The organism is Brevibacterium aurantiacum, assembly GCF_900169065.1.
GTDB classification, from domain to species: domain Bacteria; phylum Actinomycetota; class Actinomycetes; order Actinomycetales; family Brevibacteriaceae; genus Brevibacterium; species Brevibacterium aurantiacum.
Map to the genome: position 1 here is coordinate 1 of NZ_FXZB01000010.1, position 57,272 is coordinate 57,272.

General features: G+C 62.9%; 49 protein-coding genes and 2 pseudogenes (1 of these 51 running past the window's edge). 22 read left to right on the forward strand and 29 right to left on the reverse strand.

Going from position 1 to position 57,272, the window contains the following annotated elements; translation table 11 throughout:
• Positions 1–152 precede the first annotated feature (152 nt).
• The 4 genes from BAUR9175_RS08105 to BAUR9175_RS08120 all read right to left on the reverse strand — a co-directional run bounded on the left by BAUR9175_RS08105 (position 153) and on the right by BAUR9175_RS08120 (position 5,311).
• Positions 153–1,136 (reverse strand): hypothetical protein, encoded by a 984-nt coding sequence (locus tag BAUR9175_RS08105; RefSeq protein WP_069601005.1) that lies wholly within the window; start codon positions 1,134–1,136, stop codon positions 153–155.
• A 1-nt stretch (position 1,137) separates the two neighbouring features.
• Positions 1,138–1,782: a response regulator transcription factor gene (locus tag BAUR9175_RS08110; RefSeq protein ID WP_009881760.1), complete on the reverse strand. Its 645-nt coding sequence runs from the start codon at positions 1,780–1,782 to the stop codon at positions 1,138–1,140.
• Positions 1,770–3,821: a sensor histidine kinase gene (locus BAUR9175_RS08115; protein WP_083248867.1), complete on the reverse strand. Its 2,052-nt coding sequence runs from the start codon at positions 3,819–3,821 to the stop codon at positions 1,770–1,772. Before BAUR9175_RS08115 ends, BAUR9175_RS08110 begins: the two co-directional genes overlap by 13 nt.
• Positions 3,822–4,033: 212 nt before the next feature.
• A complete protein-coding gene (locus BAUR9175_RS08120; protein WP_069601006.1) occupies positions 4,034–5,311 on the reverse strand; it encodes a trans-sulfuration enzyme family protein in 1,278 nt (425 codons plus the stop codon).
• A 217-nt stretch (positions 5,312–5,528) separates the two neighbouring features.
• Between BAUR9175_RS08120 and BAUR9175_RS08125 the strand changes: the two genes are divergently transcribed.
• On the forward strand, positions 5,529–5,981 hold the full coding sequence (locus tag BAUR9175_RS08125; protein ID WP_164513996.1) for an ArsR/SmtB family transcription factor: 453 nt from the start codon (positions 5,529–5,531) through the stop codon (positions 5,979–5,981).
• Entirely contained in the window at positions 5,978–6,406 is a 429-nt protein-coding gene (locus BAUR9175_RS08130) for an SRPBCC domain-containing protein (protein ID WP_236850529.1), read from the forward strand. The genes BAUR9175_RS08125 and BAUR9175_RS08130 overlap by 4 nt, the downstream gene beginning before the upstream one ends.
• A gap of 30 nt (positions 6,407–6,436) precedes the next feature.
• On the opposite strand, the gene BAUR9175_RS08135 is transcribed toward BAUR9175_RS08130, so the two are convergent.
• Entirely contained in the window at positions 6,437–7,969 is a 1,533-nt protein-coding gene (locus tag BAUR9175_RS08135) for an acyltransferase family protein (RefSeq protein WP_069601008.1), read from the reverse strand.
• A gap of 333 nt (positions 7,970–8,302) precedes the next feature.
• Here BAUR9175_RS08135 and BAUR9175_RS08140 point away from each other — a divergent pair, with 333 nt between their 5' ends.
• The 6 genes from BAUR9175_RS08140 (at position 8,303) to BAUR9175_RS08170 (ending at position 13,439) form a co-directional block, all read left to right on the forward strand.
• On the forward strand, positions 8,303–9,334 hold the full coding sequence (locus BAUR9175_RS08140) for an NAD(P)H-dependent flavin oxidoreductase (protein WP_069601009.1): 1,032 nt from the start codon (positions 8,303–8,305) through the stop codon (positions 9,332–9,334).
• A gap of 1,025 nt (positions 9,335–10,359) precedes the next feature.
• On the forward strand, positions 10,360–10,698 hold the full coding sequence (locus BAUR9175_RS08150; protein ID WP_069601011.1) for a hypothetical protein: 339 nt from the start codon (positions 10,360–10,362) through the stop codon (positions 10,696–10,698).
• Between the two features lie 243 nt (positions 10,699–10,941).
• On the forward strand, positions 10,942–11,607 hold the full coding sequence (locus BAUR9175_RS08155) for a sporulation delaying protein family toxin (RefSeq protein WP_069601012.1): 666 nt from the start codon (positions 10,942–10,944) through the stop codon (positions 11,605–11,607).
• Positions 11,604–12,191: an SdpA family antimicrobial peptide system protein gene (locus BAUR9175_RS08160; RefSeq protein ID WP_096145648.1), complete on the forward strand. Its 588-nt coding sequence runs from the start codon at positions 11,604–11,606 to the stop codon at positions 12,189–12,191. The genes BAUR9175_RS08155 and BAUR9175_RS08160 overlap by 4 nt, the downstream gene beginning before the upstream one ends.
• Positions 12,192–12,232: 41 nt before the next feature.
• A complete protein-coding gene (locus BAUR9175_RS08165) occupies positions 12,233–13,150 on the forward strand; it encodes a sporulation-delaying protein SdpB family protein (protein WP_226824289.1) in 918 nt (305 codons plus the stop codon).
• On the forward strand, positions 13,122–13,439 hold the full coding sequence (locus BAUR9175_RS08170) for a hypothetical protein (RefSeq protein WP_069601014.1): 318 nt from the start codon (positions 13,122–13,124) through the stop codon (positions 13,437–13,439). Before BAUR9175_RS08165 ends, BAUR9175_RS08170 begins: the two co-directional genes overlap by 29 nt.
• A gap of 116 nt (positions 13,440–13,555) precedes the next feature.
• Here the strand turns inward: BAUR9175_RS08170 and BAUR9175_RS19350 are convergent, their stop codons facing one another.
• Positions 13,556–13,705: a hypothetical protein gene (locus tag BAUR9175_RS19350; RefSeq protein WP_162619355.1), complete on the reverse strand. Its 150-nt coding sequence runs from the start codon at positions 13,703–13,705 to the stop codon at positions 13,556–13,558.
• Between the two features lie 9 nt (positions 13,706–13,714).
• On the reverse strand, positions 13,715–13,927 hold the full coding sequence (locus tag BAUR9175_RS08175; protein WP_069601015.1) for a hypothetical protein: 213 nt from the start codon (positions 13,925–13,927) through the stop codon (positions 13,715–13,717).
• Between the two features lie 115 nt (positions 13,928–14,042).
• Here BAUR9175_RS08175 and BAUR9175_RS08180 point away from each other — a divergent pair.
• Both BAUR9175_RS08180 and BAUR9175_RS08185 read left to right on the forward strand, forming a co-directional pair.
• Positions 14,043–15,607 (forward strand): annotated as a pseudogene (locus BAUR9175_RS08180) (IS1634 family transposase).
• 149 nt (positions 15,608–15,756) lie between these two features.
• Positions 15,757–15,966, forward strand: coding sequence for a hypothetical protein (locus tag BAUR9175_RS08185; RefSeq protein ID WP_125178427.1), 210 nt, complete (start codon positions 15,757–15,759; stop codon positions 15,964–15,966).
• Positions 15,967–16,114: 148 nt separating this feature from the next.
• Here BAUR9175_RS08185 and BAUR9175_RS08190 read toward each other — a convergent pair whose 3' ends face one another.
• The gene (locus BAUR9175_RS08190) at positions 16,115–16,876 is read right to left on the reverse strand and encodes a response regulator (protein ID WP_083248870.1); all 762 of its coding nucleotides are present in this window, start codon (positions 16,874–16,876) and stop codon (positions 16,115–16,117) included.
• A gap of 168 nt (positions 16,877–17,044) precedes the next feature.
• On the opposite strand from BAUR9175_RS08190, the gene BAUR9175_RS08195 reads away from it, so the two are divergent.
• From BAUR9175_RS08195 to BAUR9175_RS08205, 3 genes are all read left to right on the forward strand, one after another.
• Positions 17,045–18,022, forward strand: a complete 978-nt coding sequence (locus BAUR9175_RS08195) for a DMT family transporter (RefSeq protein ID WP_069601018.1) — start codon at positions 17,045–17,047, stop codon at positions 18,020–18,022.
• Entirely contained in the window at positions 18,019–20,061 is a 2,043-nt protein-coding gene (locus BAUR9175_RS08200) for a sensor histidine kinase (RefSeq protein WP_096157652.1), read from the forward strand. Before BAUR9175_RS08195 ends, BAUR9175_RS08200 begins: the two co-directional genes overlap by 4 nt.
• A 71-nt stretch (positions 20,062–20,132) precedes the next feature.
• Entirely contained in the window at positions 20,133–20,903 is a 771-nt protein-coding gene (locus BAUR9175_RS08205; protein WP_069601020.1) for a hypothetical protein, read from the forward strand.
• Between the two features lie 12 nt (positions 20,904–20,915).
• Here the strand turns inward: BAUR9175_RS08205 and BAUR9175_RS19670 are convergent, their stop codons facing one another.
• Positions 20,916–21,050, reverse strand: a complete 135-nt coding sequence (locus BAUR9175_RS19670; RefSeq protein ID WP_257784996.1) for a hypothetical protein — start codon at positions 21,048–21,050, stop codon at positions 20,916–20,918.
• The gene (locus BAUR9175_RS08210; RefSeq protein WP_069601021.1) at positions 21,043–22,068 is read right to left on the reverse strand and encodes a CPBP family intramembrane glutamic endopeptidase; all 1,026 of its coding nucleotides are present in this window, start codon (positions 22,066–22,068) and stop codon (positions 21,043–21,045) included. The genes BAUR9175_RS19670 and BAUR9175_RS08210 overlap by 8 nt, the downstream gene beginning before the upstream one ends.
• Before the next feature lie 108 nt (positions 22,069–22,176).
• Between BAUR9175_RS08210 and BAUR9175_RS08215 the strand changes: the two genes are divergently transcribed.
• Both BAUR9175_RS08215 and BAUR9175_RS08220 read left to right on the forward strand, forming a co-directional pair.
• On the forward strand, positions 22,177–23,547 hold the full coding sequence (locus BAUR9175_RS08215; protein WP_241211304.1) for a sensor histidine kinase: 1,371 nt from the start codon (positions 22,177–22,179) through the stop codon (positions 23,545–23,547).
• On the forward strand, positions 23,544–24,212 hold the full coding sequence (locus tag BAUR9175_RS08220) for a response regulator (RefSeq protein WP_009881780.1): 669 nt from the start codon (positions 23,544–23,546) through the stop codon (positions 24,210–24,212). Before BAUR9175_RS08215 ends, BAUR9175_RS08220 begins: the two co-directional genes overlap by 4 nt.
• A 110-nt stretch (positions 24,213–24,322) precedes the next feature.
• Here BAUR9175_RS08220 and BAUR9175_RS08225 read toward each other — a convergent pair whose 3' ends face one another.
• A complete protein-coding gene (locus BAUR9175_RS08225; protein WP_101583464.1) occupies positions 24,323–25,084 on the reverse strand; it encodes a 3-hydroxyacyl-CoA dehydrogenase in 762 nt (253 codons plus the stop codon).
• A 166-nt stretch (positions 25,085–25,250) separates the two neighbouring features.
• Positions 25,251–25,832, reverse strand: coding sequence for an NADPH-dependent FMN reductase (locus BAUR9175_RS08230; protein WP_101583531.1), 582 nt, complete (start codon positions 25,830–25,832; stop codon positions 25,251–25,253).
• Positions 25,833–26,190: 358 nt separating this feature from the next.
• Between BAUR9175_RS08230 and BAUR9175_RS08235 the strand changes: the two genes are divergently transcribed.
• The gene (locus tag BAUR9175_RS08235) at positions 26,191–26,853 is read left to right on the forward strand and encodes a TetR/AcrR family transcriptional regulator (RefSeq protein WP_009881784.1); all 663 of its coding nucleotides are present in this window, start codon (positions 26,191–26,193) and stop codon (positions 26,851–26,853) included.
• Between the two features lie 165 nt (positions 26,854–27,018).
• Here BAUR9175_RS08235 and BAUR9175_RS08240 read toward each other — a convergent pair whose 3' ends face one another.
• The 4 genes from BAUR9175_RS08240 to BAUR9175_RS08255 form a co-directional block, all read right to left on the reverse strand.
• Positions 27,019–28,851: a dipeptide ABC transporter ATP-binding protein gene (locus BAUR9175_RS08240; RefSeq protein ID WP_257944295.1), complete on the reverse strand. Its 1,833-nt coding sequence runs from the start codon at positions 28,849–28,851 to the stop codon at positions 27,019–27,021.
• Positions 28,851–29,861 carry an ABC transporter permease gene (locus BAUR9175_RS08245; RefSeq protein ID WP_101583466.1) on the reverse strand — a complete coding sequence of 337 codons (1,011 nt, stop codon included), beginning with the start codon at positions 29,859–29,861 and terminating at the stop codon, positions 28,851–28,853. The genes BAUR9175_RS08240 and BAUR9175_RS08245 overlap by 1 nt, the downstream gene beginning before the upstream one ends.
• Entirely contained in the window at positions 29,861–30,952 is a 1,092-nt protein-coding gene (locus tag BAUR9175_RS08250) for an ABC transporter permease (RefSeq protein ID WP_009881787.1), read from the reverse strand. Before BAUR9175_RS08250 ends, BAUR9175_RS08245 begins: the two co-directional genes overlap by 1 nt.
• A 309-nt stretch (positions 30,953–31,261) precedes the next feature.
• On the reverse strand, positions 31,262–32,893 hold the full coding sequence (locus BAUR9175_RS08255) for an ABC transporter substrate-binding protein (RefSeq protein WP_069601028.1): 1,632 nt from the start codon (positions 32,891–32,893) through the stop codon (positions 31,262–31,264).
• Between the two features lie 349 nt (positions 32,894–33,242).
• On the opposite strand from BAUR9175_RS08255, the gene BAUR9175_RS08260 reads away from it, so the two are divergent.
• A complete protein-coding gene (locus tag BAUR9175_RS08260) occupies positions 33,243–34,781 on the forward strand; it encodes an alanine/glycine:cation symporter family protein (protein WP_101583468.1) in 1,539 nt (512 codons plus the stop codon).
• A gap of 151 nt (positions 34,782–34,932) precedes the next feature.
• On the opposite strand, the gene fbaA is transcribed toward BAUR9175_RS08260, so the two are convergent.
• Entirely contained in the window at positions 34,933–35,955 is a 1,023-nt protein-coding gene (gene fbaA / locus BAUR9175_RS08265) for a class II fructose-bisphosphate aldolase (protein ID WP_009881791.1), read from the reverse strand.
• Positions 35,956–36,163: 208 nt separating this feature from the next.
• Positions 36,164–37,962, reverse strand: a pseudogene (locus BAUR9175_RS08270) (BCCT family transporter).
• 270 nt (positions 37,963–38,232) lie between these two features.
• Between BAUR9175_RS08270 and BAUR9175_RS08275 the strand changes: the two are divergent.
• Positions 38,233–39,552 carry an MFS transporter gene (locus BAUR9175_RS08275; protein WP_009881793.1) on the forward strand — a complete coding sequence of 440 codons (1,320 nt, stop codon included), beginning with the start codon at positions 38,233–38,235 and terminating at the stop codon, positions 39,550–39,552.
• 149 nt (positions 39,553–39,701) lie between these two features.
• On the opposite strand, the gene BAUR9175_RS08280 is transcribed toward BAUR9175_RS08275, so the two are convergent.
• Together BAUR9175_RS08280 and BAUR9175_RS08285 are read right to left on the reverse strand one after the other, a co-directional pair.
• Positions 39,702–40,190, reverse strand: coding sequence for an SRPBCC family protein (locus BAUR9175_RS08280; protein WP_009881795.1), 489 nt, complete (start codon positions 40,188–40,190; stop codon positions 39,702–39,704).
• Between the two features lie 49 nt (positions 40,191–40,239).
• Positions 40,240–40,581 carry an ArsR/SmtB family transcription factor gene (locus BAUR9175_RS08285; RefSeq protein ID WP_009881797.1) on the reverse strand — a complete coding sequence of 114 codons (342 nt, stop codon included), beginning with the start codon at positions 40,579–40,581 and terminating at the stop codon, positions 40,240–40,242.
• 89 nt (positions 40,582–40,670) lie between these two features.
• Here BAUR9175_RS08285 and BAUR9175_RS08290 point away from each other — a divergent pair, with 89 nt between their 5' ends.
• From BAUR9175_RS08290 to BAUR9175_RS08305, 4 genes are all read left to right on the forward strand, one after another.
• Positions 40,671–41,444 (forward strand): TetR/AcrR family transcriptional regulator, encoded by a 774-nt coding sequence (locus BAUR9175_RS08290; RefSeq protein ID WP_009881798.1) that lies wholly within the window; start codon positions 40,671–40,673, stop codon positions 41,442–41,444.
• Entirely contained in the window at positions 41,441–42,385 is a 945-nt protein-coding gene (locus BAUR9175_RS08295) for an ABC transporter ATP-binding protein (RefSeq protein WP_009881799.1), read from the forward strand. The genes BAUR9175_RS08290 and BAUR9175_RS08295 overlap by 4 nt, the downstream gene beginning before the upstream one ends.
• Complete coding sequence (locus BAUR9175_RS08300; RefSeq protein ID WP_101583470.1) at positions 42,382–44,067, forward strand: ABC transporter permease; 1,686 nt, start codon at positions 42,382–42,384, stop codon at positions 44,065–44,067. Before BAUR9175_RS08295 ends, BAUR9175_RS08300 begins: the two co-directional genes overlap by 4 nt.
• Before the next feature lie 134 nt (positions 44,068–44,201).
• Complete coding sequence (locus BAUR9175_RS08305) at positions 44,202–45,821, forward strand: FAD/NAD(P)-binding protein (protein ID WP_180959221.1); 1,620 nt, start codon at positions 44,202–44,204, stop codon at positions 45,819–45,821.
• Here the strand turns inward: BAUR9175_RS08305 and BAUR9175_RS08310 are convergent.
• From BAUR9175_RS08310 to BAUR9175_RS08350, 9 genes are all read right to left on the reverse strand, one after another.
• Positions 45,808–48,138 (reverse strand): helix-turn-helix transcriptional regulator, encoded by a 2,331-nt coding sequence (locus tag BAUR9175_RS08310; RefSeq protein WP_180959222.1) that lies wholly within the window; start codon positions 48,136–48,138, stop codon positions 45,808–45,810. The genes BAUR9175_RS08305 and BAUR9175_RS08310 overlap by 14 nt on opposite strands.
• A gap of 143 nt (positions 48,139–48,281) precedes the next feature.
• Positions 48,282–49,304, reverse strand: coding sequence for an alpha-amylase family protein (locus BAUR9175_RS08315; RefSeq protein ID WP_101583476.1), 1,023 nt, complete (start codon positions 49,302–49,304; stop codon positions 48,282–48,284).
• Positions 49,301–50,308 carry a glycosyltransferase family 2 protein gene (locus BAUR9175_RS08320; RefSeq protein ID WP_101583478.1) on the reverse strand — a complete coding sequence of 336 codons (1,008 nt, stop codon included), beginning with the start codon at positions 50,306–50,308 and terminating at the stop codon, positions 49,301–49,303. Before BAUR9175_RS08320 ends, BAUR9175_RS08315 begins: the two co-directional genes overlap by 4 nt.
• Positions 50,298–51,638: a lipopolysaccharide biosynthesis protein gene (locus BAUR9175_RS08325; RefSeq protein WP_101583480.1), complete on the reverse strand. Its 1,341-nt coding sequence runs from the start codon at positions 51,636–51,638 to the stop codon at positions 50,298–50,300. The genes BAUR9175_RS08320 and BAUR9175_RS08325 overlap by 11 nt, the downstream gene beginning before the upstream one ends.
• Positions 51,635–52,336: a PIG-L deacetylase family protein gene (locus tag BAUR9175_RS08330; protein ID WP_101583481.1), complete on the reverse strand. Its 702-nt coding sequence runs from the start codon at positions 52,334–52,336 to the stop codon at positions 51,635–51,637. Before BAUR9175_RS08330 ends, BAUR9175_RS08325 begins: the two co-directional genes overlap by 4 nt.
• Positions 52,333–53,457: an aminotransferase class I/II-fold pyridoxal phosphate-dependent enzyme gene (locus BAUR9175_RS08335; protein ID WP_101583483.1), complete on the reverse strand. Its 1,125-nt coding sequence runs from the start codon at positions 53,455–53,457 to the stop codon at positions 52,333–52,335. Before BAUR9175_RS08335 ends, BAUR9175_RS08330 begins: the two co-directional genes overlap by 4 nt.
• A complete protein-coding gene (locus tag BAUR9175_RS08340) occupies positions 53,454–55,439 on the reverse strand; it encodes a nucleoside-diphosphate sugar epimerase/dehydratase (protein ID WP_101583485.1) in 1,986 nt (661 codons plus the stop codon). The genes BAUR9175_RS08335 and BAUR9175_RS08340 overlap by 4 nt, the downstream gene beginning before the upstream one ends.
• Positions 55,436–56,851 (reverse strand): YveK family protein, encoded by a 1,416-nt coding sequence (locus BAUR9175_RS08345; RefSeq protein ID WP_009881812.1) that lies wholly within the window; start codon positions 56,849–56,851, stop codon positions 55,436–55,438. Before BAUR9175_RS08345 ends, BAUR9175_RS08340 begins: the two co-directional genes overlap by 4 nt.
• On the reverse strand, positions 56,848–57,272 hold the 3' end of the coding sequence (locus BAUR9175_RS08350) for a glycosyltransferase (protein ID WP_009881813.1). Its footprint extends 772 nt past the window's final position; the window shows 425 of its 1,197 coding nt (coding positions 773–1,197); the start codon falls outside the window, past its right edge; the stop codon is at positions 56,848–56,850. The genes BAUR9175_RS08345 and BAUR9175_RS08350 overlap by 4 nt, the downstream gene beginning before the upstream one ends.

Consider the following 57,272-nt stretch of genomic DNA (forward strand, 5'->3'; position numbering starts at 1 on the left):
ATGCGCTTTACGGGACGTCATTCAGCGTCGAGGACGGGACTGGAATCCGGAAAGGGTGGGGCGGACGATCAGGGTGAAATCCAGATCCAACACGCTGGCCCCATACACACATTCTTGCCGCTAACCCGCCGACGGGCACCGTATGGACCAGTCTAGTTCTGCTCGATGGTGATCGTACCCATGTCGGTGCTCGCCGAGACGGGGATGATCGTTTTGCCCTCGGCATCCTTCGAGGACCGTGCAGCGTCGTACTTTTTGACGTCCTTGGCCAGATCCACGCTCCCCTCATTCGAGTTCGCGTTGATGCGGTAGAACAGATCCTTGGCGTCAGCGGCACTGCCATCGTCATCCTTGGAAGCGGCGGCCTCGGCGGCCATCCTCTCCTGGGCCAGGTCCAAGCGCGGCAGGCGGATGTCGATCGTGCCTTCGTCGGCCTTGGCAACGATGCCGGACATCGGCACCATGTCGTTGGTGAAATCGAGATCGATCGTTCCCGTCGAGGTCACGGCGTCGACGTGATCGCGAACGTTGAGATTGGAACCGTTGAGTGTGCCCACACCGGTCTTGGATTCGATGGTGTCGAAGGTCCCGCTCAAGTCAGTCATTCCGTAGTCGGTCGATGTCTGCAGACGCTCGGCCGAGCCGCTGACATCGACTGCGCCGCCGTCTGTCTTCGCGACGATCTCCTGGTAGTCACCCACGACGTCGATGGCACCGTAGCCGCCGTTGAAGTCGAGTTTCATCTCCTTCGAGGTCTTCGCAGGAAGGGTGACTTCGATCTGGGCGTTCTCGAGGTTTCGCTGATCGTCTACGGACACCGTCGACGAGTCCTCGGCCTCTCTCACCTGCAGCGTCGGTGCTTCGTCGCGGGGCCCGGTAGCGGTGAGCCGGACGGTCGGCTCATCGGTCTCGGTGGTCTTGACGGTCACTGATGCGGTGGTATCGAGGAGGAACTTCAGATCCGTGACTGAGGTCGACAGCGGCTTCGTGACATCGAGCTTCGCGTAGTTCAGACGAGAGGCTCCGTGCGCGACGCTGAAGGCGATCGGGACGAGGAGGACGACGAGCGCGGCGATCGTGATGATCACTCGCATGCTCGCGCGGGTGGATTCGCTGACGTGGACTGTGGCAGGCATTCTATGCTCCGAGGAATGTGAGGACGGCGAGGATGCGTCGGTTGTCAGAGGTGTCGGCGGTGAGGCCGAACTTGGTGAAGACCGAACTGATGTGCTTCTCAACTGCTCCCGCACTGAGGTAGAGGGTGCGGGCGATCGCGGCGTTGGATTTGCCTTCGGCCATGAGCTGGAGGACTTCGAGTTCGCGCGGGCTCAGCGTGGACAGCCCATCCTTCTTGCGTGTGCGCACGAGGATCTGCGAGACGACTTCGGGGTCTAAGACAGTGCCGCCGGAGGCGACCTCGTCGACGGCTGCGAGGAAGTCCTCGACATCGGCGACTCGGTCTTTGAGCAGGTATCCGAAGCCACCGGTGTTCTCAGCGATGAGTTCGGATGCGTACTGCTCCTCCACGTACTGGCTGAACACGAGCACCTTGACGTCGGGGTTCTGCTTGCGGATGAGGACTGCGGCGCGGATGCCCTCGTCGGTGAACGTCGGCGGCATGCGCACGTCGATGATGGCGAGGTCCGGCGGCGTGTTGTGGACTGTGGCGAGGAGCTCGTTGGCATCGGGGACGGCGGCGATCACTTCATGCCCGGCATCAACCAGAAGCCTCTCGAGTCCGGCTCGCAAGATGGCAGAGTCTTCGGCAATTACGATGCGCATGGCACCTCCACAACGACAGTAGTTGGCCCACCTGCAGGGCTGGTCAGGTTCAGTGTCCCACGAGCGGCTTCGACGCGATCGACCAAACCGGCGATCCCGGTGTGACGGCCCGAACGGTCGATGCGCGCTCCGCCCTGACCGTTGTCGGTGACGACGATCTGGACTCCCGCCTCGATGGGGGCGATGAAGACCCGAGCATGTGTCGCACCCGAGTGCTTGGCGATGTTCGTCAGGCACTCTGCGACGACGAAGTAGGCCACGGCTTCGGCCTCACGATCGATGCGCCCGGCGAGTCGAACGTCGACCTCGACGGGAATCGTCGAGCGTCCGGCCAATGCGGAGACGGCCGCGTCGAGGCCGCGGTCTGTGAGCACAGCAGGGTGGATTCCACGTGCCAGTTGGCGGAGTTCGTTGACGATGCCCTTCGCCTCGGCGTGGGCTTCGGAGACGAGCTCTTTGGCGCGCTCTGGATCTTTGTCGATCTTCGACTTCGCCATGCCCAGCGTCATGCTCAGGGCGACGAGTCGTGGCTGGGCTCCGTCGTGGAGGTCGCGTTCGATGCGCAGTCGCTCCGCACCCGCAGCTTCGATCCCGGCCATGCGGGCCCGGTCGAGATCGGTAACCTCGGCCTGCAGGGCAGCGGTGCGTGCCGGTGGCAGGAGGCTGCGGTCGAGTGCCCTGTCGAGGTACGGGGCGAACCACAGGATCGCCAGTGAGCTGGCGAGGACGATGAGAGAGCCGATGGCGATGCCGGTGCGCCCCAGCCCACCGGTGGTTCCACGGAAGAAGAAGTCGGTGATGCCCTCAGGATTGATGGCGCTGAAGATGCCGATGATTGCACCGCAGATGCCGGCGATGGTGCCGCCGACGATGATCGCGCCGAGCAGCATCTTCACGTAGTGGTGGGCAGTCGAGCGCCAGAAGGATCCCGACTTCACGTGCAGCCATCGATTGTGGAAGAAGCGGCCGAAGGCAGATTCTCGGGTGCTGCGTTCGACCTTCGGGACCGGGATCCGGTCGCCATAGATCAGTTCGGCCCGGTAACGTTCGAACACGTTCGCGCCCTGTTGGACGACGACCCAGGCGACGAGTGCGAGCACACCGAGGCCGAGTGCGAAGATTCCGCCGAAGCCGGTGAACAGCAGGCCAAGCGGGATCCAGGCCCAGACCACAGCCATCACGGCGGAGAGCACGAGGTTCGCGACGCCGACGATCCCGACTCGCTTCTGCGGCCATTCGATCGGACCGTCGGCGGGAATCTCGGTGCCTTCCTCACGCGTCAGCGGCATCGCCCCCGTCGCAGGTGCGTACGTGACGTTCTCCGACTTCGGCTTCTTCCGCCGAGGTGGCTGCATCGGCTGCATCGGCATCTGGCCGTTGGGAGCGGGCACGGGCGCAGGGAGCTGATTGGGGTGTTGGCCCTGCTGTGGGCTTTGCTGCTGGGCGGAGTAGGTGCGCGGCTGGTAGCCGGGCTGCTGGAGAGCGCCCTGCTGCTGGAGATTGCCAGGTCCAGAGGAGTGGGTGCCCTGGGACGGGTACGCCTGAGTGGGGTGCTGTGAGGGTGTTTGCTGCGAGAACCCCTGCGGGAAGTTCGCATTCATCACGCGGGTCTGGGGATAGGCCTGTGTGTACTGCTGCGTTGGGTGGTTAGTCGCCGGCGATTCCTGGTCGTGAGCCGAACCGTGCTGTTGAGCCGACCCGTACTGCTGAGCCGACCCGTACTGCTGAGCGGCACCGCGGCTGAAGGGAACCTCCATATCCATAGGAGCCGTCCGAAACTGTCCGGCCTCCGTCGCCAACGGTGTGTCTGCGGACTCGTCGACTGCGCCGTTGCCCGAAGGCTCGGAGCGGTCTGCAGACTCCTCGGCCTCGGGGGTCTTTGCAGCCGCGGGAGTCTCTGCGGTCGGGGGCGCGTTGACGATCGCCTCGGCGCCGATGGGCCTGTCCGATTCTGGCGTTTCTTCTGGTGCCTGGGACTCCAGGGAATCGGCGCTCTGCGGCTCCGATTCGCGTGGGTTCGTGGGGGTGTTCTCACTCATAGCAATAACGCTACGGGAGTCGACAAGCTGCCAACAGCACGTTGACCACCTAGCCTGCGTCGGGTTTTCCCCACGCCCCGTGACCACGCACACACGCGCCACGCACCGCCACCTGCGATTTGCACCGTCCCACCACGCACCGCCAGCGGTGAATCCCACCCACAGCTCCACGCACCACCGCTGGCACTGCGCGTGGCACTGCGAGTATCAATTCATACCGTTGCTACAGGGTGTTGAAGAGTTGACGGTGAGGGGTCCGCAATTGGAACCTCCGCACCCAGTGCCTCCGCGTCGGAGCTCACGCCGTCCGGAGTCTGCACCGTCGAAGCGAGCGCCGCGTCGAGGTCGGCGAGGATGTCGGCGATGTCTTCGATGCCCAGGGACAGGCGGATGAATGTCGGCGAGACGCTGAGTTCGCAGTCTGCGACGGCCAGGTGGGTCATGGTCGCAGGATGGTCAATCAGTGACTCAACACCACCGAGCGATTCGGCCAGAGTGATGAGCTTCGTGCTCTTCACCAGCGACAGAGCTCTTGCCTCGGTGTCGGTGCGGAATGAGACCACTCCCCCGAAGCCGCTCATCTGCTTCTTCGCGACCTCATGACCCGGGTGAGATGGCAGACCTGGGTAATACACCTCAGCGATCTCAGGACGGCTCTCCAACCACTGCGCCACGGCCTGCGCGTTCTCACAGTGCTTAGCCATCCGCACCGGCAGGGTTTTGATGCCGCGGCGAGTCAGCCATGCATCGAAGGGGGCGATGCCCAACCCGACGGATGCGAGGTAGGACTCGAGACGTTCGACAACCTCGGCGGCACGGGGACAGGTCGAACCGTCACCGGCGAGAACGGCACCGCCGATGACATCGGAGTGGCCGTTGATGAACTTCGTCGTCGAGTGGATGACGACATCGGCGCCGAGCTCGATGGGGCGCTGCAGAATCGGGGTGGCGAAGGTGGAGTCGACGGCCAGGATGGCGTTTGCGGCGTGGGCGAGCTTGGCAGTCTCGGCGATGTCGACGATGTCGAGCCCGGGATTGCTCGGAGTCTCGACCCACACGATCGCGGTCTTGGCCGAGATCGCGGCCGCCAGCGCCTCGGTGTCGGTGAGATCGACGGTGCGGATGCTGATGCCCCAGCGCTCGTATTCATTCTTCAGCAGCCGGTACGTGCCGCCGTAGATGTCGCGCGGGATGATGATCTCATCGCCGGGACCCAGCAGTGCCGAGAAGACCGCGACCTCGGCGGAAGTCCCCGAGTTCACCGCCGCTGCGAAGGAGGCGTTCTCCAGTTCGCACAGCACGTCTTCGAGGTCGCTGCGGTTCGGGGTGCCGGTGCGCGCGTAGTCGAAGCCGGCGCGGGTCTGGCCCGGGGTGTCCATCATGAAGGTCGAGGTCTGGAAGATAGGGGCAACAACCGAACCGGTATGCGATTCGGGGTTGGCCCCCGAATGCACAGAGCGGGTCGAGATTCCGTTCTGGGTGATACTCATGGCGGGACCTTCCTTCACTGATGGCACTTCGACTTCGCTGCCGAAGTTCCACCAGTGTGTACGTACTGGCACGAGTGCTGCCGTCGTCTGTGACCTCGGATGTCACCAGCCGTCATGTGACGGTCTTCCGGCGTCACTTTCCGTCACGAAAGAGTCTGAGCAGGAAATTTCTCGATCCGTGGGTCTTTTCGCTCCGAGTCATGTAATACTTAGCCTCATGGCTAAGTATTCGGATCAGCTTGATGCGATGTTCACCGCTCTTGCCGATCCCACACGACGTGCAGTGGTCCACCGTTTGGGCCACGGATCGGCGAGTGTCGGAGAACTGGCAGAGCCCCTGCCGATCTCACTCCCGTCGTTCATGAAGCATGTGCGCACCTTGGAGTCGTGTGGGCTGATCCGAACTCAGAAGACAGGCCGGGTGCGCACCTGCGTACTCAACCGCGATCGACTGACACTGCTCAATGATTGGCTGGCCGAGCAGAGACTCATCTGGGAGGCCAGCACGGATCGCCTCGAGCGGTTCGTCACCGCCACAGACGACGAGATCGCACACAGCGCTGCCGCTGACACCAACGGCAGCAATCACAGTAGGGAAGAATCATCACCGCAAATCTCGCTCGCACCCGACATTTCGACTCCGCTCTCGACCTCACAATCCAGAGAGTGATCCGAGCGCCAAAGGAATCCATCTGGTCTGCTTGGACGGATCCTGACAAACTGGCGCAATGGTGGATACCAGCGCCGCTGACTCTTCGCGTCGACGCCCTTGAACTCCGCCCGGGTGGGGCCTTCTCCACCATGATGAGCGAGGACGGGGAGACCTTCACTCCGCACGTGGACGCCGTCTTCCTCCTCGTTGAGGACAACAGCCGTCTGGTGTTCACCAACGCGGTCAACAGTACGTGGCACCCTGTCTCTCCCGACCCTGTCTCCATGACCACCGAGATCATCTTGGGCGACCACCCCGACGGCACTGACTATCAGGCCGTCGTCCGCCATGGCAGCCCCGAGCAGCGTGCCCGTCACGAGGAGCTCGGCTTCTTCGACGGCTGGGGCACCGTCACCGAGCAGCTGGCGCAGTCAGTGGAATGAGGCGAGCGGGGCGGCGGCCCCGATCGCTCCTCAGCCGAAACTGACAATCGCTTTGCCACGATCCGCCGCCGGCATCTCCGTCGCTGCAGCCCTCTCGGACCCCGGCGCCTTCATGGTGGCGGCCAGCACCAGTGAAATCAGGAGCGCCGAAACGGAGACGAGCGTCCAGATCAGTGGAGCGATTCCCACGAGGAGTGCGATCGCGATGCCGCCCATGGCCAGAGTGACCGCCGTGAGGGCCCGAGACACAGGACTCGACAGACGCTGACCCACTCGAGCCTCGAAAGTCGAGAAGCTCGCCCGCACACCCCTCGCCGCTGCGCGCCCGAACTTGGCCAACCTATCCTCACCGGGGAACGGGATCTTCGACATGGCCATTGCCAAAAGCGCGGCCAGTCCCATCACCGTGATCAGCCATGACAGCCTGGTCAGCCACCACCAATTCGATTCGATCTCAGGGAGTACGATCCCGGCTGCCGACAGCCCATCTCCTGCCGGCACCCCGGACAGCAGCTGAGCTGCGTAGCCCAGAGCTCCGATAAGGGTGATGACGATCGGCATGTGCCACAGGTAGACCTGGATGCCGTAGGTGTTGCCCCAGGAGATGACACGCTCCCAGATGCGGGCACGGTACTCGTATCCGACCGCAGTCCGATCCGAACCACCGGACACGATTTCGTTCAGACGCGCATGGCTCAGCCGCAGGATGCACATCTGCGCAACACCGAGCAGCACCAAGGCACCGGTGGGCGGGTTGAGGTTGATGAGCATGTTCGGGCTGTAGACCCCAAGACCGACAAGCACCCCGAGGCTCACCAGGGACAGCACCATCACGGTCCAAGCAGACCAGGCCCGCACGGGACGATGAATGGCGTCGGCGTAGAAGAAGCCGCACTGCTGGATCAGCGGCCATACGAACAGGAAGTTGAGATAGCCCAGTCCGGTCACTCCCGTGAATGCGACCAAGCCGTCCACAGCGACCACCGCGCCGGCAAGCGCTGCGATCGTCCGCCTCGGCGCCCTTTCGTGGAAGTGCACCGCCAGGGGAACCAGCGATGTCAGCCCGACGTAGACGGCGAGGAACCACAGCGGTTGCCCGATGCGAGTGCTCGCCTCGGCGAGCAGGCCGGCGGGCACCCCCAATTCAGAGGCCAGGGACAGTCCGACACCGGCAACGCCGATGAGCACTGCGACCGGAATGACGAGGCGGCGCAGGCGGGCATGAATATAGTCGGCCCAGGTGCCACCGGTGGCTTGAGTGCGTCGCCAACCGTTGATGGCGGCGTATCCGCCGATGAAGAAGAACAACGGCATGATCTGGAAGAACCACGAGGCGATTGTGAAGCCGGTGGTGTGCAGCAGCGCCACCGTGGGAACAACGTCACCGTCTGCTCCGAGCACGGCTGAACTCATCATCGAATGCAGGATCACCACGACGACGAGGCAGCCGAACCGGATGAGGTCGATCGCCCGGTCCCGGTGCGGTCGACGAGTGGTGTCGCCGTGCGGGGCGGAAAGGTGGTTCGCCCCGGCCTCGGGCGGCCTGCTGAGGGTGAGTGACATGTCGGCTCCTTGTCGGATTGAGCTCCGCTGATTGCACAGAGTGCTGAGCTCGTCGTTCGATACATCCGAACCTATGGGCGCGATCACCGCCGGCACATCACCTCTGAGTTCCGACCTGAGTCCGCCCAAGCACTACTTTCGGATGAGACGGGACTCCACCGACTGGATACCCTCACCCATCCAGCCCAGAGAGCCGCGGCCCAGCGAAAACAGTGCCGCAAACCTTCCCGGTGCAAACACCGCGGCCCATCGTGAGTGCAAGAATGGCCACGAAAGCATCACCCGAACAGAAATCCACCCCGTCCAGGACATCCGAGCAAGGAGCACGAAACGATGACGACGATCGCCTTCGAGAAGACAGCCCTGCCCATCATCGGCGCGCCGATGGCCGGCGGCACCACGACCCCGGATCTCACCGCTGCTGTTGCGCGAGCCGGCGGCTTCCCGTTCGTGGCCGGCGGCTACCTCACCGCCGAGGCGTTGGCCCCACTCATCGATCGCATGCGGGAGACGACCGAGAACTTCGGCGTCAACCTCTTCGCTCCGAATCCCGTTCCCATCGACCGCGCGGCCTTCGACGCCTTCGCCTCCGCCCTCGAACCCGTGGCTGCCGAACGCGGGCTGACTCTCAATCCCGAACCGGTCGATGACGATGACCATTATGCGCAGAAGGTCGACTACCTTCTCGCCCATCCCGTGCCCTTGGTCTCGATGACGTTCAACATCCCCACCGCCGAGGTGGTGGCTCGTCTCCATGACGTCGGCACCCAGGTCGCGGCGACCGTGACGACTCCCGCCGAGGCCCGCACCGGTGCCGAACGCGGCGTCGATGCCCTCATCGTTCAGGGCCCGCGGGCGGGCGGGCATTCGGGGACGGCCGATCCGACCCGGTCGATCGAGGACCGCGCCACGAGCGACGTTGTCAGAGATGTCCTCGCCGAGGTGGACCTCCCTATCGCGGCCGGTGGCGGAGTCGACGGGGTTGAGATGGTCGAGGCTCTCCTGCAGGCAGGGGCGAGCACCGTGGTCGTGGGCACTCTCCTGCTGCGCACCGATGAAGCAGGGACTGCCGAGACCCACCGCGCGGCTCTGGCGTCCGATGACTTCACTGAGACACAGCTGACCAGGGCATTCACCGGACGCCCTGCCCGCACGCTCGTCAATGACTTCGTGCGGACGTTCGACTCGATCGCCGTCAACGCCTACCCGGCGGTTCATCATCTGACGAAGTCATTCCGCGCTCAGGCGAAGAAGGACGGCGATCCCCAGGGCCTGCACCTGTGGGCCGGCACGGGCTATCGCGGCGCACGTGAGGCCTCGGCACAGACGATCGTCAAGGAGCTCGGCGCTCAGTTCGCCCGCTGAGTCCGTGTCGGTTCCGAGCGGCGGATTCCCGAGCCTCGAGTCCGGTCAAGATCGAGCCGCCCAAGGAGCCGATCGCCCCGGACGCATTACGGAGTGCGGCTGACTGTTGCGGAGTCGAAGGTCTGCTTCTGGAAGCTGGCCACAGTCTGCCAAACCCCGGTTGTGATTGCCTACCGGCGCACTTCGCCGATTGGGGCGCGGCTTCGCACGGAAGAATACTGCGAGGATCTGCGCGCCCTGGTCTGGCGGGGCAACGAGGATGCCCGGGTTGTGCTGGATGCTCTAGAGCGGTTGGACGTCAGCGAGGAGGACGCCGTTGTCCAACTGGACGAGGTGGCAGTGGAGCTGGAGTTCTTTGTTCGTCAGCGGAGGATGTCGAGGAAGGTGAGTGCGATTGAGGGGGGCGAAGCGGTTAGTGGATTCGCTTCTGCCGACCACATGAACATTGCAAACGTTTGCACCCGTCACTTTGTCATCGCGTGGCGGGTGCTTTCGTGTTCATCCCGGCACTATGGGGACAGACCCATTCCCGATACGGCTACAGGAGGACCACCGGTAGCCACACATACTGAAAGACGCATGCCTCGCGCTTCAAGCCGCCCCTGTTGATACTGCCCCTGACCAATGTTCGCTCCTCGGCCGATGGGCTCGGGGTGCCAGTGGGCGGGTGATGCGCATTTGCTCCGCACAACCGGATGCCAATGATTGGGTGCAGGTGGCGCATCCGGGCATGCCGACACAAACAGGTTTCGTCGGCGGATACATGCATGTGGATTACCTTGAGCTTCTGCCGACCTATGATTCGCACACCATGTAGTGGTTTGCGTACGTGAGACCTTCTTAAGTGTCAGACACTCTAACGGTTGTTGATGTCTCATTGAATGTTGGACACTATGACACGGTTGAGCAAGCCCGGCCAGCATCGACGGTAGGCGGAGACCCATTCGTCTATATCAAAGGAGATCAACATCACTAAAGGCCAAGGCTACGACTTCCGCTACAGCTCGGAAACCGACACGGCGCCGATGCTGAAAGCGCTGGCCGCTGTCCCTGGCATGCCCGACTACGACGGCGCCGACCTCGTGGAATTCGTCAACGAGATCCTTCCGCAGCACCCGGATGCGTTCGACATCCTGGATGTCACCCTGGAAGGTGGTTACACCACTGGCGAGCTCGAGCTGGCCATCTTCGCACCGGACACTCGCGTCAGCTATGACGACTTCCCGGATGCGTACGAATTGCAGGAAGCTGAGGAGGCCAGTGTTGGGCTCCCCCGCGGCTTGGCGCTGTTCAGCGACCAGATAGCCAATCTTGGCTACACCATCGGTGGTCCGCAGCTAAGCGACTACGAAACCATCGGGTAGGCCGAAGTCGACCCTACACATGAACCCCAGGCGTTAATACGTCTGGGATTTTATCATGCGCCACTCGGGCAAGAGGCAAGAAGCGAGAGTCTTTGTCACAAACTGTCATGCTGCGGATCACCGAAAAAGTCCATTGAAAAATAAACCGTACTTGCTGTAAGACTGCGTTGACGATTTGCTCAGAGTCCCATAAGGTCAACAGTTGAACTAGCAACCCCGTTTGATGTTTAAACAACTAGGAGCATGATGTTCAAGAAGTCACTATGCGCTGGAATACTTGCGTTGAGCCTTGCATCGTCATCAGCAGCGCCCGCGTCCGCGGTCGATGTTGAGTACCCGAGTCCGCAGTCAGGCCAGGAGTCAGCAAAGCTTGCTGAAAATTACACGCACGAAGAAATTCTGCAATTCCTGTTTGAAGGAACCGGCAAGGTAGCAAAAGAAAACCCTGAATTGCTTGAGCGGTTCAACTTTAATAAGGACCGCCCGATGGCGGACAAGGAAGTCCTTGGCAAGGTGATTGACGAATACCTTGACTACCACCCCGATTTTGAAGGCAAAGTTGTTAGCCCTTTGACGTCGGGCGACCCGAAGCAGGTTGAGGCTGCATTGACCAACCTGACGGATACCTACTTCGATTTCCTAGAGGACGAATACGGGGTGGAGTCGGTGCCCATAAAAGTGTCCCCACAAAAGGGATGTGGGCCTGGCGGCAAAGTTTGCGTCGTCGCCTACGCGGTAGGTTTTGTCAACGTTGCTGTTTACGCCAATGCCGCTGCTGCAACGATGGCGGTCATCGGGCTCTACGTCGTCCCTTCGGCCGTGTCTTACCTGATGGCACCGGACTCGGCAGATGGAGAACTCGTGAAAACTGAGTTCGTTGCTGACCTGACCCGTGCGCTTGCCGTATGAGTCGGAAGTGGTCAATTGCCGGGGCAGCAAGCGTGCGTTCGCTGGTGACGCTAGCCCTCCTCGGATTAGCGATACTGATGCTCCTCGTATCGGTATTCTTTTCGCTGCCTAGCAATGTGCTGTCCGATAGAGGCAAAGTCAATGCGGCCAGAGTGTTTAGTGTTGATCTTGCGCCGCAGGGTTGGGGGTTCTTCACAAAGCCGCCATCAGACTCGGATCTGTTCTACTACGACGGCAACCTGCAGTCCGTGATGGAGACCCCACAAGGACGGGCGGATAACCTGCTAGGCCTAAGCCGGACACAAAGAGCTCAGGGCCCCGAGGGCGGCGCGCTGCTGACTCCCCTCGCGGAAGAGGACTGGTTCAAGTGCGAAACGGGTGAAGATCTAGAAGAGTGCTATGAATCCCTCAAAGCATCCACGACCGAGCCCATTCGAGCCGACAACACGTTTAAACACCCGACGCTGTGCGGGAAAGTAGTCATCGCCCAGGCAGAGCCGGTCCCCTGGTCCTACCGGGACCTGTATGAACAGACGCACATCCCGGAAGGAATGATTGAAATGCAGGTGACATGCGAAAACTAGTTCATGGACTCACTCTGCCGATCGAACGGTCCTTGGCCTGCATGCCGTCGGGTTCGAGGAAGATCGCGGTTGCGCGGTCCCTTATCGCCTTAGCCCAGCTGTCAGTTCTGTTGCTAACTGAGTGGGATGCACTCTTCGTGTCGTCATCGGACAAAGATTTCGGCCCATCTTGTGACGGCGTCGCCCGTATTGGCGCGTACTGCATGATGTACTCGTGGGGTGGGCTCACGGTACCCACGCTCGTGGTTATTGCCAGCCTGCTGCTCGTCCTCTCTGGCTACTTCCCCCGTTACACAGGGCTACTCCACGCATGGGTGACGTTGTCCTTTGCGCCAGCGATCAGTCTCGCCGATGGCGGAGAATCAATCTCACAGGTCCTCGTCCTGCTGCTTGCGCTCGTTTTGCTATCGGATGGCCGGAAGAACCATTGGATGCCTGATGAGGTGGGTGGTTCAAAACTCCTGCCTCTGAGCTGGGTAGCTGCTCATTTAATACGCTTTCAGATCGCATGGCTTTATCTGAATTCTGCGATAGAGAAGACCGCTGTTCCAGAATGGCGTGACGGATCCGCTGTTTATTTCATTACGCTAGATCCCATGTTTGGCACCGCCCCGCCATTCGGGCCGCTGTTTGATTTCGCTGTCGATATTCCTTTCCTGTCGCTAATGATGACGTGGGGAACGATAGCTGTTGAAATGTCGATTGCGTTCTTCCTGGTTGGGCCGCGCCGGAGCCGACGTTTCGGTGTTTGGCTGTCAGTTTGTTTGCATATTCTTATTATCGCAATGATCGGGCTATGGTCGTTTGCATTCATTATGATTGGAGCTGTGATCGCTGCCTCGGGACCGACCGTTGTGTTGAAAGAATTGCGTCCGAAGATGGCTGGATTTCGTAGTCAGGTTAGTTTTCTAGAAGAACATGAGGTAAGCGATGACCACGGTGTTGCGCGTACGCATTAAGACGAATTGGGTCAACGGTTGGTTTCTGAGACTGTTCACCAAGCCTGTGGTGCTGGTCGACCGTGTTGAATACCCCGGCCAGTGGTCGAAAGTTACGGAAATTGAAACGATCGACGAGAGCTCCACGCGAGTAGCAGTCGGATTTCGCTACTTCGGCCGCGGAAGCGTGCTCGGAACCTCGGAATCAGTGCTGACGCACAACACAGATGCCGGAACGGACTCGGTTGATATGGTCTTCAAAAACGGACCCTTGAACCACCAGCCGTTTCGGCTAGTGAAGCGCACGTGAGTGGTGGCGCTGCGCTCCTGCTAGTCCGCTAGAGGAACTGGGACACTCTTCACAGGCACATACCCAATAGAAAAGACCCCGAGCACATCACACGCTCGGGGTCTTGGGGTTGTTGGTTACTCGTCGGACATGAGGATGTCGAGGAGTTCTTCGAGTACGCTGACGTGTTTGCCAGTCCTTCGCTGCTTCATACGCCGTATGCGCTCAGCAAGCGGGTCAGGATCATGCTCCAAGCAGAACATGCGATCGCCAACCGAGGCGAACATGTCATCTCCTCAGACTTCGCAGACGGCACCGATCTCGTGGAGGTCGAATACGCCTGATGAGAACAATCCGCAGTGTTTACAGCTTCCAGAGCCGTCCGTGTAGCCGCGGGTTTCGAACTCGTGCTCGTGACCGTCGGCGATGTAGCCCTGGTACTTCTGCCACGCCTGCTCTTCCGCCGCCTTAATAGAGTCCCCTTCACCACGGATGAAAGTATCTGGCATTGCTCCTGACTTGCACAGGTGACCGGTGATTTCACGGTGTCGTGGAATGTTTGTGCTGGTAAGGGAGTTATCACTCGCGCTTTTGGGTAACTAAATTCGACACTAAAATGGGTCCATGAGCCCATTCGTGCGTAAGGTCCCCACAGCGTCCGGGGCCACCGCAGTGCAGATCGCTGACAAAACAGGTGGACGCTACCGCATCGTCGAGCACCTCGGTTCTGCCCACACTCCCGAGGAACTCGCAGCACTCATGGCTCTTGGCCGCGACAAACTCCACCCCGGACAAGGTGTCCTCGACTTCGACCACACCGACAAACCCGCCACGGCCCCCGCGGTCGTGAAGTCCAGCCGGTCACAAGTCATCGTCGATACGATCCGTGCCGCCTACGAGCGTTTGGGCTTTGATACCGTCGATGACGAAGCCTTCTTCCAACTCGTCCTCGCCCGCCTGATCGAACCCACCTCGAAATCCGATAGCGTGAGAGTCCTTTCCGAGCTCGGTGTCGATACTGTCCACCGCAACACGTTCCTGACGTGTCTCAAACGCGCCCGCGACCACAACTATCGCGACCAGATCGCAGCGAAGTGTTTCGACTACTCAGTGGCTACGACCGGGATCAGTCTCCTCCTCTACGACGTCACTACCCTGTACTTCGAGGCAGAGAAAGAAGACAGTCTGCGAAAAGTCGGATACTCCAAAGAACGTCGAGTCGACCCACAGATCGTTGTCGGACGGGACTCCTCGTTGATCGAACAGGGTTCCCGTTAGAGATCGGGTGCTTCGAAGGCAACAAAGCAGAGACCCACACGATCATTCCCGTGATCAAACGCTTCCAAGACCGCCACCAAGTATCGGACATGGTCGTGGCTGCCGATGCCGGAATGCTCTCGTCGAAGAACTTAAAAGAACTCGATGACGCAGGCCTGCGGTTCATTGTTGGTTCCAGGCAGGTCAAGGCCCCGCACGACCTGGCAACGTATTTCCACTGGAACGGCGAGTGGGCCGATGACCAGACCGTCATCGATACGATCACTCCTCGTGGCCAGAAACGACTTGACCCACACCGAACAAAAACGAGGTCGGAACCCGTCTGGGACGCGGAGTCGTTTCCGGATGCGTGGCGGGCGGTGTGGCAGTACCGACGCAAGAGAGCGATGCGTGACGAACAGACTCTGAATCTGCAGCGCAACCGAGCTATCAGCATCATCGAGGGAGACTCGCAACCGAAATCAGCGAGGTTCGTCAAAACCAAGGGAGCGGAGAAGGTCTTCGACGAGAAGGCCTATGACCGGGCGATGAAGCTGTCCGGGTTCAAGGGATACGTCACCAATATTCCAAAGACCATCATGCCGGCAAGGGAGGTCATCGGCAGCTATCACGACCTCTGGCATGTCGAACAGTCGTTTCGGATGTCGAAGACAGATCTCGATGCCAGGCCGATGTTTCACCGGACCCGGGACGCGATCGAGGCTCACCTGACAGTCGTGTTCACTGCTTTGGGTGTGGCGAGGTTTATGCAAGACGCGTCCGGGGTGTCGTTGAAGAAGATCATCACGACGTTGCGTCCGTTGCGGGAGTTCACTGGCGTCATTGGTGATCAGGAGATCACGTTCGCCCCAGATATCCCGCCGGCGGCGAGGGAACTCCTCGACGCGCTACCGACTGGCCAATCACCTTGACTCCGCCAGGGTAACTAAACCTGTGCAACTCAGGTCTGGCATTGCTCGATCGATACACCACGACCGATGATCGGGGCCACCTCAGTTTCCAGTACTCGGTTCGAGCCCTTCACTGTGGCGGTCACTTCAAGTTCCGTAAGCATGTAATCGTGTTCGGTTCACCCTGGACAGGGCACCAGGTGCCCATCACTGATCATGGCGGACACCTCGAGTTCTATCTCATCCCGCACGGTGAACTCGTCGCGACGCTCGATCTTCCTCTACTCAGGCAATACAACATCAGCAAGGTCGGCAGATTCGTCAACAGAGACCGTAAGCACCTCCCATCGGGAGTCGAATCGTTCAAGAAACCCACCTGAGTGTCAGATAAGTCAGTACGGACACTGTCCGATAAACCACTGCGAACAGTGTCCGATATGAAGGTAGTCAGCACGCGGGTGCAATTAGTGACGTCACGGAGGTTTAAGGCGCCGAGCCTTCACGCACGGAGGTTGAGTGCCGAGCCATTCAGCTCCCGGCGACGACCAGGCCCGATTCGTAGGCGGCGACGACGATCTGGGTGCGATCGCGCAGGCCCAGCTTGGACAGGATCCGCGACACGTGGGTCTTCACGGTCTGCTCGGCCAGGAACAGGTGCTCAGCCACCTCGGCGTTGGCATGGCCTTTGGCCACCAGGGTCATGACGTCGATCTCACGGTCGGTGAGCTGCCCGAGCACGGCGGTGTCCTTGGCGATCTTGGGTCCGCTCACGTACTCGGAGATGAGTCGGCGGGTCACGGACGGCGCCAACAGCGACTGCCCCTCGGCGACCACGCGCACGGCGGTGATCATGTCTTCTGCGGTGGCGTCCTTAAGGAGGAAGCCGCTGGCCCCTGCGCGCAGTGCTGAGAACACGTACTCATCGGCGTCGAAGGTGGTGAGCATGATGATCTTCGGGTGCTCGCCGGGCATCGAGAACACGGCCCGAGTGGCATCGAGACCGTTGAGCTTCGGCATCCGGATGTCCATGAGGATGACGTCGGGTGCGGTTCTGCGCACGAGGTCGACGACTTGCGAACCGTCCTCGGCACTGCCGACGACACTCATGTCCGGCTGTGCATCGAGGAGAGCTCCGAATCCTTGGCGGACCATGGCCTGGTCATCGACGATGGCGACGCGCGTCGTCTCGGACGAGGGCGGCGGAACCCCGTCGCGCGCAATCGACCCTGGTGCGGGACTCGGCGTCGACCCTGGTGCGGGACTTGCCCCTGGCACTCCTGCTTCTGGCATGCTCTCACGCTACCCGACCCGCACCACGGTGGACCCTCGAAAGCCCGTGAAATCAGGCGGAAACCTCCCCACCAGGGCCGATTTCATCCGAAAGTAGCACTCCCCCGCCTGCACAATCACTCCTTCGTATGATGCGCCCCATGACACCAGGTCCTTAGCGTGCACACCATGATCATCACAGCGATAATCCTCGCCACGGTCGCAGCCTTCTGCTTGGCACTCGGCACCCACTTCCAGCAGTACGCCGTCGCCACCATGACACCCGGACCCAAACGCCGAGCCACCTGGATCACAGGCCTGGGACTCATGGGCATGGTGACCGTCCTCAATGTCATCGCACTGGGCCTCGGGCCGGTCGCCATCGTCCAACCCATCGGTGCGATCTCCCTCGTCTTCGCCGCGCTCATCAGCCGCCGGTACTTCGGCTTGCAGCTCGGTGCCCCACTGCTCATCAGCATCGGGGTGACGATGTTCTCGATCTTCGCCTTCGTGACCACCTCGGCGCAGTTCTCCCACGAACTCGTCGCCACCGAGGAATCGGTGACGTGGCTGCTGGCACTCCTCATCGCCCTCAGCGTCTTCGGCGCGCTCTTCGCACTCAGTCGGGCCGGGCACATTCCACGCGTCATCATGACCGGCATCATCTTCGGCACGGTCGCCGCCGCGACACATGTGCTCGCCCGCACGGTCGTGGCTGGCGGACTCCCCGAGTTCGACCTCATGGGCGCGCGGTGGTGGATGGTGCTGGCAGCCGTGGCCCTCGCCTCGGCGGTGGGATTCTGGCTGGTCCAGACTGCCTACGCCTCAGGCCCTCCAGAGACGGTTCTGGCCGGTCTGACCGTCATCGACCCGATCGTGGCGGTGGCCATCGGCGCCGCCTTCTTCGGCGAATACACGGGCCTTACCCCCATGGCCATCGGCCTCCTCCTGCTCGCCGCGGTCGGAGGGATCGGCGGCGTCTGGATGCTCTCCCAGTTCCATCCCCGCGTCCTCGAGGCGAAGATGCCGTCCGCTGCAGCATCACTGACCGCGTCGAATCACCTCGACGACGCATACGCCCCCGAGCACGTCCCAACCAACGTTCCTGCCCTCCGCTCACCAGAGCCGCACACACTGACGCTCAACGAACAAGGAATCCGAAAATGAACCCGACCCTCGAAACCTCTCCCACCGATGCGGCCACTTGGCCGAGCACGTATTCTGAGACCGTGCCCCGTCCTGCTGATACACCGCCCATCACCCGATCGTGGTGGTCGCGGATGTGGCACAATCTGGGGCGCGACAGTGTCCTCATCCTTCCCGGTTTCTTCATTTCCCTCATCGGGTTCGTCGCGCTCATCGCGCTGTTCTCGGTGTCCATCGCGACCATCGTCATCTGGATCGGCGCCCTGCTCCTGCCGCTGACGCTCTACGTCGCGACCGGATTCGCAAACCTGTCCCGGGCCCGTGCCCGGCAGTGGGGAGCCCCCATCGCCGAGGTTGTCCATCGTCCCCGCGGACGCGGAATCAGCGGGTGGTTCGGTGTCATGGCCGAGGGACGGCGCTGGCTCGACCTGCTCTTCGAAATGGTCTTCGCGCTGCCGATCCGGCTCTTCACCTTCTCTGTGGTGATCCCCTGGTTCTTCGGTGCCCTGGGTGGGATCACCTACTTCTTCTGGGGACGATTCCTCCCCTACGACAACACCGATCTCATCAGCCTCATCGCAGCCTGGTGGAACGACACCCCCTTGGTGGATCTGGGATTCGGCGCCGAGGCGACCTTCCAGTTCATCTCCGGACTCATCCTCCTCGTCACGTTCCCCTTCGTCCTGCACGCCATGGCCCGGTTGGAGATCGCGGCGATTACGGCAGGTCTGGCGCCCGGTCACGATGGGGCCACCTCGGCGGGAAAAGCACGAGCCGGTGACGCATGGGGCCACGATCCGATGGGGGCTGCTTCGGCGACTTCGTCGGGATCGACAGTCCTGGTGTCACCGGCAGCCAACTCGTTCCTGACGCGCTCCGCCGGCGAGGGCTGGTTCTGGCTGATGAGCATCTTCGTGGGCGTGGTGCTCGTGGCCATCGGATGGCCGGTAACGGCGGTTGTCTACGGAATGCCAGCGGTCGTTGCAATGCTCCTCGCGCTCACCTCGAGCGGGGCCTTGGTGCTTGCCGTGAGCAAACCGATCCCGGCCATCGTCCTCGGCCTCGTCTCCTCCGCTGCAGGAATCGTCCTCACTGCGGACGTCACAGGGGAGGTCTGGCCGTGGGCAGTGACGTCAATCTTGGCTTTGCTCTTCCTCCACCTCATCATCGGGATGCGGCACAGCTGGCTCCACCTCGTCATCCTGTGGTCGCTGTCCACAGTGCTCGGCGCGCTGAGCCTGACCATGCCCCATGCGGGAGGACTGTCGGGGGCGCTGGCAAATGTCATCACGACGGTCTCACTCACTGCCGGAATCTCGATCGTCGCGGTGATCGGCAATCTGTGGATCCGCGGACGCACCCAGCTGGCCACGGAGCGCCAGCTCAGTGCCGAGCAGTTGGCCAAGCGTCAAGAGCTCGAGGAACGCAACCGGATCGCCCAGGAACTCCATGACGTCGTCGCGCACAGCATGTCCGTCATCAGCGTCCAGGCCACCACGGCCCGCTACCGACTGCCCGAACTCGATACCCGAAGCGTTGACGAGTTCGATTCGATCGCCGGCTCGGCTCGGCAGGCACTCAATGAGATGCGCGGTCTGCTGGCGATTCTGCGCGGTGGCCGCGATGCCGATCTGGCTCCGCAGCCGATGATCGATGACATTCCCGACCTCGTCGAGGCCACCCGCGGTTCGGGCGCCGAGGTTGAACTCGAATTCTCTGCGGAGCCGATCGAGATCAACCCGACGACCGGATTGACCGCTTTCCGCCTCGTCCAGGAAGCACTGTCGAACGCTCTGCGCCATGCTCCCGGCGCACCAGTGAGGGTGTCCGTTCGCACCGATGAGTGGCAGCTGTCGGTCAGTGTCGTCAACGGGGTTCCGGGTTCAACCGACTCAGGAACGAATCACCCGGGCTCGGGCCAGCCCGACGAGGGCCACCTCGGCGGAGGATTCGGCCTCAAAGGCATGCGCGAGAGGGTCGAAGCACTCGACGGAACGCTGCAGGTGGGTCCGACTGCTGAGGGCGGATTCGAGGTCAAGGCCACGTTGCCCACCTCGTGAAGGGCTTACTGATGCTCCGATGGGATAATGATGGTGCTGCCCAGACAATCCTTCGGAAGGATCGGCCCCCGATGGCACACCAGGCCCCGAGCGCATTGGCCCAAAGCCTCCGACGAGCGATCGTCATGGCGATCGTCACGACCTTCAGTCTCGCGGCGCTGGGCGGGATCATCGTCCTCCTCGGCGACATCGAGTCGGAGATCGCGTACCAGGTCCTCGCCACGACGGCGCTGACGGGAGTCTTCAGCGTTGCAACATTCTGCGGGGCGACACTGATCGGCAGGCGCGGCAAGCAGTTCGGCGTCATCACCATCGGACTGGCCGTCCTCGCTCTGGCGCTGGCCCTCTGGTTCGTCTGGGCAGAGCCCTACGACGTTGACCTCCCTTGGAAGCTGCTCGTCACGGCCTGCCTTCTCTCCGCCTGCACCTCCGTCGCTTCGCTCATCCTGCTGTTGGTCTCGAACCGGTCGTGGACGGTCAGGATCGCACTGTCGATCACCCTCTGTCTCATCGCTCTCGGCTGCGCGCTGTCGTTGATCTCAATCTGGTTCCAGTCTGCGTGGGACTACGAGTGGCTGACTCGGCTGATCGGAATCGTCTGGATACTCGCAGCCCTGGGGGTCGTCGTAGTGCCCGTCTCCTCACTGCTGCTGAAACCCGAATCCGCGGCAGTTGAGCCACAGACGGATCTCGGCGAAGCGGACTCTGATCTGTCCGCGAAGGCAGTTTCTGAGCTGTCCCCGCAATCAGTCCGCCGCATTGAGGAAGCCGCCCGCCTAGCCGATCTCACGCCCGACGAATTCGTCGACCGCTGCCTGACGACGCTGCCGGACTCCCACTGAACCCTGCTCCCCTCATCGGGGGCCATCGGCCGTCGAGCCCTTCAGGCTGAAGCCCCGGGGCAGACGAGTGTCGATGAAGCCTGCTGCGAAGGCACCGATGATGAGCAGGACCAGGATCGCGATCATTCCCGCGAGCTGCTCAAGCACGGGGTTCCCGGTGATCGTGTGCGCGGCCCACTGTGCAGACCCGCGTGGTCGTCGGGAGATCCGAATTCGTCTGTTGGTTCGCTTTCCTGTTTCCACGTTCTTCTCTGCTTTCCTCGGTGCGTTGCCGGCGTCGGGTGTCGAGGACAACGAGTACTGCGAACACGATCGGGACGCTGATCGAGATGACGGTCTCGATCGCCGGTCCGCTCGTCGCATTCATGTCGGCACCGGAGAGGACCCCGAGTCCCAGGGCGAAGATGTTGTTGACGATATGGAAGGCCATGCCGACCTCCAGTCCGTTCGTGTACAGGGTGAGGACGCCGACGATGACTGCGAAGATGCCGACATCGATGAGTCCCGGCAGGTCGTAGAGGTGGCCGAAGACGAAGAATGGGACAGGGATGAGCACGGCCCAGGCGGGGTGCTTCAGCCAGCTGCCGATGACGTTCATCGCCAGACCACGGAAGATGACCTCCTCGGCGGCGGCCTGGAACGGCACGAGCAGGAAAACTGCGACGAGCATGGCGGCGACGCGGCCGTCCCACTGCACGCCGGAAGTCAGGTCCCCCATCGCCCCCGGTGAGAAGACGATTAGCACGACCGCAGCGATCCCCCACACGGGCAGACCGAGCAGCATGTACCGACCGAGCAGACCCCAGCGAAGTCCGCGGCCGACCGCCCCACTATAGGAAGGTCCGCGGCCGACCGAGATCATCGACCAGAACCACCGGCGATAGACGATGCGTGTGGCCAGTTCCGCTGCCGGCCACATGAGGATGACGGTGATCAGACCGTTGACGATTCCATTGAGCGTGTTGAAGTCGACCATGGTCTCGGCGAGGGAGTCGAAGTCACCATTTCCACCATCGATGACGATCAGTGCCCAGACGAGGAACCCTCCGAACTGGATGATCAGGCCGACCCCATAGAAGACTGCGGTGAGGACGACGACGAGCAGCGGGCTGTACCACCTGTGCTGCGGCTGCGATCTGAACTGGCGAATGAAATCCGTTGACATGTCTCCAGCCTTTCGCACCACCTCGGCGGGAGCGCTCGGTCATCGGTTCGAATGATCTCATCCTTTCGGAGGACAGCACCGGCGAGCGGCGACAGGTAGTGTCGAATTGTGACTCCTCCTTCCGGCCGCAGCTCTCTGATGCATGTCCTGCTTTGGACAGGCATCTCGGCGGCCATCGGCGTGTTCGCGCTCATCGTCATCGTCGGAACCGAATGGCCGGATTTCGAGGAGGCGGGTGCCCGCACCGGAGCGCTCGGTGCCGAACTGTTCATCCACATATTCTTCGGCATCATCTCTTTGGCCTGCCTGCCCGTCGTCCTTGCCTTCGACGGACGGACGATCCCCCGCAGATCCCTGCGCCCCAAGGTGATTGCGGCAGAAAAGCTGCGTGATTTCCTCACGAGCACTGGTCGCGGCGGCGTAGAATTCCTCGCCTCGGACGACTCCGTCGAGTCCCTGCAGCGTCGGCCCGGCGGCTGGGTTCCGGTGGCGGTCGGATTCCTCGGCATCGTCACCGGTACGATCGGCGTCCTCGGCGCGTTCGCCGGACTGCTCATCCTCATCACCCTCACGTCCCGACGCAGCTGGTCACTCGACTTCACCTGCCTCGCTGCCGCGATCATCTCCCAGGGTCTGACGTACACGCTCACCCCGACGGCGGTCGGAGCGTTCGAACTTCCGCTGTTCCTCGTCAACGGAACCGTCTACGCAATGATCGTCGTCATCGGCGTCATCCGCGGATCCCGCGAACAGGGGCTCATCGACACCGCCGCGCAGACACTTCTGCGCGAACGCTCGCGCCAGGACCGTGCCGTCGCTGAGGTGCGCCGCGGCATCGCCCGCGACATGCACGACTCGCTCTCGCACCACCTCAGCGTCATCGCCATGTACTCCGGTGCACTGTCTGTCAGGCGAGACCTCGACCCCGAGTCCGTCCACGAAAGCGCCCGACTCATCGCCAGCAGCGCCCGCCGCTCGGGAATCGAGCTGCGAGAGGTCCTGACGATGCTGCGCGGAGACGACCAAGGCACAGTGATCGACCCCGATCTCGACCGCCTCGTCGCCGATCGCCCGGAGTCGGTGACTCTGATCTACTCTGAACCGCTCACCTCCGAATCACTGCACGCCCTGGGCAGCCTCGAACGAATGACGATCTACCGCTTCGTCCAAGAGACCATGACCAATGCTCTCAAACACGCGCTCGGTGAGATGCTCACCATCACCATCGGCGGCGAGGGCGGCGACGCCGTTCGATATATCACGATGACCGCGCACAATCACTACCCGGACAGCCTCCTCGGCGCCCCGGCACACGGCGAACCCCACCGCAAGCAGTACATCGCCGGCTCCGGCCTGGGGATTCTGGGCATCAAGGAGAGGGTGGAGGCGATGGGCGGTGACCTCGAAGTCAGCCACTATCCTGACTTCGAACTGCGAGCTCGCATCCCCGTCCAGAACACGGAAGAGATCAGCGCATGAGCATCAGAGTCATCATCGCCGACGACGAGTCCCTCATGCGCTCGGGTCTGCGCCTGCTCCTCGGCGCGGCCGATGACATCGACATCATCGCCGAGGCTGCCAACGGTGCCGAGGCCATCGAACTTGCCCGAGAGCTGAGTCCAGACCTCATTCTCATGGACATCCGCATGCCCGTCATGGACGGGCTCGAGGCCACCCGTGCCCTCATGGCTCAGACTCTTCATCCGGAGGTTCTCATCCTCACGGCCTTCGGCACCGATGAATTCGTGCTTCAGGCACTGCGCTCGGGAGCGGCCGGCTACATCCTCAAGGACACTCCGCCAGAAGATCTCATCCACGCGGTTCGGGCAGCCGCGAACGGCACACGAACCTTGTCACCCAGCGCGGTCGAGTCTCTGCTGGGTCGAGACACCACCTCGGCGACAGGGGTGGCCGGTGCTTCGAATTGGAACAGTGTCCCGATCGGACCTGATCCTTTGGAGCCCCTGACCACACGAGAGCGGGAGATCGCCGAGGCGGTCGCTCAGGGGATGACGAACGCACAGGTGGCGCGGGCGCTGTTCGTCTCCACGGCCACGGTGAAGACCCATCTGGCGCGCATCTTCTACAAACTCGACGTCAGCACCCGCGTGCAATTGGCCCTGCTCGTAAACGAACGGCGCTGAGCGGCGAGGGCCGAACTCCGAAGCAAAGACCAGAAGCGGGGCCCGGCGTTCGCTCGCCGGGCCCCGCTGTGCTGCTGTCGCTCTTCGACGACGCAGCGATTGGGCTCAGATCATTTCGGGGCCATGCGGATGGCGCCGTCGAGGCGAATGGTCTCACCGTTGAGCATCGGGTTGGCGACGATCGATTCGACGAGCTGCGCGTACTCGGCGGGCTTGCCCAGCCGAGACGGATGGGGAATCGACTTCGCCAGAGACTCCTGGGCCTCTTCGGGCAGACCGGCCATCATCGGGGTCTCGAAGATGCCCGGCGCGATCGTCACGACACGGATCTGTGAGGAGGCGAGTTCGCGCGCCATCGGCAGCGTCACCGAGGCGATTGCGCCCTTGGACGCGGAGTAGGCGATCTGTCCGATCTGACCGTCGAAGGCCGCGACCGAAGCGGTGTTGACGATGACGCCGCGTTCCTCACCCACATTCTCCTGCGCCTGCATCGCGGCAGCGGCGAGGCGGCACACGTTGACCGTGCCCACGACGTTGATGCTGAGCACCTTCGAAAACGCGTCCAAGGCCAGTGGGCCCTTGCGCGAGACGAGCTTGCCCGGAGTCGCAACTCCCGCGCAGTTGACGACCACGCGCAGCTGCCCGAGACCGGTCGCCATGTCGACGGCGGCCTGAACCTGCTCTTCGTTCGTGACGTCGGCGGAGACGAAATGGGCGCTGGAGCCCAGTTCCGATGCCACCTGCTGACCCACCTCGGCGTTGAGGTCGACCATGACGACCTGAGCGCCGGCGGCCAGGAGCCGTTCCGTGGTGGCCCGGCCGAGCCCGGAGGCTCCGCCGGTGACGAGTGCGACTGTGCTGTTGAGATCCATAAGTATCCTTCGCATGACTGGCGTGAACGTTTGAGTTGGTTCGACTTTAACGCAAGCCCGTCGGGTCCGGACACGACGAAGCCCGCCGACCATTCGGTGCGGCGGGCTTCGGGCGTATCAGCTGCTGGGGAGGGACTGCCTCATCCGCAGAGTGCGCTGATGACGGTCAGGCTGCCTGCTCTTCGGAGGCGGAATCCTCGCGCACGGACTTCAGTGCCTCGCCCCAGGCCACGAGGTCATCGGCCATCGAAGCAAACGGAGTCGCCGAGACCTCGGTCGGGGTGAAGACGCCATCGGCGAAGTCGGTGAAGAGGCTGAAGGAGGCCTGGTCACGGACAACAGCGAGCTTGTAGTTGGCAAGGATGTGGCGCAGGTGCTCGGCGGCACGCACACCCTTGTCGGCACCGTAGTTCACGATGCCGGCGACCTTGTGGTTGAACTCGCTGGCCACGAAGTCCAGGGCGTTCTTCAGCGATCCGGAGATCGAGTGGTTGTACTCAGGGGTGACGAAGATGAAGGCGTCGAACTCGTTGAGCTTGGCGCCCCAGGCCTTGGTGTGATCGTTCTGGTACATGTTCGCGCCAGCCGGAATGACCTCGTCGAGCAGCGGCAGGTTGAACTCACCGAAGTCGACAACCTCGGCGCGCACGTCCTCGCGGCCGGCCAGCTGGTCCTTGGCCCAGGCGACGACCTGTGGGTTGAGTGCCTGTGGGCGTGAAGTTCCGGGAATGATGGCGATGTTGAGCATGTCCGTCCTCTGTTCGATGGCAAGATGCAATGTCAGATAATTCTGTTCTTGGGCGTTCGGCACACAGCAGTCCACTGCGGTGCGCCCACGTTCGAACAACATGGTTGAAAACTTGATAATTCCAGATTCTGGAGTGATCGCTGTCACGTTGATCGTGGCGTCGTTGTCACGTTCAACTGCGATTCGGACTCCTGGGGCACCTCTCTACCATCGGAAGAGCCGGGTTCGGATCACCATTCCGCAGGGCGCAGATCCCCGAATTCTGGGCGGAAGCGGCGATTCTCAGGCCAACGTGATGTATTCTCGGTTGGCAAGTGAAAGATTGTTCGATATCCGACCGCCAAGGAGCCCAAGCACCGTGAGATCAGCCAACGGCCGCAACAACATCCTCCGCTCAGCTCGGGACACCTTCGCTGCCAAGGGCTTCGACGGCGCCTCCATCCGCGATATCGCGCAGGCCGCCGGACTGAGCCTGTCCGCACTCTACTATTACTTCCCCTCCAAGCAGGAAGCTCTGTACGAGCTCGTGCACACTGCATACACCTGGTACAGCGAGCACAGCCGGGCCGCCATCGCCGAGGTGGGCGATGATCCCACCGAGCAGCTGACCGTGGCCGTGCGCTACCTCGCCCGGTACCGCATGGAGAACGTCTCCGTGTCCACAGTGCTGCTGCGCGACACCGAACGACTCACCGGCGACAATGCCGCCCGCGTCAAAGAACTCCAGCGCGAGGCGCGAGTCATCATGGGCGACATCGTCCAATCAGGCATCGATGACGGAACGTTCCGCGTCGACAGCGCACCGCTGGTCACACGTGCGATCCACTCGATCTGCAACTCGCTCTCGCTCTGGTACCGCCCCACCGGCGACCTCACGCCCGATGTCATCGAGCGCGATTTCACCCAGTACTCACTGCGCATCCTGGGACTCGATCCCAGCAGCGAGGAGCTCGACCGCCTCATGGCGCTGCCGATCAGCCAGGCAGGCATGCTCGACTTCATCTCCGACGACAAGGCCTGAGTCCGGCCGGTCGGCAGACACCCGGGCCGCAGACACCAGCGGCGCTGCCCAGGTCACTATTTTCGCCCGAAGGTACTAATCACGCGCGGCGCCGTGCGTGATTAGTCCCTTCGGGTATCTTTTGTCTCCAGAGCCGACCGCGGCCCCGCTCGACCAGCGGCCTGCTCAGCCGACGGTGGTGCGCAGGCTGCGGGCCAGTTCGCGGCGCTTTGCCTGCTCATCCGGGTCAGGCACGGGCAGCGATGCGATAAGCCGCTTGGTGTAGTCGTTGCTCGGCGACCCCAGCACCTTCTCGCCCGTGCCCTCTTCCAACAGTTCACCGTGGAAGAGCACGCCGATGCGGTCGGAGAGCATATCGACGACGGCCAGGTCGTGGCTGATGAACAGGGCCGCGAAGTCGAACCTGTTCTGCAGTTCGACGAACAGCTCGAGCACCTTGGCCTGCACCGACACGTCCAGCGCCGAGGTCGGTTCATCAGCGATGAGCAGTTCCGGGTCGAGGGCCAGTCCGCGTGCCAGGGAGGCTCTCTGACGCTGGCCGCCTGAGAGCTCGTGCGGGTACCTGGCAGCGTAGGCGCTGGGCAGCTGCACCGAGTCGAGGAGTTCGAGGACTCTCTTCTCACGGTCCTTAGCCGTCATGTCTCGCTTGTGGATGGCGAACGGCTCCGCCACACACTCACCGATCGTCAGGTGCGGGTTGAAGGAGGCCGCCGGGTCTTGGAAGACGAACCCGATCCGGCGCCTGATAGGGGAGAACGCCTTCTCCTTGAACCCGACCATCTCGTGGTCGAGCACCTTGAGGCTGCCTCCGCTGGCCCTGGTCAGGCCGGCGATGGCACGCCCGATTGTGGTCTTGCCCGAGCCGGATTCGCCGACCAGTCCGTAGACCTCGCCGGCCTTGATGTCGAAGCTGACCGAGGACACCGCCTGGAAGTCCGATCGCCCGAACCCTCCCGGGTAGACGATGTCGAGGTTTCGCGCCACGACGATGGATTCTCGTTCGTCTCGTGGCGTGCCGGAGTCAGGCCCCTCCCCCGCCGAGGTGGCGGTGGCCTTCCCGTCGCCACCTGCCGTCGCGCTCGAGCCACCGGCCCGCTCTTCGGCGGCAGCGGCCTTGCGGCTGCCGGCAACCGTCGATCCCAGGCGAGGAACAGCGCCGAGGAGGTCACGCGTGTACTGCTCCTTCGGGTCACTGAAGAGCTGCTTGACCGAGGACACCTCGACGAGGTCACCGCGATACATCACGGCCACCCGATCGGCGAGGTCGGCGACGACACCCATGTTGTGGGTGATGAGCACGATCGCGGTCCCTGTCTCATCGCGCAGGTCCCGCAGCAGGTCGAGGATCTCGGCCTGGACGGTGACGTCGAGAGCCGTCGTCGGCTCGTCGGCGACGATGAGTTCGGCGCCCAGCGCCAGCGCCATGGCGATGACGATGCGCTGCTTCTGCCCACCGGAGAACTGATGCGGATAGTAGTCGAAGCGGTTCTGCGCATCGGGAATCCCGACCTGCTCCATCGCGGCGATGACCTTGGCCTTGAGCTCGGCCTTGCTCGCACGTTTGTGGTGGGCCCGCAGGCCCTCGGCGATCTGCCACCCCACGGTGTAGACGGGGTTGAGCGCCGTCGAGGGTTCCTGGAAGACCATCGACACATCGGTTCCGCGCAGCTTGCGCAGCTGCTCCCCGGAGACGCTGAGCACGTCCTTGCCGGAGACGATGACGACGCCCGACCGCTGTGCGGTTTCGGGCAGGAGTCCGAGGATGCTGCGTGCCGTCACGGTCTTGCCGGAGCCGGATTCGCCCACGATGGCCAGCACCTCCCCTGGGGTGACCGACAGGGTCACGTTCTTCACCGCGTGGACGTCGCCGCCGTCGGTGGAGAAGGTGACGTCGAGCCCGTCGATGTCGAGGATGCTCTTCGCCCGACTGGCTGTGCTGTCCGAGCCGGCCGCGCTGTCCGAGCCGTCGGTGCTGTTGTCTTTCACGTTCTCATTCATCACTTGGCCTCCGCGGTCTCATTGATGCTCGACGATGAGCCGGCCTTCGCGGCCTTCGCTGTCTTGGCGCCCTTGGCTTTGCGACGCACCCGCAGACGCGGGTCGTTGAGGTCGTTCATCGACTCGCCGACGAGGGTGATGCCCAAAACGGTCAGCACGATCGCCAAGCCTGGGAAGACCGAGGTCCACCACACGCCGCTGGTCACGTCGGGCAGTGCCTTGTTGAGGTCATAGCCCCATTCCGACGCCGAGGTGGGTTCGATTCCGAAGCCCAGGAACCCGAGTCCGGCCAGAGTCAGAATCGCCTCGGAGGAGTTGAGGGTGAAGATCAGCGGCAGAGTACGGGTGGCATTCCGGAAGATGTGCTTTGAGATGATCCGGGTCTTCGAAGCACCGAGCACGATCGCCGATTCGACGAAGGGCTCTGCCTTCAGGCGCAGGGTCTCTGCGCGGACGACGCGGAAGTACTGCGGAATGAAGACCACGGTGATCGAGAACGCGGCCGCGGCGATGCCGCCCCAGGCACTCGACTGACCGCCGGAGATCGCAATCGACATGACCAGCGCCAGCAGCAGGGTCGGGAAGGCATAGACCGCGTCGGCGATGACAACGAGGATGCGGTCGAGCCAACCGCCGAGGTAGCCCGAGACGAGTCCCAGGATCACGCCGGCGAAGAGTGACATGATCACGGCCACGATGATGACGGCCACCGCGGTCTGGGCTCCCCAGACCACACGGGAGAAGACGTCGTAGCCGCCGACGGTCGTTCCCCAGATGTGGGTCCCGCCAGGTGGCAGCTTCGATCCGAAGTTGCCCTCGGAGGTGCCCAGCTGGTTGAACCCGTAGGGGGCGATCAGCGGTGCGAAGATCGCGCAGATGAGGACGATGCCGCACAGGATGAGACCCGTGATGAGCATCCCTCGCTGCAGACCCACTGACTGACGAAGATGGGAGACGATCGGGAGGCGGGAGAACCAGGACTTCTTGGCTGTGTTGTCTGGAGTGGACATCAGTACCTCACTCGGGGGTCGATGAAGGCGGCGATGACGTCGACGAGGAAGTTGGTCAGCGCCACGATGATGGCGAGGAAGACCACGATTCCCTGGACGGCCACGAAGTCACGGGCGGTGAGGTATTCGGCGAGCTTGAAGCCCAGCCCCTTCCATTCGAACGTCGTCTCCGTGAGCACGGCGCCGGCGAGCATGAGCGCGATCTGCATGCCCATGACCGTGATGATCGGGATCAGCGCGGGACGGTAGGCGTGTTTGGTGACCAGGCGGTATTCGGAGATGCCGCGGGACCGGCCGGAGTCGATGTACTGCTGGCCCAGGGTGCCGATGAGGTTCGTGCGCACGAGGCGGAGGAAGACTCCCGCCGTGAGCACGCCGAGGGCGATCGCGGGCAGGACCGCGTGGGCGAGCACATCGCCGAGAACCTCGAAGTTGCCGATGCGGATCGCATCGATGATGTAGAACCGGGTGGGCCCAACCACGCCCGACATGATGTATTCGGTCTCGGTGGTGCCGCGACCCGCCACGGGCAGGATGGGCAGGAAGACGCCGAAGACCAGCTTGAGGATCATGCCCGCGAAGAACACGGGAGTCGCGTAGCCGAGGATCGCGAGGATGCGCAGCGCGGCGTCGGGGGCCTTGTCCCTGTGGTAGGCAGCGAGCATGCCCAGCGGGATGCCGAGGATGAACGCGACGATGAGGGCGTAGAAGACGAGCTCGATGGTCGCGGTGCCGTAGTTGAGCAGAATGCTCGACACGGGTTGGCCGTCTGAGACCGTGGTGCCGAAGTCGCCCTTGAGCAGATTGCCCATGTATTCGAAGTACTGGACGAGGAGCGGCCGGTCGTAGCCGGCGGCATGGATGCGTTCGGCCAACTGGCTCTTGGTCAGGCGTCCACCCAGAGATGCGGTGATCGGATCACCGGTGATGCGCATGAGGAAGAAGACCAGAGTGGTGAGGATGAAGATGGTGGGAATGATGAGGAGGAATCGGATGACGACGTAGCGTCCCAATCCGCCCCCCGAGGGCTTCTTCACCGCGACCGAGGTCTCGGCGGCTTCTGCCCCTGGTTCGCTGATGGCTGCAGACATGTGTTCCTTCATTGCTGGCGTCGACGCTCAGAAAGCTCGAGTGCCGACGTGGTTCTTGTTCGGTGCCACAGAGTGCGGGCACGCTGGATGCGGTTGCAGACACGCTGAATGCGTTCGCGGGCACGCTGGATGCGGCTGCGGGCACGCTGGGTTGCGGTCGCAGGCATGCTGGGATGCCATGCGAACGCACCACGAGGTGCAGGCGGGCCGGGCGGCTCACCTGCACCTCGAATGACGATCAGGTCATGGATCGTCGCGGCGTAGCCATGCGCACTCTCACGTCGTTGGCGACGTGTGTGGTTCGCGCTCTCACTTGCTCAGCAGCGCCAACCGGAACTGGAACGCGGGGTCAAGGGTGTCATCGACGCCCTTGACGTCCTTGCCCGAGACCGCGATCTGGTTGCCCTGAAGCAGCGGCAGGGTCGGCAGCTCTTCGGCCAGCTGACCCTGAATCTTCTTCAGCGCGTCTGCGCGCTTGCCCTTGTCGTCGATGGAGGACTGAGCGTTCAGTTCCTTGTTCATCGTCTTATCCCGGTAGTGATTGGCCAGGAAGCTCGGTGTCTCGTCGGTGTCATAGAAGAACGGCACCAGGTAGTTGTCGGCATCCGAGTAGTCCGGGAACCAGCCGAGCTGGTACATGGGGTAGGCGTCGTCGGTGCGGTCCTTGCTGTACTGCACCCATTCGGTCGACTGCAGGTTGACCTTGAACAGCCCGGTCTTGTCCAGCTGATCCTTGACCAGAGCGTATTCGTCGCCCGAGGAGGGACCGTAGTGGTCGGGGTTGTACTGCAGGTTGAGCGTGACCGGTGTCTTGACGCCGGCATCCTTGAGGGCTTTCTTGGCCTTGTCGACATCGGCTCCGCCCTGACCGTCACCGTACTCCGACTTCAACGGCTCGTCGGCGCCCGGCAGTCCATCGGGAACATGCGAGTACAGAGGAGTGAAGGTGTCTTTGTAGACCTGGGAGGCGATTGCCTGACGATCCACCGAGTCGGCCATGGCCTGACGCACGGCCAGGGACTTCTTCTCATCCGCATTGTCGGTCTTGGCACCGAAGGGCATCGTGTCCATGTTGAAGACGATGTAGCGGATCTCGCCGCCGGGGCCCTTGTGCACCTTGAGGTCCTCGTTCTTGCCGAGGTCTTCGACGTCGGTGGCCGAGAGCGAACGCCAGGCCACGTCGATCGTGTTCTCCTGGACGTCGAGCTTCATGTTGTTGGCGTCCGAGTAGTACTTCATCTGCACGGTCTCGGTCTTCGCCGGCTCGATGAAGCCCTTGTAGTCGGGGTTGGCTTTGTAGGTGATGAGTTCGTTGAACTTGAATCCGTCGATCGTGTAGGGACCGGCAAAGGCCTTGCCGTCGACGATGTCCTGGTTCTCAGTGATCTTGTCCGCCTCGAAGACGTCCTCGTCGACGATCGGTCCTGCGGCACTGGCCAGCACACCTGGGAAGGTCTGGTCGTTCTTGCGCTTGAGGTTGAAGATGACCGTGGAGTCATCCGGAGTCTCAACTGATTCCAGGCCGCCGAGGAGGGACGACGGTCCGTTCGGATCCTGAATCTTCAGCTGTCGATCGAAGGAGAACTTCACGTCCGAGGAGGTGAGTTCGTTTCCGTTCGCATACTTCAGCCCGTCCTTGAGCTTGACCTCGTACTTCGTCGGCTCACTGAAGTCCGCCGATTCTGCGATGGAGGGATTGAGGTCCGCGGTTCCCGGCTTGTAGGCCAGGATGAACGGATAGACCTGCTGCTCGACGAGCGAGCTTCCGTTGTCATAGGCACCGGCCGGGTCGAGAGCGACAACCTTGTCTGTGGTTCCCACTGTGAGGGAGCCACCGCCCTCTTCACCGTCGTTGCCGGTGGTCGAGGTCGAGCATGCCGAGAGTAGCAAAGCGCCGGCAGCGGCGATGGCCACTGCCTTTGCACCAGTTCGACGTTTCATTGTGTTCCTTGTCATCCAAAGTGCTCTCCGTGTCGTCTTTGCTCGGAGAGATCCGCACCACATCTTACGGCCGCCGTCCCAAATAGTGAACTGAATAGTATGACTCCGCCCACTCTGTCATCACTTTGAAACCTCGCGGTGACCGCTCAGAAGACCGCGCCCGAGCTGATTTTCCGGGCCGACACCACTGGATTTGCGTCGCGGGTCACAATCCGTTTGACTTATGAGGTCAATCACAGAGAAAACTCACGTTTTCGTCGCTGATTGCCCATGAAAATGCTCGATCGGGCTCACTGCCGGGTCCCGCCGAATGTTCGTTTCCACTTTTTGCCTCCCTGATAGGAGAAGCATGTCCGCAGTCCTCGAATGGCTCAACGGCATCATCTGGTCCTCTGCCCTCGTCTACCTGTGCCTCGGTGCCGGTGTCTACTTCACCATCCGCTCTCGCGCAGTCCAGATCCGACAGATCAAAGCGATCTTCACCCAGATGTTCCGCGGCAAGAGCTCCGATGAAGGAGTCTCCTCGTTCCAGGCCCTATCGATATCGCTGGCCGGTCGAGTCGGAGTCGGCAACATCGCCGGCGTTGCCACCGCCATCGGCTTCGGCGGACCAGGTGCCATCGTGTGGATGTGGATCTCCGCGCTCCTCGGCGCCTCGACCTCCTACGTCGAATCAACTCTTGGCCAGGTGTTCAAGGAGCAGGACCCCAAGACCGGTGAATACCGCGGTGGACCGGCCTACTACATTGAGAAGGCCTACCGCCACACCAAGGCCAAGGGCCTGTTCAAGGTCTACGGCATGGTCTTCGCAGCAGTCACCGTCATGGCGATGAGCTTCATGCTCCCGGGCATCCAGTCCAACGCCATCTCCGGCGCCGTTGAGAACGCCTGGGGAACTCCGACCTGGATCACTGCGCTCATCCTCGCCATCATCATGGGCTTTATCGTCATCGGCGGCGTCAAGCGCATCGCGCACTTCGCTTCGCTGGCAGTGCCCTTCATGGCCGTCATCTATATCATTGCCGCGATCGCCGTGACCCTGATCAACGCCGAACAGATCATCCCGGTCTTCCAGCTCGTCTTCACCTCAGCCTTCGGCATCGACGCAGGACCAGAGGCTGCCTTCGGCGGAATCATCGGCATGGCCGTCCAGTGGGGTGTCCAGCGCGGTATCTACTCAAACGAAGCCGGTCAGGGCACCGGACCTCACGCGGCCGCCGCCGCCGAGGTCTCGCACCCGTCGAAGCAGGGTCTCGTCCAGGCCGGGTCGGTCTACATCGACACCCTGTTCGTGTGCTCGGCAACTGCGTTCATGATCCTCTCCACCGGCATGTACAAGGTGTTCGGCGAAGACGGCACCACCATCATCGGCACGGGGCGCGGTCAGATGGTCGAAGAGATCGCCGCGACTCCGGGCGAGAAGTGGCCGCAGGCCGGTCTCGACACGATGATCTCCGGTTTCGGCGCCAGCTTCATCGCGATCTCGATCTTCCTCTTCGCCCTGACGACCATCGTCGCCTACTACTACATGGCCGAGACCAACTTGGTCTACCTGCTGGGTCGGATCAAGAACCCCCTGGCGCTGACCATCGGCAAGCGCGTTCTGCAGGTACTCATCCTCGTCGCAGTCGCCGTCGGTGCGATGTCGGCCTCCGGCAGTGCCTGGGCACTCGGCGACATCGGTGTGGGTCTCATGGCATGGCTCAACATCATCGCGATCCTCATCCTGCAGGGTCCTGCGTTCAAGCTCCTTCGGGACTTCGAACGTCAGAGGAAACAGGGGCTGGATCCGGTGTTCGATCCCAAGGCGCTCAACATCAGGAACGCTGACTTCTGGGATACGCGCATCGCCAAGGTGGCGGCGGGAGAGAAAGTCTCGGAAGGCTGATCACCGCTGCCAGGCACAACTGAGTAGACACAATTGAATAGACGAGAGGTCCGGGACAATGGCGTCCCGGACCTCTCGTCGTACCGCGCGGTTGTTGCGCCGCACCGCCGCAGCTACTCCAAAGTTGCGACAGGGCTGCGGCGCGTGCTGCCTATTTCAGGCTGGTTCCTGCGGAGCCGAGGTTCTGGCATGCCTCGACGATGCGATCGGCCATGCCGGCTTCGGCTGCCTTGCCGTAGGCACGCGGGTCGTAGATCTTCTTGTTCCCGACTTCGCCGTCGATCTTGAGTACGCCGTCGTAGTTGCGGAACATGTGCTCGACGACGGGACGGGTGAAGGCGTACTGGGTGTCCGTGTCGATGTTCATCTTCACGACTCCATGACGAACCGCCTCGGCGATCTCTTCTGCGCTCGAACCCGAGCCGCCGTGGAAGACGAGGTCGAAGGGCTTGTCCTTGCCCACCTGCGCGCCGACATCGGTCTGGATCTCACCGAGCAGCTCGGGACGCAGCTTCACATTGCCCGGCTTGTAGACGCCGTGGACGTTTCCGAAGGTCAGAGCCGTGAGGTAGCGGCCCTTCTCGCCGGAGCCCAGAGCCTTGACGGTGGCCAGGCCGTCGGCAACCGTGGTGTAGAGCTTGTCGTTGATCTCGTTCTCAACGCCATCCTCTTCGCCGCCGACGACGCCGACCTCGATCTCGAGGATCGAGTGGGCGGCCGCCGAGAGCTCGAGCAGCTCCTCGGCGAGGACGAGGTTCTCAGCGAGGGGAACAGCCGAACCGTCCCACATGTGCGACTGGAAGTAGGGTTCGCCGCCGTTCTTCACACGTTCGGTCGACAGAGCCAGCAGCGGCTTGACCCACTCTTCGACCTCCTTCTTCGGGGCATGGTCGGTGTGCAGGGCGATGTTGACGTCGTAGCTCTTGGCCACCTCGGCGGCGAAGACGGAGAACGCGATGGCTCCGCGCACTCGGTCCTTGATCGTCGGGCCGGAGATGTACTCGGCGCCACCGGTCGAGATCTGGACGATGCCGTCGGATCCGGCCTCTGCGAAGCCGCGGATGGCGGCGTTGATCGTCTGCGAAGAGGTGCAGTTGATCGCGGGGTAGGCGAAGCCCTCAGACTTCGCCCGGTTGATCATCTCGGAATACACTTCGGGGCTTGCAATGGGCATATGGGCTCCTTGGTCGGTGGATTCGGTGCGCTTTCGGTTGCTCCCAGACTACTCGGTCTCCGGCAGGCGACAGAAGCGGTCCCCGCCGTGTACAGGGAATTCTCGCTTCTCCGCGAACATGCGGCCTGCACGAGCACAGACAGCAGAGGCGACCAGGATCAATCACCTGGTCGCCTCTGCTGCTTCGTTGGATTCTGCCGCACGATCCCTATCGGGAGCCCTTGGGCTTCCTCTCCTCCTTGGGTGCCCTATTCAACACACCCTTGGTCCGTGACAGCCGATAGTCGATGCGTGCATCGACCTTGTCGCCGAGGTATTCGTCGAAGTCATCGGCGATGTGCTCACCGACCTCATGGTAACGCTGACCGGTCTCGATCTCCCGAGCTCTGACGGATTCGATCTGGAACGCCCGCACCATCGAGATCGCGATGAATATCAGGATGATGCTGAACGGCAGCGCCGTCGCCAGGGAGGCCGCCTGCAGAGCACCGAGGCCGCCGGCCAGGAGCAGTCCGATCGCCAGAGCGCCCTCGAGTGCGGCGAACAGCACACGTGACCACACCGGAGGATTCGGATGTCCGCCGGAGGCCAGCATGTCGACGACCAGCGATCCCGAGTCCGAGGAGGTGATGTGAAGAAGATCGCCACGAGGATGATGGCAATCACAGAGAGGATGCTGCCCATCGGCAGGGAGCTGAGCACATCGAAGAGCACCTTCTCCGCCACGACTCCCTCTTCCGGGTCGACTAGGCCGCCCTCGCCGAAGAGCTGTCGGTAGATTCCCGTGCCGCCGAGTGCAGCGAACCAGATGAATCCGACCACGGTGGGCACGAGGAGGACGCCGGCGATGAACTCCCGGACGGTGCGTCCCCGCGAGATGCGGGCGATGAACACACCGACGAACGGGGCCCAGGAGATCCACCAGCCCCAGTAGAAGATCGTCCAGCTGGATGCCCACTCGGCGCCTGCTTCGCCGGTGTAGGCACCGACGTCGAAGGTCATGTTGAAGAAGTTCGCCAGGTAGACGCCGAGGGATTCGATGAGGTTCTGGAACAGGAACAGGGTGGGGCCGAGCAGCAGCACGGCGATGAGCAGAAGGCCCGCCAGTGACAGGTTGATGTTCGACAGCCACTTGATTCCCGCGCCCACTCCCGAGATCACGGACAGGGTCGCCAGGAAGGTGATGACGACGATGAGTATGACCAGGAATGTGTTGTCGACCTCGCCGACCAGCCCGATTGCCTGGAGCCCCGACGAAATCTGCTGCACGCCGAGCCCCAGTGAGGTCGCGATGCCGAAGACGGTGCCGAAGATGGCGAGGATGTCGATGATATCGCCCATCCACCCTTTGACGCGGTGCCCGAGCAGAGGCTCGAGCGCCCAGCGGATCGAGACGGGACGTCCGCGACGGTGGATCGCGTAGGCAAGCGCCAATCCGATCACCGCGTAGATCGCCCAAGGATGCAGTCCCCAGTGGATGAAGGTTTGGGCCATCGCCAGCTTGGAGATATCCGCTTCGCTGCCGTCCCATCCCGGCTTGGGGCCGGATGTGGCATAGGTCAGCGGCTCGCCGACGCCGTAGAAGACCAGGCCGATGCCCATGCCAGCGGCGAAGAGCATGGCGAACCAGGAGAAGACTCCGAACTCGGGTTTCTCCCCGTCGCGGCCGAGCGTGATCTTCCCGAACTTCGAGAATCCGATCACAATGGAGAAGATGACGAATCCGCCGACGACGAGCATGTAGTACCAACCGAGGTCGGCGACGATCCAATCGTTGATGCTCGTCAGGACCGTGCTGGTGCCATCGGGCAGGAAGATCGCAAGCAGCGCAACGCCAAGAATGGCGATCAGCGAAGGCCAGAAGACGGCCGGAGCCACCATTCCCTTGCCGATGCGCACTCCCTGAGCACGCAATTTGGCGGTGATCTGCTCGTCGCTGTCATCATCGGTGATCGAGACATCGTGTGGCAGGTGCAGCCTGATCGGTTCGGGGTCTTCGAACAGCATATGCGGGCGGCGGGCATCATCTACCGGCGCCGAGGTGGGCGTTCCCCCCGCCTCACCGTTCCCATTGTCGTCGGAGGCAGTCATAGGACCTTTCGGTTCGATTGGACGTAAGCGTCTACCAACTCTGCCGCACAGCACCGCCACTATCAAGTAATTCTCCGCAAACTATCGGAAAAATCACTGCATTCACAATCCGTTGCTCTGCTCTGCCTTGCGCGACAGGCCCGGTCAGCCGCGGTTGCACCGGCGATGTTTCAGTACAGTGGCGCCATGGAGACAAATCCGAGGCCAGCCGCTGGGTCACGTTCGAAAATTCTCAGCTGGGCGCTGTGGGACTGGGGTTCGGCGTCCTTCAATGCCGTCATCATCACCTTCGTCTTCGCCCCCTATCTGACGAAGAGCGTGGCTGCGACCGAGGAGGCAGGCTCGTCGGCGCTCGGCTGGTCGACGGCCGCGGCCGGGCTGATCATCGCTCTCGTGGCACCGGCCGTGGGCACCAGGGCCGACGCCGGGGGACGGCACAAGCTATGGCTGGGCGTCCACACCGGGATCGTCATCCTCACGATGTTCGGCCTCTTCTTCGTCCGCGACTCCCCCGAGTATCTGTGGCTGGGTCTGCTCCTCATCGCCATGGGCAGTGTGTTCTTCGAGTTCGCCGAGGTGTCCTACAACGGCATCATGGTCCGCATCACCCAACCTGACAACGTCGGGAAGGTCTCCGGTTTCGGCTGGGGCATGGGCTACGCCGGCGGCCTCGTCCTCCTCGTCATCCTGCTTGTGCTCGTCATCCAGCCCGAGGTCGGACTCTTCGACGCCGGTGATGAGGGCGGAATGAGATTCCGCGTCGTCGCCGCCCTCTCCGCGGTCTGGTTCGCGATCTTCGCTCTGCCGGTGCTGCTCACCGCGCCGAGTGCCAAGGCCTCCAGCCCCGCACAGGGGCATCCGGTCAAGGCGTTCATCGCCGACTATGCCGCGCTCGTCCGCCGCCTCGTGCGGATGTGGAAGGAGGAGCACCAGACGCTGCGCTTCTTCATCGCCTCGGCTGTCTTCCGTGACGGCCTGGCCGCGATCTTCGCCTTCGCCGGGGTTCTCGCGGCAGGCAGCTACGGCTTCTCCGCCTCGGAGATCATCATCTTGGGTGTAGCCGCCAATGTCGCCGCCGGCGCAGGAGCGATGATCGCCGGAGTCTTCGATGACAAGCTCGGACCCAAGCCCGTCATCATCGCCGGGCTCATCATCATCCTCATCGGCGGACTGCCGATCCTCTTCAGCGATACCGCAGCCGTGTTCTGGGTCTGTGCTCTCGTGCTCAGCTTCTGCGTCGGCCCGGTGCAAGCCTCGAGCCGATCATTCCTGGCCAGGATCACTCCGCCCGAACGAGCCGGAGAGAACTTCGGCCTCTACGCCACGACTGGTCGGGCCGTGAGCTTCCTGGGCCCGGCCATGTTCGCGGTCTCGATCTCGATCTTCGGCTTCCAGCGGGCCGGAACCCTGGGCATTCTCATCGTGCTGTTCATCGGCCTGCTCCTCATCATCCCAGTAAGGCCCGATGCCCCACGGAAGGCGATGCAAGCGCAGGCCGAGAGCTGAGGCGACGAGGAGCTGAGGTACGGGACTCCCCCTCCCAAAAGGGGCCAACGGTTGGTAAGTTCTCCTCGATCCAAGAACGAACTTCGATGAGAACTTACCAACCGTTGACGCATCGAGTGCGGTGCCAGCCGCGGCCAATGGGTTTGGCGTCAGGCGCGGGCCAGCAGCTCGTCGATCTGGTTGATCGCGCCGGTCGACCCTTCGACGACACCCATCTCGAGCACGGTCTTCAGCCCGTCAAGGGACTCGAAGGTCGATTCGTAGGTGACACGGGTGCCGGCGGCCACCTCGGCGAAAGTGTAGGTGTTCGTACTGCCCGGCATCGACTCGACTGCGTTGAAGTCCTCATCGGCGAAATAGTCGCGGAAGACGAGCCGTGAGGGCTCCTCGACCGAGGAGATCTCCCAGAGACCGCAGAACTTCTCGCCCTCTGGGCTGGTCATGAAGTACGTGACCCTGCCACCGGGCGTCAGGCTGTGATCGACGACCGTGGCCGGGTATGTGGGCGGACCCCAGATCTTCTCGAGCTGACGCGGATCCGCATAGATCTCCCAGACCCGTTGCGGCGGTGCCGCGAATTCGGCGACCAGCGTCAGAGTCAGGTTCTCTTCGTCGTGGGTGGTGTCAATGACTGGCATGGCTGCTCCTCATTCGATTCTCTGCTTGTCTCATTGCCCCGTGGCCTCCTCATCGCTCCGCGGCCTCCTCATCGGCCAACAGATCATCGATGCGTGCGACCCGCGCACGCCATAGGTCCTCTAACTCGCCCAGCAGCGATCGCACAGTGCGGATCGCCGCCATCTCGACATGCGCGATCTGGGCTCTGCCGACCCGCTGCTTCGACACGATCCCCGCTCGTTCGAGAACAGCAACGTGCTTCTGCACTCCTGCGAAGCTCATCTCATAGGATGCGGCGAGCTCGGACACCGAAAGCTCTTCGACCATGACCCGCCGCACGATGTCGCGACGCGTCCGATCGGCCAACGCCTGAAACATCGCATCCACCTGATCGTCGAGAAGTGCTTCCATACCTCGCATCATACAACCATATAGTTGTACGTCAAGAGTTTTCATTGCATTCGTTGACACCACGATTGAACACGCGTTTAATATTAAACATGCGTTCAACCCATGATGATTCGAACTCGAAGAAGCAGTCCGCCCCGAAGAAGCAGTCCGCTGCGCAAACTCAGGGAGCCGCGGAGGCACCAGGAGCCACGGAGGAGAAGCCCTCACGCTCCCCGAATGCATCTCCGGAGACTGCCGACCGGATCCGCACTGCAGCGATCCGGGAGTTCTCCACGCATGGGTTCACGAAGTCGACGATCCGCAGCATCGCCTCGGCGGCAGAAGTCTCTCCGGGACTCGTCATCCACCACTTCGGGTCGAAGGAGGGGCTGCGCACCGCCTGCGACAACTACGTCTTCGACGCCATCGCCGAGGCCAAAGCCGCAAACGCCGAGTACGCCACCCAGGCCATGCAGATGATCTTCGAAGACTCGAACATGGCCATGAACATCAACTACCTCATGAAGTCACTGCTCGATCCCAGCGAACACGGCCAACGCTATTTCGAGCACTACATCAGCCTCGTCGAGGACTACATCGCCCATGGCTTCGCCGGATACGTGTTCCGGCAGAGCGAGGATCCGCGGGGGCAGGCGGCGACTATTGCGACTCTGGCGCTGGCCCCGGCGATACTCGAGCACCGGTTGCAGGAATCGCTGGGCACGAACGACACCGCAGGGACGATGACTCGCCTCGCGCCCCACCTCCTTGACCTCTACCTCAACGGCGTCATCGAAGCCATCCCCGAGGGCGCAGACACCAACACAGATTCAGACGGTACAGCCCAAGACCCCACCGATCCCTCTGGAGGCGATCAACCATGACCACGATGACGAACACCCCACCGTCCGCCTCGGCGATTTCCGGCGCTGGCTCCACTGCGATCTCGATGCAGAATGTGGTCAAGAGCTATGGCCGAGTCCGTGCACTCGACGGGCTGTCTCTCGACGTTGCCCGTGGCGAGGTCCACGGCTTCCTCGGTCCCAACGGTGCGGGGAAGTCCACGACCATTCGGATCCTGCTCGGAATCCTCAAACACGATGCGGGACGTATCAGACTCCTCGGGGAGGATCCCTGGGCGAAGGCGGTGTCACTGCACCGCAGACTCGCCTACGTGCCCGGCGACGTCGAACTGTGGCCCAGCCTGACCGGCGGGGAGGCCATCGACTTGTTCGCGAGGCTGCGGGGCGGAGTCGACACCCGCCGACGCGACGAACTCATCGAACGCTTCGACCTCGACCCGCGCAAGAAGGGGCGCACCTATTCCAAGGGCAACCGGCAGAAGGTCGCCCTCATCTCCGCACTCGCCTCGCACGTCGATCTGCTCCTCCTCGACGAACCCACCGCCGGTCTCGACCCGCTCATGGAGGCCGTGTTCCAGGAGTGCATGAGGGAGGCCACAGCCGAGGGACGCACAGTCCTGCTCTCGAGCCACATCCTCGCCCAAGTCGAGGCGCTGGCCGACCGTGTCTCGATCATCCGGGCCGGTCGGATCGTCGAGTCCGGGGCGCTGTCGGATCTTCGGCACCTGGCGCGGACGACGATCACGGTCCTCATCGAGCGGGACATCCCCGCCCTGACGACGATGCCGGGAATCCACGACCTCGTCCGCGAGGGAGCACAGCTGCACTTCAGTGCCGAGACCGCGCACCTGCCCGAGATCATGCGGGCCCTCGGCGAGCACGACATCGAATCGCTGACGGCCACTCCCCCGACCCTCGAACAGCTCCTGCTGCGCCATTACGGAAAGGGCGAGGAGTCATGAATCTGCTGTCGGCAACACCGGGCAGGCACCGTGGGGCACATGAGCGCGAACCGAGCGGCCGCCTCGGCGCCGGAGATCTCACGGGGCTGGGACGACTGCTGGCCTTCATGCTCCGCCGGGATCGGCTGTGGATGCCCCTCTGGGTGCTCGGCCTCGCCGCACTCACGGCGTACTTCGCCAATGCGATCGCCGTGGTCATGGATGCCGATTCGCTGCAGGACATGACGGTGTTCGCGAAGAATCCGGTCATGGCGCTCATCACCGGGCCGGGATACGGGCTCGATGACGTGAGCGTTCCACGCTTCATCGTCGGCATGTACGGGGTCTTCCTCATGATCGGCACCGCGCTGATGTCGATCATGACGGTCTCCCGGCACACCAGGGCCGAGGAGCAGACTGGTCGGGCCGAACTGGTCCGCGCAAATGTCATCGGTCGCCACACCCAGCTCATCGCCGCCCTCGTCCTCACGGTGATCATGAACGCCGTTGTCGCCGCGCTCATGGCCGTTGCCTTCCAGTTCTCGGACGCCGAACCGGACTCCTTGGCCTCAACCCTGCTGTTCACCATCGGCATCGGCGTCGTCGGATGCGTGTTCGCAGGCATCGCCGCGGTCACGGTCCAGCTGAGTGCGTTCGCCCGGGCCGCCTCGGGCATGGCCGGAGCCGTGTTGGCCACCAGCTTCGTCATCCGCGGGATCGGCGATATGTCTGCCGTAGGTCAAGGAGACCTTGACTGGCTGTCCTGGCTCTCTCCCCTCGGCTGGGCGCAGCAGACCGCACCGTTCACCCTCGACCGGTGGTGGCCGTTGTGGTTCGCGGCAGGTCTGTTCCTTCTCCTCGTCATCACAGCACTCGTCCTGCAGTCCCGTCGAGATTTGGGAGCCGGCATCGTCGCCGAGCGCCTCGGCCGTGCTCATGCCGGGCGGGGACTGTCGACCACCTTCGGCCTCGCCTTCCGTCTGCAGCGCTCCGGGCTCCTCTGGTGGTCAGTGGGGTTGCTCGTCATGGGTTCGATCTTCGGCTCCTTCACGGGTGCCATGGACGAGAGTGCCGATGGAATGCCCGAGGAGATCCTGGCGATCATGGGCGGACGTTCGGGCATCGTCGACGGCTACCTCGGCTATATGGCCCTGTACTTCGCGATGATCGTCTCCGTCTACGCGATCATCGCCGCCGGCGGACTCCGGGGTGAGGAGCAGGGCTTCCATACGGAGCCGGTGCTGGCGACTGCGGTCTCGCGCACCGGCTGGATGCTCTCGTGGGCAGGGGTGACGCTGCTGGGGTCGGCCTGGCTGATGCTGCTCGCCGGCCTCGGCGAGGGGATCGGTGCGGCCACCTCGATGGGTGACTGGGGCCTGCTCGGACCCACGGTGCTCGGGCACCTCGCGCAGACCGCCTCGGTGTGGGCTCTCCTCGGACTGTCCTATCTGCTCTACGGTTTCGCGCCCCGCCTGATGGGGCTGAGCTGGATCGTCTTCGCCGCCTCGGCCGTCCTGGCCCTGTTCGGTTCGATGCTCCAACTCGACGAGGCCGTCCTCGATGCCTCGATCTTCACCCACATCGGCCAGTACCCGTCAGAGAATCTGTCCGCCGAGGCGGTGCTCGGCTTCCTTGTGACCGCCGCGGTTCTCGTGGGGTTGGGTGGGCTGGGGTTCAGGCGGCGGGACCTTGTGACGGCGTGAGTGCGGGCCGTTCACGGCGTGAGCGCGGGCCCGCCGCTGCCTCGAGCAGGTGCCGGTGACGCCTGGAGCAGGTGCCCGTGAACGAGTTCGTTGAGCACATTGCAGCTTCGGCGGGGCAGGACTAACGTATATCCGTGATCACTACAGATATAGCAATCATCGGTTCCGGAGCATCAGGCACCCATTGCCTGCTGCAGATCCTCGACCACCTGGAGTCCAGCTCCGATCCGATCCGCATCACCGTGATCGATCGCGACAGCCAATTCCATTCCGGCATCCCCTATGGCCACAGGTCCGGCCCGTCATCACTGCTGATCACGAAGCTCTCGGATTTCCTCTCGCACTCCGAGCTCATCAGCTTCAAGGACTGGCTCGACGAACACCGTGACGCAATCCTCGCGACGTCGAAACTCGACCGCGACTGGCTGGATCGCCACGGTGATGACATCCGGCACGGTCGGTGGGAAGATCTCTACCTCCCACGCAGACTGTACGGACGCTATCTGCGGAGTCAGGCGGAATCGGCGATCCGGCGAGCAGCCGAGAGGCATGCAGCCTCCGTCGACTACCTCACCGCTGAAATCTCGGACGTCATTCCTCAAGAGGATGGCAGCGCCGTGCTGCGCGGAGATGTTCTCAGCACAGACGGAGTCTCGACTATCGAAGTCTGCGCGCTGAGAACTGTTCTGTCCGTCGGCTCGCCCCCGGTCAGGGCACTGTCCATCAGTGCTGAGACGTGCGAATCGAGTTCGGCACAGCCTGCGCACCAACAGGTGTGCGGCTACGTCGACGACATCCACGCGCCGACGATCGAATACGTGATCGCCGGCATCGGCGAACATCTTGAGTCGGTTCCGAGCCAGCAGCGTCGCATTCTCGTCGTCGGAGGCAATGCCGACGCCTTGGAATTCGTCCTCGCTTCCTCGACTCTGAGACAATCGACCGGAGCCTCGCTGTCCGTCCTCTCGCCCCGCGGTCGCCCCTATTACTGGCGACACGAACGTCCCGACGAAAGACCGGAGCTCGGTGCCGTGCAGGCCCTTCTCGGTGGAATAGACGAGGGGGTCAAGCCCACTGCACGCGAGTTCTCTCTGGCCGTCGAAGCCGATATCACCAACTCAATCGCGCACGGAACCGACAAGGCGACGGTATCGGCGATCATGGACTCCGTCGGCCAGGTCATCGGCCACATGGACGAGACAGAGCTCGCTGAGATGGCGGGAACCTATGGACTGCGCATCTCGAATCTGCTCCGCCAAGCAGGTGGGGACGCCATCGATCTCCTCGACGCGGCTTCCGGTGAGGCCACGGTGACCTTCGAATCAGGCCGTTTCGTCTCTGCGGTCCAACGCGATGGCCTCTTCACTGTCTCCGTGCGGAATCAGGACGCCGAGCGCACAGGCTCGGATCTTCTGCCGCAGGAATACGCCGTCATCGTCAATGCCACCGGCTTCGAAGCGGTGTCCGAGTCGAGGTCCCCGCTCCTGCAGAATCTTCTGCGCTCCGGTGTCGCCACGACGTCGTGCTCCGGCGCGGGGCTGGCCACGGATTGCAGTTTCCGCACCGCACCCGGCATCTATGTCCTCGGCCCGCTGCTGTCCGGTTTCAACCACGACGGCACTGTCGTCTGGCACGCAGAGAGCGTCAATCGGATCATCCATCTGGCAGCACGACTCGCGCCGCTGCTGGTGGAGGACACAGTGCAGCGACGGTCGGTCGGATCCACGCCTGCCCACGCCATCACACGGGCATGATGAATCCCATCGAGCGGGCTCGCGCGATGACCTCGGCCTTGTTCGATACGCCGAACTTCCGGTAGAGCGCCGAGAGCCGGTTCTTCACAGTCCCCGTGACCTGGTGCAGCTCCCTCGAAATCTGTGCGATCGAGAGTCCCTCAGCCAGGCAGTCCAGCAGCTGGGTCTCCGCCGCGCTCAGCTGCGGCAGCGAGGCGTGGTGTACCGAGATCGCGCCCACCGAACGCAGACGGTCCATGAATTCCTCACGGCCGCGGAAGAATCCAGCGAAGGCCAGATTGATCTCATCCCACGCCGCAGAGGAGGTCGTCAGGTCGATGAGATCAATCCTGTCCTGCTGCGGCAGGAACGCCAGCGGCAGCAGTGATCCCACCCAGGAACAGAGGCCGACGGCAGTGCCGAATTCGGCGACGGCGTCGCTCACCCTGCCCACCCGCAGCAGGGCAGCCGCCTTGATCGCCGCCAGTTCCGCTCTCCTCAGCGGCGTGAGCACCTCATTGTAGAACCAGGTGTCGGCCAGCGAGATCGCGCTCTCATAGCGGCCGGCGACAAGCTCGATGCGTACCGAGAGCACAATGCGCTCGTCGGAGAGCGGGGACATCCGGGCGAGTTCGAGTTCGGCCAATTTGAGTCGGCCGAGGCCGATGAAGACCATGCCGCGGCTGGCGCTGAGCAGGTCAGCACCTGTCGCGGACGTCTCGGGGCCGCCGCGGTGCTTCTCGACATCGTCATTGGCGAAGAGCAGTCCGGACTCTGTCGCCGCAGAGAGCACCGCGATCATGCGACCGATCACCGGCAGGAACACCCACAACGACCTGTTCTCCGGGTAATCGGCCAGTGCGCGGAATTCCTCCCGCGCCAGATCGAGGTCGAGTCGATCCAGTGCTCTCTTGGCCGCGGCGATGTGTTGGGCCGGATGGACCAGTTCGTCGAGGATGAGCGGGAACCACGGGCCGTCTGTCAGCTGCGTGAGGTAGTCGTCGGCGGTGTCGTGATCACCGCAGTGGACCGCCACCAGAGCCGACCACGCCATGATCGCCGGCAGCAGGAAGTCGCCGTCGATGTGGTTGTCACGTGCGGGAGTTTCGATCTCGTGGAGGATCGACAGCGCCCTGCGCGGATCGGATGCGTGGAACAGTGACACGGCGGTGATGAATCTGATGACGAGGTGGGCCCGCCTGCCCGCCGGTCTGGCCGACCAGTCGAGTCCGAGCGCGGCCGCCTCGGGGTGTCTGCCCTCGCCTGAGAGGTCGACGATCCGACGCAGCACCGCAAAGTAGCCGGCTCGTTCGCCCTGCACCGGGGGCGGGCCGTCGAGCTCCGATTCGACCTTCGCCGAGGCGGGTCCTGGGAAATGCTTCCACAGCTGTCCGGGGTGGGTGGCAGCGACAAGAGCTTCTCGCACTCGCTTCTCGTCGATGCCGTCTTCCAACCGATCTCTGAGCCCTTCGGCGATCATCGCGAAGAAATTGAGAGTGGGTTCGGCCTCGAGCGCTTCAGCAGGCAGAGAGCCGAATGCCGTGCAGCTCGCCTGTGGGACGAGCAGAAATGTCGACAGCCCGAAGGCCTCCTGGGCTCTCACCAAAGTCGACCACAGCCGAGCCTGTCGAGCCAGAATCAGGGCGTCTGCGAGCAGCGCCGGATCGGTCGACTGTGAGTTCTCGAGCTGGTCGAGCAGTGCGGCGGAGAGTTGCTCGATCGCTTCTCCATGACCATCGGCATCCTCGAAATCATGACGCAGCTTCGCCGCCAGAAGCCCAGGGATCTGCAGATGCTGGCGGTCGTCGATCTCACCGGCACTCACGACGACCCCCGACATCCGCAGTCTCATGAGAATGTTCTCGGCGTCTTTCGAACCGCCTCCGTCGGCCGTCACCGATGGCACCGAGGCGATTGCGAACAGCGCAGACTGTTTGGTGAAGGCGCTCAGGTGCGACAACATCGTCGCAAAACGAATGTCGCCCTCTGCCAGACCGAGGTTCGGAGTCGGCGTCAACGTGGCGATGTAGTCGGCGAAGCTTCTCAGCGACATGTCCGTGGGCAGCGGAGCATCCCTGAGCACCTCGATGACGGTGCGTGCCAGGCTCAATCGTCCGGCGCTGGCTTCGAACAGCTGTGCGATCTGCTCCTTCGACACCCTCGCCGATTCCCTCAGGCCCAGCCGGCTGACGAACTCGCGCAGGTCCCGGATCACCTCGTCCCGACCGTCGCTGTCTCGATCAGCTGCATCCTTGCTGCTGCCCCGGCCGGTCTCGGCACCGGGGACCCCACCGGCAGCGGATGCACCGCCGGGGTTGGTCCAACTGTCGGAAAACACGTCACTCCTCGTCAGATCTTCATCATCGGCTCTACGGTCGGAATGCAGATTCATCACGACCGACCTTTCACAGTCGCCGCCCATTGGGGCAGTTCCCTCTGATAGCGTCCCCAGCGACGCTCTTCGCACGGCGGTGACATCGCTCATCCGTTCGGGTAGTGATCGGCGATGGCGGCGGCGACCTTCGGGACTGAGGACTTCGGGCTGCCGTCGATTTCATAGAGTCCGAAGCCGTCATCGTTGTGTGCTCCGTCGTTGCGCAGCCTGTAGACGAAGACCGGATCGGCTCGTGTGCGTGAGAAGGCATCGATCGACTTGGTCAGCGATTCGACCTGCTGGTCTTCCGTATAGAGCTCCGGGCCGGTCTGAAGCCCGAATTCCCCCACCGACACGGGCAGACCGGCAGAGTCTTCCAACCGTCTCAGTCGCTCCGGCAGGGATGAGATCGCCTCGTCGGAGACCACCGGATAGAGATTGATCGTGCTCATATCGAGATTCTTCCGGACCCCGGAGAAGAATCTCAGCCAGTCCGCCTCCCTCTCATCGTTGACCGGATAGCCGCTTGCGCTTGTTGTGATCTTCACATCCGGCGAATGCCGATGGATCGACTCTCTGGCCACGCCGAGGGCCTCGTCTAGGTCAGACAGATACTCATCGAAGTCGCCGGTGATCGCGGCAGCACTCCTGAAGTCGGTGTCGCTGACCTCGTTGTAGACCTGCCACACGGAAGTCCTTGAACCGAAGCGCTCGCTGAGAGTGCTCCAGTACTGATCCATGGTCTCGAAGTACTCTTCGGTGTTGCCTGTGGCAGGGGCGCCGTCAACGGTGAGCAGACAGACGCCCAGGCCGAGAGAGTCCACGAGGTCGAAGGCCTCGTCGTAGGCCGACAGCCGGTCGGGGTCGAAGACCACCTTCCCCTGGTCCGACCAGGATCTCAGCACCTGGTGACCGACAACGCCGAACCGCACCCACCCGGCACCGAGCTTTCTGACCCGTCGGACGTCACGTTCGAAGTCCTGCAGGCCGGGCTGTGGAGCACTGAGGGTGAAACCGATCTTCCCGACCGGGCTCGACCCGGTCCCGCACGAGGCCACGAAGGGCGCCAGCGTGAGAATTCCCGCTCCGAGCAGAGCGCGTCGACGGGTGAGTGCGGGACGAGCTCTCATTCCGCACGCTCTTTGAGTCTGCTGCGCATTCGATATGCCATGCTGTGGACCCCAGGACTCGTCCTGGCAAGTGCCAAGGAGAGTCCCCGACCGGTATGCCGGGTCCTCAGTGCATCGACGACGTGGGAGAACCGGATCTCCTTCCTGCACCAGTCATAGACGTCCGAGCGCAGCTGCGGGGACTCGGTGTCCCCGGCAGCCTTGCTGATCATGTAGTTCAGCTGCATCCAGCGCATACGGTGCATCGTCTCCACGGCAGCCCGTCCCGAGTAGACGGAATTGAGAGCATCCTCGATGTCACCCAGCACGGTGGCGAGGTCCCAGATCGTCGGACGCAGCTCAGCGGTGACCGACCCTGCGTGCAGGAAGTAGTTGTACATCGGGCGGGGTTCGAAGCTGACCGTCGTTACGGTGCTCAGCAGATTGAATGTGAAGCTGAGGTCGCTGTAGGTGTTGTCCTTAGACCGCACATGATTCGGTCGGAACAGCAGATGCTGGTTGAACAGGAGTCGACCGTCGATGAACAGGCGCAGCGCCTCGTTCGCGGGCAACGGCGATTCGACGTCGACGAACGGTCCGATGCTTGTCGCGCCGGAGGGCTCGATCGCCTTGAGCGGCAGGACCACCACATCGGAGTCCTCCTTCTCTCCCCGTTCGACGAGTATGTCGAGGCATTCGGGCTCGATCGTGTCATCGGAATCGACGAAGATCACCCACCTGCTGGCGACCATATCGAGAGCATGGTTGGTCACCGCAGCGTATCCCTGATTGTGCGGGAGGCGGTACCCCAGGAAACGCGGATCCTCGGGCAGGAGGGAAAGGATCTCCTCCTCCGAACCGTCGTCGACGACAAGGACGCTGAAGTTCGCATTCGTCTGCGCGAGCAGCGAGTCCAGGGTGTGCGGAAGAGTCTTGGCGCTGTTGTAGGCGGGCACGATGACAGTCACCGCCCGATTACGTGTGGCGTCGGTGATCTGCTGCGGCGTCATGGACTCAAGCGTCATGATCGACAGGCTCCTTCTCAGTGTCGTTGTTTCTGGGGTTCGTGGGCTGGGCGTCAGCCAGCTCGGGATTGTCTGCAATCTCGGGGGTGTCAGTCCCCGGCTTGCGTCCCCGCCATCGCAGAACGAAGAGGACTGCGGTGATGAAGAGCTCACCGAGGACCAGCGCCCATGCCGCGCCGATGGCTCCGAAGGCCATGGCCATCGGCACCAGGATGATGATGTGGACGATGGCCCCGCACATCATCGCCGCAGCGGTCTGCGAATAACGTCGCTGCGAGTTGAGGTCGAGCATCAGTACGGCGATCCCGCCGCTGGCGACGAGAGCCAAGCCGATGATCTGAGTCGTCGGCACGACATCGTCGTATCCCGGGCCCAGGTACCAGGGCACGAACCATGGTGCTGCGATGAGGAGGACGATCCCTCCGGCCGCGAAGAGGGTGAAGATCGCTGACATGATGACTGCGGGTGAGCTCGCGCCACGGGAATTCCTATTGCGAGCGTCGACCATCCGTGGCATCAGCGCATCGGTGACGGTGAAGAGGACGCCGCGTCCAGCATTGCCGAAGCGTTCCGCTGCACCGTAGTGCGCGGCATGGACGGGGGTCGAAATGAGACCGAGCACGACGACGGGTGCCGACCCCATCAGACTCTGGGCGAGGGAGGACAGGAAGAGATGCCTGCCATCCGTGAGTGCGTAGCGTGCCGCCTTCAGACTGGGCGCCGCCCATTTCACAGCCCGAGGCGCGAGGATCGGCCACGCGATGAGGGTCGCGATCGTCGGCGGAGCGAACTGCCAGGCGATCGCCCACTCGATGTCGTCTGGGCTGCGCACCGTCAGGACAAGACCGACGAGGGCCAGCCCGCGCGAGACCGCGGTGATCACCGCGAACAGCCGGAGCCGACGCAGTCCCTGCAACAGCCACGAGGGGAATCCGATTCCGCCGAGGATGACCACCGCGCCGACGAGGTAGAGCACGAAGTCATCGCGCATTGAGGGAATGATCGAGACTGCAAGCAGAAGTACACAGGCCCCGGTGCTCCAGAGCAGAACAACGGCGAGCAGGGTGGAGAAGATGACCTCCGAACGTTCGCGCTCGCTCTTGGCCATCGCCATCCTGCGCACCGCGCTGACAGAGAATCCGTAGTCGCAGAGACGGACGAGCAGCTGCAGCACGGCAACCGTGATGACCACACGACCGAAGGCGTTGACCCCAAGCAGTCTGGTCAGCATCGGCAGGCTGATGATCGGGTAGATGAAGGCAGCCAGTTGGCCGAGTCCGACGGCCAGAGCATCGCCGCCGATCCCACGCAATCCGGCTTTGAGCCTCATGCGTTCCGCCAGCTTTCGGCGCGGGTGATGCGTCGTACAGTATGGAAGGATTCCGCAAATTCGAGGCTGACCTGGCTGCCGCGGAAGGTCGCCAAGGCTTCGAGAGCGCGCAGGGACCGCGGTCCGGGATAGTCCTGGACCTGGGAGGCATAAGCGGAGAAGGCCGAGAGTTTGGCATCGATGTGATCCGAGATGTCGATGAACCAGTCCGGGGTGAAATCCGCCTCGATGTGCGGAGCATTCCAGTGGGTCTCCGAGATCGTCTCGTAGAGTGCCACAGTCGCGATTCCGAGACCCGAGCCCACAGGCCGCGTCGCCACCATTGCGGCTTCGAATACAGCCTTGTGGTCGAGATGGCGGTCGGGGAATGAGGCGAGCACGAGATCCGGTTGGAGACGGTCGACTGCCTCCTGGATTCCCGAGTTGAGTTCGGCAACGCCCATCCGCGCGAGCTCGACTGAAGGGTGCGGCAGGAACTCGGTGGTCTTGACCTCGAGTGCGGCATGCGCCCTCTGCGCTTCGGCACGGATCTTCTCTGCCGTGTCAGCAAGGTACAGCGGAGGCATGTCCTGCGAGGCCACGAGGACGTGGACCTCGCAGCCGTGGGCGGCCAGTGCCGCCATCGTGCCTCCGGCACCGAGGACTTCGTCATCGGGGTGAGGGGCGATGACTAAGGCACGTGAGTATTCTGTCTTCACACTCGGCTCCTTGAGGTGCAGGCGGCGGTGACGGCATCGGTGACACGGTGGATCTGCTCAGCGCTCAGGTCGGTGCTCGAAGGCAGCACGATTCCGCGACGGAACAGGTCTTCGGCCCGCCCCGTGATATAGGACGGGTCGCTGCCCGAGTGCACGGGCTGCAGATGCATCGGCTTGAACACCGGGCGGGTTTCGATCCCCACTTCGGCAAGATTTCGAGCCATCTCTGCAGCATCCTGTTCGGAGTCGAGGATGAGCGCGTTCATCCAGCAGTTGCCCTCGGCAGCATCGAGGACGCTTACGCCGTCGAGTCTCTCCGCCATGTTCCGATAGGCCTCATAGATGGACCGCTTGGCCCGAAGGATCTCAGGCAGCCTGGCCAGCTGTGCAGAGCCCAGAGCGGCCAGGATGTTCGACAGTCGGTAGTTGTACCCGATCTCCGTGTGTTCGTAATGAGGCACAGGCTGGCGCGCCTGTGTGGCCAGATACCGCACGTACTCGGCGGCGTCGGTGTCCGGACACAGGACCGCTCCGCCCGAGGATGTGGTGATGATCTTATTGCCGTTGAAGGACAGCGCGGCGAAATCCCCGAAGGATCCCGCGGGGCGCCCTCCGAGCCGAGCCCCAATGGACTCGGCCGCATCCGCGACGACGATGGCACCGAAGTCCCTGGCCGCCTCGGCGATGGCAGGATGATCGACGGGTCGACCGTAGACATCGACGGGCACGACCGCGCGGATCGGACGGCCTGCGGCCGCCCTCTCGCTCAGAGCCAGGCGCAGCAGTTCGGGCGACATCAGTCCCGATTCATCACAGTCGATGAATACAGGAGTCGCTCCGATGTAGGCCACCGCGTTCGCCGTGGCAGCGAAGGTCAGTGTTGCCACCGCCACCTCGTCGCCGGCGCTGATTCCAGCGGCCAGCAGGGAGAGGTGGAGGGCAGCCGTTCCCGAGCTCACGCTCACCGCCGCCGGCCGTTCGGTCAATTCGGCCAGTTCGGCCTCGAAGGCGTCGACCTGGGGTCCCGCCGGGGCGACCCACCCCGAACGCAGCGCCATCGACACCGCGGCCTCTTCGGCGATCCCCACGGAGGGGACGCACAGGGGAATGGTTTCGTTCATCGGATCTTCTCCTTGAGCATCGGGATGCCATCGCCGAGGCGGGCGGCAGCATTGACGGACACGACGGGTTCCGCGGGCGCGGTGGGCTTGTGGGCGATATCCGCTGAAGGTGACGGAAGCGCGGGAGCCTCCGCAGCCGCCGACGATTGCTCCTCGGCAACCGCGGCCTCGACAACAGAGGGTGCGTCGACGACATAGCTCTCATAGGCCTCGCGGATGTCGGTCCGTTCTGCCTGCGGCCCGTCGAGGAACGCGGGCTCGAGTGCCGCGATCGCCACGTGCCAGGCCCGGCCGTTCTCCGTCCGCTGTGCTCCTTCGGAAGGGGTGAAGAGATCTTCGTGGAGCTTCTCCCCTTCACGCAGACCGGTGTACGAGATCGGGCACGAGCGTCCGGCGATCGTCATCATCCGTTGTGCGATGTCGACGATCTTGACGGGCTGTCCCATGTCGAGGACCATGGTCTCTCCCGGTCGACCCTCCGAGGCTGCGCTGAGGACGAGCACGCAGGCCTCGGGAATGGTCATGAAGAATCTGGTCACCTCCGGATGGGTCACCGTCAGCGGAGCTCCGCGGCGGATCTGGTCGGCGAAGGAGATGAGCACCGAACCCCTCGAGCCCAGCACATTGCCGAATCGCACACTGACATAGGGGCGTCCGGTCTCCTCGGCGAAGTGCGAGGTGAGACGTTCGGCGAGGAACTTCGAGCGTCCCAGTTCGCTGCTCGGGCTGGCTGCTTTGTCGGTGGAGATGTTGACGAAGCGTTCGACGCCGACTGCTTCGGCACAGCGGAGCACGTTGAGCGTGCCGTGCACGTTCGTCTTCCACCCTTCCGCCGGGTAGCGCTCGAGCATCGGCAGGTGCTTGAGCGCTGCGGCATGGAACACGATCTGCGGTCGAGTGCTCTCGAAGACATCGGTCAGCGCATCGACATCGCGGATATCGGCAAGCACGAGGTCCTCCGAATCCATGAGCGCCCGGCCGTCCATGCTCAGGCACAGGGAGTGCAACGCAGACTCGTCGCGGTCGAGCATGATCAGCCGACCGGGCGAATGCTTGGAGATGAGGCGGACGAGCTCAGAGCCGATCGATCCTCCGGCACCGGTCACCATCACGGTCTTTCCGCTGATCAGCGATTCGATCTGCTCTGGCTCTGAGCTGATCGCCTGACGACCGATGAGATCGGCCACGTCGAGATCCCGCACTCCTGCGAGTTCGACGTCTCCGGACAGCAGGTCGGCCAGCGACGGGATCGTCCGTACCCAGGTCCGGCTCAGATCGAGGTGGGCGACGAGACCGGCGAACACCTCGGCGGGGGCCTGGGCGATCGCGACGATGACGCCGTCGGCCCCGTGGTCGTCGACGACGGACTGAATGTCAGCGATGTTGCCGCTGACCTTGACACCATGGACGACCGACTTCGACTTCGCCCGATCATCATCGACCAGCGCCACGGGAATGTAGCCGCTGTTCGGGTCGCCGAGCATCTGTGAGATCAGGGCGCTGCCGGCCTCGCCGGCGCCGACAACGACCACATGCTGGCCGCTCTGCGGTCGGAACCGGCTGTCAAGCCACATCCGCAGTGCCTGCCTGCCTGCGATCATGAGCACCTGAGCGGTGAGCATCGCGAGCAGGAACCATGGCAGTTCGTAATTGAGTTCGGACACGGCTGCGATGACGGTGCCGAGGGCCGTGACGATGAGCGCACCGATTCCTTGCCGGCGCAGTTCGAGTGCCGACCCGATCGGATACCGGTTGCGGTAGAGCGAGAGCGCAGACCCGATGACGAGCTGGCACAGGATGATCGAGCCGAGCACCGCCAGAGCAGTCGGCCCTTCGGCATGAGCCGTCCACTTGACGATCATCACCCAGGCGATGATGAGCGAGAAGATGTCGATGAGCCCGAGCACGAAGAAGCGCGTGACGGACGAGTTCCTCTGCACGCCGAGGCGAGAGAGTCGTCGGGGCCAATAGGTGCGTGTCATGGCAGTTCTCCTTCTGTGCTGCGCGACCGGCGGAGTCGCAGTGAAGCCGTGTCCTGGCCAGAATCGGCCGACGGCGCCGTGATCATGTCGAATTCCTCGGTGACGGGGCCCTCGCCTGCACGTCCCTCCGTGACCATGTCGTCTGCGGCAGACGCGCTGTCCCGGTCTCCCAGGTCCTCGCCGAGGTCGTTCCTCGGCTCCTGGGCGCGGTTGCCTCGTGCGGGCGGGTCGACGAGGACGAATCCGGCCGCACGAAGATCACTGGCACGCAGCAGTTCCTGTGTGGCCCGCAGATCGGCCCGCTCGGGCGATTCGGTGGTGACGACGACCGCAAGGTCTGAGAGCTCGAGGAAGCCACAGGTCTCGGGATGAGCTGCGAGATCCGTGCTCAGAAAGACGACGAGGTCGAAATGCTCGAGCGGAGATGACAGAGCTGCACGCAGACCACGCACTGTCAGCGTTCCGCCACCGGAGTTCACGTCGACGACGCTGATCCCGGTGACCTGAGACAATTCCCGGTAGTGCGCGGTGTTCAGGGCCTTCGGATCGGCCGAGACGAGAGCACATTTCATGCCGCTCGCAGCCGCGGTCTCGACGATGTCAGCGGCAAGCTCGTTGCCGACTCCCCCGACCCCGCACAGGGTCAGATTCGCGGTTCCCCGGGAGCGGCCGATCAACCCGAGGCGCGCGAGCAGCCCGGAGATCGAGGTCGCCGCCCCTCCGCAGGAGATCCGTCGGCGGATCGAGCGTCCTGGTTTGGCCATCCGAACCGCCAACAGTTCGGCGCCGAGGATCGCGGGGATGTCTGAGTTATCGCGCACTCGGGGGTCGAATCCGTGCCTGATCGGCGCGACGATCAGCCCGAGGACGAGGCCGGCCAATGCCCCGAAGACAAGGAATCGCTGAGCGTCAGGGAAGACAGCGGCACCGTCGGACTCGGCCTTCTGCAGGATTGAGACGTCCATGCCGTTGTCGGCACCGAGCTGGTCGGCGACGAAGGATCTGGACATGATCTCAGCGGTCTGGTCGGCCAGGATTCGCGCTTGAGCGGCATCGCGATCACTCGCGTGGATCTCGATCACCGTGGTTTCCGGGACGACCGTGGCATCGAGTCCGTCACGGATCTCTGCGGCGCTGCGATCGATACCCTTCGCATCGGCCACTTCGGTTGCGAAGTCGACGGATCGACTGATCTCGAGAAGGGTGGGCATCCGGTCATCGATGTACGTCGCTGATTCCGCAGCGCTGACTCCTGAATCTTCGGACACCGAGACGATGACCTGGGACCGGGCGTCATAGATTCTGGGCAATGTGAATGCCAGCGCGGTTCCGACGATCGCTCCGATGATCACGCAGGCGACGATCCACCACCGCCTGATGACGAAGATCCTGAGAATCTGTTGGCCGTTCATACTGACCTTCTTCCTGTGTCGGTGACGGCGAGGGTTTCCGTCGGGTTCTCCCCGTTGAGATGGGGACTGTCGGCGGCCGACGTCTGTCGGACCGCTGGTTCGGGGGCGATGAAGTCGCAGTAGATCCGCAGCGAGCGATCAGCCAGGTCTGCCTGGGAATGATCCCGTTCGACCCGTGCCCTAGCGGCAGCGGCAAGGCGGCCGCGTCGTTCATCGTCGGTGAGTTCACTCAGGGCCGCGACCCCCTCATCGACGGTGTCGAAGAGCATTCCGTCAACGCCGTGATCGATGAGATCGCGCACGCCGATGACATCGGCTCCGACAGTGGGGACACCCATGCTCGCCGCTTCGAGGAGGGAGATCGGCATCCCCTCCGCCGCCGAGGTGAAGAGCAGGATCGAAGCTCGCGACAGGTGGCGTC

Coding starts and splice junctions, on each gene's coding strand:
- BAUR9175_RS08245 (WP_101583466.1), bottom strand. CDS start 29,861: ATGTCCACTCCAGACAACACAGCCAAGAAGTCCTGGTTCTCCCGCCTC.
- BAUR9175_RS08140 (WP_069601009.1), top strand. CDS start 8,303: ATGACGACGATCGCCTTCGAGAAGACAGCCCTGCCCATCATCGGCGCG.
- BAUR9175_RS08165 (WP_226824289.1), top strand. CDS start 12,233: ATGCCGTCGGGTTCGAGGAAGATCGCGGTTGCGCGGTCCCTTATCGCC.
- BAUR9175_RS08335 (WP_101583483.1), bottom strand. CDS start 53,457: ATGAACGAAACCATTCCCCTGTGCGTCCCCTCCGTGGGGATCGCCGAA.
- BAUR9175_RS08260 (WP_101583468.1), top strand. CDS start 33,243: ATGTCCGCAGTCCTCGAATGGCTCAACGGCATCATCTGGTCCTCTGCC.
- BAUR9175_RS19350 (WP_162619355.1), bottom strand. CDS start 13,705: ATGTTCGCCTCGGTTGGCGATCGCATGTTCTGCTTGGAGCATGATCCT.
- BAUR9175_RS08285 (WP_009881797.1), bottom strand. CDS start 40,581: ATGGAAGCACTTCTCGACGATCAGGTGGATGCGATGTTTCAGGCGTTG.
- BAUR9175_RS08315 (WP_101583476.1), bottom strand. CDS start 49,304: ATGAGAGCTCGTCCCGCACTCACCCGTCGACGCGCTCTGCTCGGAGCG.
- BAUR9175_RS08250 (WP_009881787.1), bottom strand. CDS start 30,952: ATGTCTGCAGCCATCAGCGAACCAGGGGCAGAAGCCGCCGAGACCTCG.
- BAUR9175_RS08205 (WP_069601020.1), top strand. CDS start 20,133: ATGGCACACCAGGCCCCGAGCGCATTGGCCCAAAGCCTCCGACGAGCG.
- BAUR9175_RS08200 (WP_096157652.1), top strand. CDS start 18,019: ATGAACCCGACCCTCGAAACCTCTCCCACCGATGCGGCCACTTGGCCG.
- BAUR9175_RS08115 (WP_083248867.1), bottom strand. CDS start 3,821: ATGAGTGAGAACACCCCCACGAACCCACGCGAATCGGAGCCGCAGAGC.
- BAUR9175_RS08275 (WP_009881793.1), top strand. CDS start 38,233: ATGGAGACAAATCCGAGGCCAGCCGCTGGGTCACGTTCGAAAATTCTC.
- BAUR9175_RS08150 (WP_069601011.1), top strand. CDS start 10,360: ATGCTGAAAGCGCTGGCCGCTGTCCCTGGCATGCCCGACTACGACGGC.
- fbaA (WP_009881791.1), bottom strand. CDS start 35,955: ATGCCCATTGCAAGCCCCGAAGTGTATTCCGAGATGATCAACCGGGCG.
- BAUR9175_RS08220 (WP_009881780.1), top strand. CDS start 23,544: ATGAGCATCAGAGTCATCATCGCCGACGACGAGTCCCTCATGCGCTCG.
- BAUR9175_RS08120 (WP_069601006.1), bottom strand. CDS start 5,311: ATGAGTATCACCCAGAACGGAATCTCGACCCGCTCTGTGCATTCGGGG.
- BAUR9175_RS08105 (WP_069601005.1), bottom strand. CDS start 1,136: ATGCCTGCCACAGTCCACGTCAGCGAATCCACCCGCGCGAGCATGCGA.
- BAUR9175_RS08295 (WP_009881799.1), top strand. CDS start 41,441: ATGACCACGATGACGAACACCCCACCGTCCGCCTCGGCGATTTCCGGC.
- BAUR9175_RS08340 (WP_101583485.1), bottom strand. CDS start 55,439: ATGACACGCACCTATTGGCCCCGACGACTCTCTCGCCTCGGCGTGCAG.
- BAUR9175_RS08320 (WP_101583478.1), bottom strand. CDS start 50,308: ATGACGCTTGAGTCCATGACGCCGCAGCAGATCACCGACGCCACACGT.
- BAUR9175_RS08230 (WP_101583531.1), bottom strand. CDS start 25,832: ATGCTCAACATCGCCATCATTCCCGGAACTTCACGCCCACAGGCACTC.
- BAUR9175_RS08155 (WP_069601012.1), top strand. CDS start 10,942: ATGATGTTCAAGAAGTCACTATGCGCTGGAATACTTGCGTTGAGCCTT.
- BAUR9175_RS08125 (WP_164513996.1), top strand. CDS start 5,529: ATGGCTAAGTATTCGGATCAGCTTGATGCGATGTTCACCGCTCTTGCC.
- BAUR9175_RS08225 (WP_101583464.1), bottom strand. CDS start 25,084: ATGGATCTCAACAGCACAGTCGCACTCGTCACCGGCGGAGCCTCCGGG.
- BAUR9175_RS08175 (WP_069601015.1), bottom strand. CDS start 13,927: ATGCCAGATACTTTCATCCGTGGTGAAGGGGACTCTATTAAGGCGGCG.
- BAUR9175_RS08290 (WP_009881798.1), top strand. CDS start 40,671: ATGCGTTCAACCCATGATGATTCGAACTCGAAGAAGCAGTCCGCCCCG.
- BAUR9175_RS08160 (WP_096145648.1), top strand. CDS start 11,604: ATGAGTCGGAAGTGGTCAATTGCCGGGGCAGCAAGCGTGCGTTCGCTG.
- BAUR9175_RS08280 (WP_009881795.1), bottom strand. CDS start 40,190: ATGCCAGTCATTGACACCACCCACGACGAAGAGAACCTGACTCTGACG.
- BAUR9175_RS08195 (WP_069601018.1), top strand. CDS start 17,045: ATGATCATCACAGCGATAATCCTCGCCACGGTCGCAGCCTTCTGCTTG.
- BAUR9175_RS08210 (WP_069601021.1), bottom strand. CDS start 22,068: ATGTCAACGGATTTCATTCGCCAGTTCAGATCGCAGCCGCAGCACAGG.
- BAUR9175_RS08300 (WP_101583470.1), top strand. CDS start 42,382: ATGAATCTGCTGTCGGCAACACCGGGCAGGCACCGTGGGGCACATGAG.
- BAUR9175_RS08190 (WP_083248870.1), bottom strand. CDS start 16,876: ATGCCAGAAGCAGGAGTGCCAGGGGCAAGTCCCGCACCAGGGTCGACG.
- BAUR9175_RS08255 (WP_069601028.1), bottom strand. CDS start 32,893: ATGAAACGTCGAACTGGTGCAAAGGCAGTGGCCATCGCCGCTGCCGGC.
- BAUR9175_RS08170 (WP_069601014.1), top strand. CDS start 13,122: ATGACCACGGTGTTGCGCGTACGCATTAAGACGAATTGGGTCAACGGT.
- BAUR9175_RS08345 (WP_009881812.1), bottom strand. CDS start 56,851: ATGAACGGCCAACAGATTCTCAGGATCTTCGTCATCAGGCGGTGGTGG.
- BAUR9175_RS08240 (WP_257944295.1), bottom strand. CDS start 28,851: ATGAATGAGAACGTGAAAGACAACAGCACCGACGGCTCGGACAGCGCG.
- BAUR9175_RS08325 (WP_101583480.1), bottom strand. CDS start 51,638: ATGAGGCTCAAAGCCGGATTGCGTGGGATCGGCGGCGATGCTCTGGCC.
- BAUR9175_RS08110 (WP_009881760.1), bottom strand. CDS start 1,782: ATGCGCATCGTAATTGCCGAAGACTCTGCCATCTTGCGAGCCGGACTC.
- BAUR9175_RS08135 (WP_069601008.1), bottom strand. CDS start 7,969: ATGTCACTCACCCTCAGCAGGCCGCCCGAGGCCGGGGCGAACCACCTT.